Origin of the sequence: Nocardioides ferulae (assembly GCF_003660455.1) — a bacterium.
Taxonomy (GTDB): Bacteria; Actinomycetota; Actinomycetes; order Propionibacteriales; family Nocardioidaceae; genus Nocardioides; species Nocardioides ferulae.
This window is the reverse complement of the sequence record NZ_QZVR01000001.1, coordinates 57246-114073: the sequence shown is the minus strand read 5'-3', so window position 1 is coordinate 114073 and position 56828 is coordinate 57246. Positions and strand designations below refer to the sequence as shown.

The window sequence follows — 56828 nt, the reverse complement described above, 5'->3', positions numbered from 1 at the left end:
TCGGTGAACGGCTCGTCGAGCCAGCCCAGGTTGGGAGCGAACCGCACCAGCCCGTCGCTGTCGCGGATCGCCCCGGGCACCGAGACGCCGATCCCGTGGCAGTGCGCCGAGCCCGCCCCGAGCAGCGTGTCCTCCACCATCTGCGCCACCGACTCGGCGACCAGGGCCACCGCGTGCTCGCCACGCTGATGGCGCCGCTGGCGACGCTCCAGCACCTCGCCCCCGAGACCGACCCGGGCGACGGCGATGCGGTCGACACCGACGTCGACGGCGACCACGACGTTCTCCGCGCACGGCACCACCAGATGGGAGGGCCTCCCCCGCCCGCCCACCACCGCGGTCTGCTCGGTCACCAGGCCCAGGGACTGCAGCTCGACGGTCAGGGCACCGATCGTGCTCCGGTTCAGCCCGAGCCTTCGGGTCAGCTCGGCCCGTGTCGTCGGCCCCGAGGTGTGGACCGTGCGGAGGATCGCGGACAGGTTCGCCCGCCGCAGCTCCTCGCCCCCGACGCCCAGCCGGGTGCGCATGTCACTAGGCCCGACCGGTCGACGCCGCGCGCCGTCGGCTGAGCGCGTCCACCGCCGCCGCGAACACCAGCACGACTCCGGTCACCATGAACACGACGCCGGCGGGCTGGTTGAGCAGGCCCATCCCGTTGGCCACGACCGCGATGACCAGGCCGCCGATCACGGCGTCGGTCACCCGGCCCTTGCCCCCGAACAGGCTGGTGCCGCCGATGACGGCCGCGCCCACGGCGTACAGCAGGGTCTCGTTGCCGCCGGTCTGCGGCGACACGGAGTTGGTGCGGCTGGCCAGCAGGACGCCGCCGATGGCGGCGACCGACGAGCTCACCATGAAGCACGAGATCCGGATCCAGGCCACGTTGATGCCGGCCCGACGGGCCGCCTCGGCGTTGCCACCGACCGCGTAGATGTGCCTGCCCCAGGAGGTGCGGGTCAGCAGGTAGCTGAGCACCACGACCAGCAGCAGGATCACCAGGAGGACGTTGGGGACGCCCTTGATCGACTTCAGGTCGGGGAACGGGCTCCGCTCGGCGGACAGATAGCCCACGACCGCCAGCACCACCGCGGCCAGGGCCCCGGTCTTGAGGGCCCACAGCAGCAGCGGCTGGGACACCAGTCCCTCACGGCGCCGTCGCCGGATGGTGAGGAGCGTGGCGAGGCCGTAGCCGGCGATCGTGACCCCGGCGAGGGTCCAGCCCAGCCACAGCGGCATCGCCCCGTTGTTGAGCTTGAGCACGAACTCGTCGCGGTAGCCGATCGTGCCTCCCTCGCCGATGACCTGGAGCATCACGCCCTGGAAGCCGAGGAACGCCGCGAGCGTCACCACGAAGGACGGGATGCCGACCTTGGCGACGAACACGCCCAGGCAGGCTCCGATGAACGTGCCGGTCAGCAGCGCGGTGAGCAACGAGAGCGCCACGGGCCAGCCCTGCTCGGTCAGCACCACGCCGAGCATCGAGGCCGCGACGCCGCCGGTGACGCCTGCGGACAGGTCGATCTCGCCGAGGAGCAGCACGAAGACCAGGCCCATCGCGATCACCATGACACCGGCCGACTGGCCGATCAGGTTGGCGAAGTTGAGCGCGGAGGTGAAGGACTCGGGCTCGAGCGCCGAGAAGACCGCCACCAGCACGATGAGGCCGAGGATCGCCGGGAGCGATCCGACGTCACCGCCACGCACCCGCTCGACGTACGCCCGGAGGATGTCGCGGAGCTCCGTGCGCGTCCGACGGAGCCGGTCGGCGACGCGGAACCGCCACTTCGTCCCCTTGGGACCTTCGGGGGCGTGCCCCCGGGTCGCGCGTGCCGTCGGCGTGCTCATCGGGCAACTCCGTTCCCGTTCATGGGCGCGGCACCGTCGCGCTGGGTGGCACCGGAGGTGATCAGCTCGACCACGTCGGCGCGGGTGACGTCGTCCTTGCGCACCTGGGCGACCATGTGGCCGAGGTAGAGCACGGCGATGTCGTCGGCGACCTGGAACACCTCGTTGAGGTTGTGGCTGATCAGGACCACGCCGAGCCCTCGGTCGGCGAGCCGGCGCACCAGGCGCAGAACCTGCTCGGTCTGGGCGACCCCGAGGGCGGCGGTCGGCTCGTCGAGGATGACGATCTTGGAGTTCCAGAGAACCGCGCGGGCGATCGCCACCGTCTGGCGCTGGCCGCCCGAGAGAGAGGCGACGCGGGTGCGCACCGACTGGAGCGTGCGCACCGACAGACCGTCGAGGGTCTCCCGCGCCCGGGTCTCCATCGTGGTCTCGTCGAGCCTGACCCTGGGGCCCATCTCGCGGCCGAGGAACATGTTCTGGACGACGTCGAGGTTGTCGCACAGGGCGAGGTCCTGGTAGACGACCTCGATGCCGAGGGCGTTGGCGTCCTTAGGGCCGTGCACCTTGACCGGCTCCCCTTCGAAGAAGTAGTCGCCCGAGTCGAAGACGTGGATGCCGGCGACCCCCTTGATCAGCGTGCTCTTGCCGGCGCCGTTGTCCCCGACCAGCGCGGTGACCTGGCCGGCCCGGACGTCGAGGTCGACGCCCTGGAGCACCTGCACGGCACCGAAGCTCTTGTGGACGCCGCGCAGGCTCAGCAGCGGCTGGTCTGAGGGATGGGTTGCCGACAGCTCGGTGGCTGGGACGGACACGGGGGCTCTCCTCCGCCGGTGGTGGACGACCCGAGACGCGGCGACTGCGCCCGGGGGTGGAGCGGTCCTCAGGGACCCGCCGCGAGCGGCGGGTCCCCGAGGCAGCCGCTACTGGATGCCCGCCTTCTCGCAGGCGGCCGCGAACTCGTCGACGCAGATGTCGGCGGCGCTGGCGAACCCGTCGTCGATCACCTGCTGCACGTTCTCCGCCGTGATCCAGACCGGGGTGGCCAGTGCCGAGGGCACCTCCTCGTCGGTCTCGGTGTCGGTGACCGTGCCGGTCACCAGCGCCTCCGCCGCCTCGGTGTCGCCGTTGATCAGCGCGATGGCGAGGTCGGAGGCGGTCTTCGCCTCCAGGTCGGTGTTCTTGTAGACCGTGCCGCACTGGTTCCCGGCGAGGATCTGCTGCAGGCCGCCGGTGGAGGCGTCCTGGCCGGTGACCGGGATCTTGCCCGCGACGCCCTGGTCCTTCATCCGGGCGATGATGCCGCCGGCCATCGTGTCGTTGGCCGAGACGACGCCGTCGATCTTGCCGTCGTTCTGGGTGTAGAGCTGCTCGTAGGCTTGGCCGGCCTTCGTGGCGTCCCAGAAGCCGCTCTGGTCACCGACGAGCGTGTAGTCGCCGGAGTCGATCTTCTCCGCCAGCGCCTCCTCGTAGCCGGACTTGAACAGGCTGGCGTTGTTGTCGCTCGGGTCGCCGTTGATGTAGATGATGTTGGCCTTGGTCTTGCCGGCCTCGTCCAGGCAGGTCTGCAGGCCCGAGCCCATCAGGCGACCGACCTCGACGTTGTCGAAGGAGACGTAGTACGACGCGCCTCCGCGCAGGGTGAGCCGGTCGTAGTCGATGCTCTGGATGCCGGCATCGGTCGCCTTGGACAGGCAAGCCGCACCGGACTCGGAGTCGAGGTTGACGATCATCAGCACGGTGACGCCGCTGCTGATCATGGTGTCGCAGAGCCGGGTGAACTGGGCGGTGTCGCCGCCGGCGTTCTCGATCTGGTAGTCCACGCCGGCATCCTCGAAGGCCGCCTCGAGACTGGGTCGGTCGTTGTTCTCCCAGCGCGGCGAGGACGTCGTGTCGGGCAGGATCACCCCGATCTTGCCGTCGGCCCCTCCGCTGCCGTTACCGCCATTGCCGCCGTCGCCGTCGTCGTCATCGCCGCACGCGGCGAGCGAGGCGAAGGCCAGCACGCCGCACGCCACCAGGGACGCCAGCCGCACACCCTTGTTCCTGACCATTCCCGACCTCCAGCTCACAGTGACCCCCCTACCTGTGACGGAGATCACTTCCTTTGTTGTGGACCCCAACTTACGGAGGGCATGAGCCCGCAGCAAGGGGGTGCCAGACCGGTGTTCGTTGCACGGTCGAACGAACTGGCCGAGCGGCCGGGCGCACGCGCCGGACGGGAGTCAGGCCTGGGCGACCAGCGACGCGCAGAGCTCGTCGACCGCCGTCGGTGCGCCCGCGGCGTACCAGTCGACGCCCGCCGCGGTGAGGTGGCGGGTGACGCCGCCGACGCCGCGGATGATCGCCGCGCCCGGGAACTCGTCCCAGGGCTTGACCGAGTGCGCCAGCAGCGCCCCGAACCGGCCCTCGGCGATCGCCACGCAGTCCATGCTCATCGAGCCGAGCATCCGCAGGGTGGCCGCCCCCGCCACCGCGCGCCCGAACGCCTCGCCGATCGGGCCGGCGTACAGCGGCGGGTGGAGGTAGGTGACGACACCGGTCTCGGCGAGGGGCCGGTCGACGAGTGGAGCCAGCGGCACGCCGTCACGGGTGCTGGCCAGGCCGGGCCCACCGAGGTACGTCGTCTGCGCGTGCGGGTCGTGGACGGCGCCGAGCATCAGGTCGTCGGCGTCGCGCAGCGCGACGGCCGAGCACCACCAGGGCACCCCGTGCACGAAGTTCCAGGTGCCGTCGACGGGGTCGACGAACCACTCCCGGCCGCTGCTGCCGCGGTGGGCCGCACCCTCCTCCCCAACCAGCCCGTCGTCAGGACGCTCGCGGCGCAGCCGGTCGACCACCAGCGCCTCGGCGGCGTGGTCGGCCTCGGTCACCACGTCCGAGACCGAGGTCTTCCGGCCGACCTCGACACCGGCTGCGCGCATCCGGCGGGCCAGCGTGCCGGCCTCGCGGACCAGGGCGGCGGCGAGCAGCTCGTCGTCGGGGTCGATGCGCGCAGCGGCCACCCCGGTCACGCGGGCCAGGCCTTCGCGAACAGCTCCCGGGTCTCCGACAGCAACTGGGGCAGGGTCTTGGTGCGGCCGATGATCGGCATGAAGTTCTGGTCGCCCGGCCACCGCGGCACCACGTGCTGGTGCAGGTGGGCGGCGATGCCGGCACCGGCGATGTGGCCCTGGTTCATGCCGATGTTGAATCCGGCCGCACCGCTGGACGAGCGCACCACCCGCATCGCGTCGCGGGTCAGGTCGGCGATCTCGGCCGCCTCCTCGTCGGTGGTCTCGGTGTAGTCGGCGATGTGCCGGTAGGGGCAGACCATCAGGTGGCCGGGCGCGTAGGGATAGAGGTTGAGCACGACGAACGCGAGCTCGCCGCGGTGCACGACCAGACCGGCCTCGTCGTCGAGCCCGGGGATCCGGCAGAACGGGCACTCGCCGGAGGAGGCGTCCGAGGGCTTGTTCTCGCCCCGGATGTAGGCCATCCGGTGCGGGGTCCAGAGTCGGTCCAGCGCATCCGGCTGGCCGACGCCGTCCTGGCGCAGCGTCTCGTCCACCATGCTCGCGATCCTAGGGTTGCCCCGTGCAGACCACTCCCCCGGCCGTCCGACTCCGCCCGGCCACGCCCGACGACGCCCCCGCGGTCGCCGCCCTGTGGCACGCGGGCTGGCACGACGCCCACCCCGGCCACGTCCCCGACGGGCTGACCCGCGCCCGCACGCTCGCGGAGTTCGAGCAGCGGGCGCCGGGCATGGTGCCGGCCACCACCGTCGCCGAGGTCGGCGGCCTGCTGGCCGGCTTCGTCATGGTGGTCGGCGACGAGGTCGAGCAGGTGTACGTCGGCGCGGGTCACCGCGGCGCCGGGGTGGCGGCGGTGCTGCTGGCCGAGGCCGAGCGCCAGGTCGGCGCGGCCGGCCACGACGAGGCGTGGCTGGCCGTGGTCGCCGGCAACGCCCGGGCCCGCCGGTTCTACGAGCGCCAGGGCTGGCACGACGGCGGCGACCTGCCCTACGAGGTGACCTCGGGCGGCACGACGTACGTCTCGCCCTGCCGCCGTTATGTGAAGCAGGTGCGCTGACCCGCCACTCGCGGTCGGTCGAACCACGCTGACCCGCCACTCGTGGTCGGTCGAACCACGCTGACCCGCCACTCGTGGTCGGTCATCGGCGGCACCACCCCACGCCAGCACGGAAGGCTCGCCCCGAGCGAGCGGCAGCACGTCACCGCCGATCCACCCACCACCAGTGACAGGTCACCGCCGACCCACCCACCACCAGTGACAGGTCACCGCCGATCCACCCACCACCAGTGACAGGTCACCGCCGACCGCCTCACAGCCAGACCGGCTCCAGCCCCAGCCATCGGGCCAGGTCGTCGACCTCCGCCTCGACGGCATCGCGGTCGGCATCGAGGGGCTCGTCCTCGTGCAGGGCATCGATGCGCAGCTCGCCCTCCGCCCGGTCGGCCGTCGCGTCGAGCTTGCCGACCAGCCGGTCGCGCACGAGCACGGGCATCGCCCAGTAGCCCCAGCGCCGCTGCGCGGCGGGCTTGTACATCTCCAGCTGGTAGTCGAACTCGAACAGCTCGGTCATCCGCTTGCGGTCGAACACCAGCCGGTCGAGCGGCGAGAGCAGCGCGACGCGGCCGGCGAACGGCCGGTCGAGCAGGGTCGGGTCGACCCGCCACCGGCCCGGCACGCCCTCGATGACCGCCGGCTCGCCGGCCTCGCCGACGTCGTTGGGCTCGCCGGGCGTGACCGGCGCTCGCGGGCGGGCGAGGCCCAGCGCCCGCAGCCGGCGCTCCGCCCGCTCGCGCAGCGCGGACTCCAGGTCGGGCACGGGGTCGTCGGGGTAGACCCGCTCGGCGAGGTCCCAGAGCACCTCGCGACCCTCCCGACCGGCCCGAGCCACCTCACCGCGCTCGACCATGAGCCCGACCAGCATCTTCACGTTCTTGGCGTTGTTCCAGCCGCTGGAGCGCCACGGCACCGCGCAGGTGTCGGGCAGCGCGGACAGCGGCAGCGGGCCGTCCTGCCGCAGCGTCTCGAGCACGTCGATGCGGCACGCCTCGTTGGCCTCGACCCAGGCGAGCGTGCGCTCCTGCCAGTCCTTCAGCGGGGGCCGGCCGGGCCAGTGCCGCATCTCGGCCCGGAACAGCGCGAGGTCCTCCCGGGGCCGGAGCCGCTGGTCGAGATCGATCAGCTGCTGGGAGGCGACCAGCTCCTCGAGCTCGGCGGGGTCGTACGCCGAGCCCAGCCGGCTCCACAGCACGACGTCCGCACTCGGAGCCACTGCGGCCGTCGGCTCGACCTGGAGCATCGTCAGGTGCCGCACCACCTCGAGCACGGAGCCGGGTCGGGGCTGACCTGATCGCGGCTGGTCGAGCAGCTGTGCCTGCACGGCGATCCTGCGTGCCTCGCCTCGGCTCAACCGGTGCACCCTCTCGGTCATGGGGTGACGCTACGACGCCGAGTCGGCGCAACGGCAGACCCAGACCCGCCCAGCCGGCGCAAGCGCGGACTCGGCGTCAGCCGAGGTCGAACCAGTTGCCGGCGTGCAGGTCGACGCAGGTGACGTTCTGGTCGCGACCGGCCTCGACCCACTGGCCGAACACCGCCGCCCCGCCCTGGATGGTCCACTCGGTCCCGCAGCGGCTGGCAGCCTCCGTCCGGGAGGTGTGCCCGGCAGCCCGCCATTCGGGGACGCCCAGCTGGAGGTCGCCGACCACGTCGGCCCAGAGGTACGGCGTGGAGTAGACGCCGATCTCGAGGCCGGCGTCGCGATAGGCGCGGGCCAGCCCCTCGACCACCGCCGCGTTGGCCGCCAGGTCGGGGCCCCAGTCGAAGTCGGGAACCGGCTCGACGTCGATCCAGATGATCGGGCTGGCCAGGTCGGCGTCGGCCATCGTCTCGAGGTTGTAGCGGGCCTGGGCGTAGCCGGCGTTGCGCAGCGCGCCCAGCGGCGCGTCGCCGTCGTACGGGCCGTCGTCGCGGTGCTGGGCGAGCTGGTCGGCGTCGGGCAGGCTCGCCACCGCGTACGCCGCGACCGGGACGTCGCGCCGACGGGCCCAGGCGACCTGCTCGGCCAGGCAGGGGTTGGGGGTGTAGCCGGGCCCGTTGGTGAGTCCGAGCACGACGTAGCGGGCCTCGGGCAGCGGCATCGGGGCACCGAGCGTCGGCCGCTCGGGGATGCCCAGCCCCTTGGGGCACTGCGGCCAGCTGGCGTCGGCTCCGAGGGTGCCCTCGGCGAGCAGCGGCCCGGCCTCGCTGGCCGACTCCTCGGCGAGCAGCGCGGCCTGCGCCTCGGCGGCAGCGGCGAGCAGCCGCATCCGCTCCACGGAGTCGTCGGCGGGCGGCTCGGCAGGGGCGGCGGACGGCCGGCCCGCCTCCGTCGAAGGCGGCGGGCCGTCCGGCTGCGGTCCGGGCTCGTCGCCGCCGCACGCGGCGAGCAGAGCGGCCGCCATGCCGGCGGCCACCCAGCCCGAGAGCCGCGCTGCGCGGATGCTCAGACCTGCTCGCGCGACTCGACGGCCGCCGTCACCCGGGCGATCGCCTCGTCGATCGAGACGCCGTTGTCCTGGCGGCCGTCGCGGTAGCGGAACGACACCGCTCCCGCAGCCAGGTCGTCGTCGCCGGCGATCATCATGAACGGCACCTTCTGCAGCTGCGCGTTGCGGATCTTCTTCTGCATCCGGTCGTCGGAGTCGTCGACCTCGACCCGGATGCCGGCCGCCTGCAGGCGCTTCGCGACGTCGTACAGGTAGTCGTTGTGCCGTTCGGCGATCGGGATGCCCTGCACCTGCACCGGCGCCAGCCAGGGCGGGAACGCGCCGGCGTAGTGCTCGACGAGCACCCCGAAGAAGCGCTCGAGCGAACCGAACTTGGCCGAGTGGATCATCACCGGCTGCTGGCGTGAGCCGTCGGCGGCTTGGTACTCCAGGCCGAAGCCCTTGGGCTGGTTGAAGTCATACTGGATGGTCGACATCTGCCAGGTGCGGCCGATCGCGTCGCGGCACTGCACCGAGATCTTCGGACCGTAGAACGCCGCACCACCGGGGTCGGGCACCAGCTCGAGGCCGGTGTCGCGGGCCACCCCCTCGAGCACGGCGGTCGCGGTCGCCCAGTCGTCGTCGGAGCCGACGAACTTGTCCTTCTTCGCGTCGTCGCGGGTCGACATCTCGAGGTAGAAGTCGTCGAGACCGAAGTCGCGCAGCAGGCTGAGCACGAACTCGAGCAGGTGCTTGATCTCGTCGGGTGCCTGCTCGGGGGTGACGTAGGAGTGCGAGTCGTCCTGGGTGAGTCCGCGGACCCGGGTCAGCCCGTGGACGACGCCGGACTTCTCGTAGCGGTAGACCGACCCGAACTCGAACAGCCGCAGCGGCAGCTCGCGGTAGGACCGCCCGCGCGACCTGAAGATCAGGTTGTGCATCGGGCAGTTCATCGCCTTGAGGTAGTAGTTGCTGCCCTCCATCTCCATGGGCGGGAACATCGTGTCGGCGTAGTACGGCAGGTGCCCGGAGGTGTGGAAGAGCCCCTCCTTGGAGATGTGGGGGGTGCCGACGTAGGAGAAGCCCTCCTCGATGTGACGCTGGCGGACGTAGTCCTCCATCACCCGCTTGATCACCCCGCCCTTGGGGTGGAACACCACCAGGCCCGAGCCGATCTCGTCGGGGAAGCTGAACAGGTCGAGCTCGCGGCCGAGCTTGCGGTGGTCGCGTCGCTCGGCCTCCTCGAGCCGGTGGAGGTAGGCCGCGAGGTCCTCCTTGCTGGGCCAGGCGGTGCCGTAGATGCGCTGGAGCTGCTTGTTCTTCTCGTCGCCGCGCCAGTACGCCGCCGCGGAGCGCATCAGCTTGAACGCCGGGATCCGCTTGGTCGTGGGCAGGTGCGGGCCGCGGCAAAGGTCCTTCCAGGCCAGCTCCCCGTTGCGCCGGTGGTTGTCGTAGATGGTCAGCTCGCCGGCCCCGACCTCGACGCTGGCACCTTCGGCGGCGTCCTCGCCGTGACCCGACCCCTTGAGGCCGATCAGCTCGATCTTGTAGGGCTCGTCGGCGAGCTCGTTGATGGCCTCGGCGTCGGTGACCGCGCGGCGGGTGAACCGCTGGCCCTCCTTGATGATCTTGCGCATCCGGGTCTCGATCTTCTCGAGGTCCTCGGGCACGAAGGGGGTCTCGACGTCGAAGTCGTAGTAGAAGCCGTTCTCGACCGGCGGGCCGATGCCGAGCTTGGCCTCGGGGAACAGCTCCTGCACGGCCTGGGCCAGCACGTGCGCGGTGGAGTGTCGCAGGATCGCGAGGCCGTCGTCGCTGTCGATCGCGACACCCTCGACGACGTCGCCGGGGGCGAGCTCGTGGGCCAGGTCGCGCAGCTCACCGTCGACGCGGGCGGCGATCACGCTCGGGTCCTCGGCGAACAGCTCCCACGCCTTGGTGCCCGTCGTGACCGTCCGTTCCTCGCGCGCGTCGGCGTGGGCAAGGACGACCTGGATGTCGGACACGGAGAGGCTCCTGGGATGTCGGCTGCGATGCGATCACCCGCGGCGGCGCCACGGGTCCGTCGATCGTATCGGCCGCCCGCGTGGCCCCGCCGCCCGGTTTCGGGCCGGCCGGATCCCCGACCTCGGATCAACCGGAGGCCGGGAATGCCTCAGACGGGCTCGCCCGCCCGCACCATCAGCCGCCGGGCGACGTGCCGCGGCGGCAGCGGCGGCGTACGCCGCATGGCGCGGGCCAGCAGCAGCGTCACGACGGCGATGAACAAGAACGCGGAGTGCATCCAGGAGTAGGTCTGGATGAAGGAGAGCTCGAGCCCGATCCAGAACACCAGGAAGATCGCGGCGCCCGCGACCTGATCGGGTGCCCGGGGGCCTTGGCGCCAGGTGGCCGCCGCGGCCACGGTCGCGGGCAGCGCCACGAACAGCAGGAGCGCGAGGCCGGCGAGGGCCAGGCTGTCGAAGGGGAGCCGCTCGTCGATCTCGTCACCGAAGGAGATCCCCCCGCCGATCAGGCCGACCGCCCCGGCGTACGCCGAGAGGGCCACGAGGGCGGTCCAGACGGTGGTGACGATGCGCAGGGAGGCGCGCAGAGGGTGATGCCGGCTGCTCATGGAGCCATTGTTACTGGCGGGTCACTTAGGCGGCAGGGACCAAGGTCCCGGCTGCCGGACGCGGTCGGGAGGTGACGGAGTCCCCCCGGCGGCAACCCGCTCCGGAGGGCCCGGAGACGGCTCGAGGCCGGCCCTGGTGGGGGCCGGCCTCGAGTCTCAGAGTGGGCGATACTGGGTTCGAACCAGTGACCTCTTCGGTGTGAACGAAGCGCGCTACCACTGCGCCAATCGCCCGTCTCGGCGTCCCGAGCTCGGAGGCTGGGCCGCGGTCAGGGACTTTAGCGCATCGCCGCCGACGACTCACATTCCGGGTCGGCTTCGGGTCACATCGCGCGCCTGCCTGCCGATCAGGAGAGCACAGGGGTTGTTGCCCGGGACTCGCGTCACGAACGACGCGACGAGACGTCCCTCCGGTGACGCCCGCCCAGCACCCAGGCATCTGCAGCAGCGGAGGACCGTGATGACCCAGCGACCCATCTCCCGGGGCACTTCGCAAGACCTGACCCTGCACTGCCTCGACCAGCTCGGGAGGCCCGTCGAGATCGAGGCGACCTTCCACTACGACCCGCACGACCCGTACGCCGTGGAGCTGGCGTTCCACGCGGCCGGGTCCGACGTGAGCTGGTGGATGGCCCGCACCCTGCTGCTGCGCGGCCTCGCCGGACCCGAGGGCGAGGGCGACGTGCTCGTGTGGCCCAGCGTCGACGAGGACTCCCGGGCCGTGCTCGTGATGGAGTTCCGCTCCCCCGACGGTCACCTGCTGGCGCAGGCCGACAGCGAGGCGCTCCAGGCCTTCCTGGGCCGGACGCTCACGGCGGTGCCGATCGGCACCGAGAGCGAGCACCTCGACCTCGACGCACTCACCCACTACCTGCTGGCGAGCTGAGGGCCCCCCGCCCCGGACGCGCTCGAGGAGCTCCGGTTCCCGGCTGCGCCAGACCTGCCGCACCTGGCGGGTCACCGGGCCGCGCGCCCGCTGCACACGGTCGTTCCACCTCCGCACCGCCGGGTGATCGCGCCGCCTGGCATGGCCGCGATCACCCGCTGTTCACGCGCTCGTGACACGCCGAGGGGGGCGAATTTTGCGTCGCTGAGGGGTTCGGCTACTGTTCTCGACGCACGCCGACCTCGGTCGGAGCGCAAGCGGACGTAGCTCAGTTGGTAGAGCGCAACCTTGCCAAGGTTGAGGTCGCGAGTTCGAGCCTCGTCGTCCGCTCGGAGAGGTCTCTCCCAGGTTTGGCCTCCGTGGTGGGTTGGCCGAGAGGCGAGGCAACGGACTGCAAATCCGTGTACACGGGTTCAAATCCCGTACCCACCTCCAACCGCACACCACCGCAGGACAATTCAAGACCCGGGCGATTGGCGCAGTGGTAGCGCGCTTCCTTGACACGGAAGAGGTCACTGGTTCAAACCCAGTATCGCCCACCAGGCTCACAGTTCAGAGGCCCCTACGAGGGCCTCTTTTCTGTTTGCGGCCCGATTCTCACGGGTCCAGGTCAGCCTCGGCCGGCGCCCCGGTTCCGTGGGTGATTCCTGGCCGTGCGTTCGTTGCCGTGCTTGTAGTTTTCGGTCAGCCTGGCCATCAGCTCTTGCGGATCGTCGTCCTCGACGTCAGCGATGAAGCGAACCGCGGCGGGGCCGCGCAGCGTCGTCGCACGGCGGCCGTGGTGACTGATCACCACGTCGTCGCCGACGACTCTGTACTCGAAGTCGCTGGGTCGGTTCACCGGGTCATCCTCTGCGACCGCCCCGTGAGGCGCTAGCGGTTTCTCGCCCGGACGAGGCGACCCCAGCTCCACCTCTCCACCCCGCCCACCTGCCACGAGCCCCCGAGTCGGCGGCCAGCAATCAGCCAGACAACCCGGGCGGCCAGAGGTCACGCACCCGCTCAAGCAGAGCCGGAGCCCTGATGCTCGGACAGTTGCGCCTCGTCGACCGTCGGCCCCCACAGCCGCTGGGCGAGGAACGCGAGCGCAGCAGTGACCCCCAAGGTGACCACCAGGCCGACCGTCGCGGGTGAGCCGAACGCCACCATCACGTAGCCCACCGTCGACGCGACGACAGCCAGGATCATGTACGGCAGCTGGGTGGTGACGTGGGTGATCACGTTGCACCCGGCTCCGGTGGCGCTGAGGATCGTGGTGTCCGAGATCGGCGAGGCGTGGTCGCCGGCGACCGCACCGGCCAGGACCGCGCCCAGCGCCGGGAGCAGCAGGTCCGGGGCGTCGAGGGAGTTGAGGATGCCCCCGGCGAGCGGGATAAGCAACCCGAAGGATCCCCACGAGGTGCCCGTGGCGAAGGCCATGGCGGCCGCGACCAGGAACACCAGCGGGATCAGCCAGGACGGCGAGATCGAGGAGTCCTCGATCAGCCCGGCGAGGTACTCCCCGGTGCCGAGGCCCTCGATCAGCGCGCCCAGCATCCACGCGAGGACCAGGATGCTGACGGCGGGCATCATCGACTTCACCCCCTCGACCCACCCGCGTCCGAAGGTGGCCCGGCCGAACCTCGGGTTCTCAGCGGTGTCGCGCACGTAGTAGTAGATCGCCGCGGCCACCCCCAGCAGACCGCCGAGGAGCAGCGCGAGCGAGACGTCGGTCTCGGCGAGGATGTCGACCATCGACCACGAGCCGGCCGACCGCCGGCCGGTCCAAACGATGCCGCCGAGCACGCCGACCACCAGCACGGCGAACGGCACCAGCAGGGCGAGCTTCGCGCCCGGACGGTGCACCGGGAGGTCCTCGGAGAGCTGGCCGGGGATCTCGGAGCTCTTGTCGAAGCACTCGCCGTGCAGGATCGCGCGCCGCTCCTCGGTGCGCATCGGCCCGAGATCGAGCTGCAGCGTGGCGACCAGCGCCACCAGGAGCAACGCCGCGAACGCGTAGTAGTTGGCCCCGGCCGCCTGCACGAAAGCGCCGATGTCGCTGAGGTCCAGCGACGAGGCCGCGACCTCGGTCCCGATCAGGCCGAGGATGAACGCCCCCCAGCTCGAGAACGGCGCGAGCACGGCCACCGGCGCCGAGGTGGAGTCGACCAGGTAGGCCAGCTTGGCCCGGGAGACCCGATGGGAGTCGGTCACCGGTCGGCTGACCTGGCCCACCGCCAGCGCGTTGAAGTAGTCGTCGACGAAGATCGCCACCCCCAGCGCAGCCGGGAGCATCGTGGCCCCGCGACGAGAGCGGATCCTCGTCTGGGCCCAGTCGGCGAAGGCGCGCGTGCCGCCCGACATCATGATGAAGGCGGTGATCACGCCGAGCAGCAGCGTGAAGGCCAGGATGTAGACCTTGGTGGTGTTCACGCCGCCGTCGACCCAGAAGATGTCACCGAACGCCCCCAGGACCTCCTTCAGCGAGCCCCAGGGCGCGAAGTCCTGGATCAGCAGCGCCGACGAGACGACCCCCAGCCCCAGGCTCAACAGCACCTTGCGGGTGGCCACCACCAGACCGATCGCGAGCAGGGGCGGCACCAACGTCAGGATCGGATAGTCGTCGACCATGAGAGCTCCCAGCGGCAGGGGGACACGACACTAGACGGTATGACGTGACCTAGACCGGTTGCCGCGATCGCAGCCATCATCCCCGCTCGCCCGTCCGGGTCGCCGACGCGCCGCGCGACCGGAGCCGGCCAGCGACTCCCCTGCCCGTCAGTGCGTGGCCGCGCCCCCACGCTATCCACGCACCGCGGCACCCGCTCGGCGTACCGCGAACCGGGCCGCGTGCCGTCCGGCACCGAGCGGGCCCAGCAGGTTGACCGACGCCGGCGGGTGCGGGTCGGCCAGCACCGCGAGCAGGCGGCGGGCGGCCACCTCCGGCGGGTCGGCGAACACCTCACGCACCACCGCGAACGGCTTCATCATCTTCTCCCCCTGCTCGCCGACGGCATGGGAGTCGAGCAGCTTCTCGGTGAGCATCATCCCCGGGTTGAAGCCGACGACGTGGACGCCGGTGCCGGCGTACTCCTTCCGGACGCTCCGGGTGAACCCGCCGACCCACGCCTTGCTGGCGCCGTACGGCGAGGTGTAGGCGGTCGCGCGGGCGTTGTCGCCTCGGCCCAGCACGTTGACGACCGTGCCGCCACCGGCGAGCATCCGCGTCACAGCCGCCCGAGTGCCGTGGAAGGTGCCCATCGCGTTGACCTCGATCGCCCGCCGGAACTCGGCCGGGTCCAGATCGAACGCGCGGCCCACCGGATTGCTCGTCGCGGCGTTGTTCACCCACGCGTCCAGCCGCCCGTACGCCGCGACCGCCCGCTCGGCGAGCAGCTCGACCTGCTCGCCCTCGGTCACGTCGCAGGCGACCCCCAGGGCATCCAGGCCCCGGCTCCGCAGCTCGGCGGCGACGTCCTCGGCCTCCTCGGCCCACGGTCCCGTGACCACGACCCGGGCACCGCGTTGCGCCGCCAGCCCCACCAGCACCCGCCCGAACCCCCGAGTGCTGCCGGTGACCACGACCACCCGCCCCGCCAAGGACCTCATGGCTCCCCCGCTCCTCACGTCTGGAGGCACAACCTAAGGCACCGCCGTCCGGCGACCCGTCTGGACCAGCTCCACCCTTCGGGGTGTTTCTTCGGAGCAGGCGTAACGCAGCGACCACCTCGCGCGATGTAGGGGTATGACCCGCTCGCCGCTGTTCTCGCGCACGGGACGACACCTGTCCGTCGTCACGGTCTCCGACCGGTGCCTGCTCCGGTTCGACGGTGAGCTCGACGTGGCTCGCATCGACGACATCGAGCGTCAGGTCACCGGGGCTCTCGCCGAGGGGCATCGGGAGATCGAGCTCGACCTCGGCGACGTCACGTTCATGGACTGCGCGACCATCGGCACCCTGATCAGCTGCGTGCGCGAGGCCCGCGCCGCCGGTGGCACGCTGCAGATCTGCGCCGCGAGCCCCGCGGCTCGACGGGTCATCGACCTGACCCGCACCGGCGACGCCCTCGGCCTGGCTCCCGCCGCCTGAGCGTCCACCTCCGCCCGTGGCCCGCGTGAGCCGGTTGGACCATGACCCATGGCCCGACCGGGCCATCCCGCGACATCCTCCTCGGCGATGACCCCGGGGACAGTCGCTGGCTAATCTCGTGTCTCCGAGCCGCTGGAGACCCGAGACTCCAGCGGCTCGGACCATTTCCGCGGTACGCCGCGCCGCCGCACCGGCCTCAGCCGGGCGTGAGCAGGCTCGACGGCAGCCACTCCTCGACCAGCGCCCAGGCGTCGGGCCGCAGGTGAGCGGCGTACACGACCCGGCCTTCCCAGCCGCCGCGGGTGCGCCGCCACTCCAGCAGCAGGCCGGGCCGCTTCACCCCCGCCCGGTCGGCGGCGTCGGCCACCCAGCAGTGCCGCGCCGGACAGTCCTCCGAGGGCGGCCCCGGGAACGGCTCGGTGAACCTGGAGGCCGTCGACGACGGGCGCACGCGCGCGGCCAGCGGGATCCCCCCACCCCGCCTGTTCATCCCGCCGGCCATGCACCGATCGTCCCACATGATCGAACAGGTGTTCGGATCGAGTGGTCGGCGACGTGCGATCGGGGTCAGTCCTCCTCGACGGCGAAGTCCTCGTCGTGGGTGCCGGGCCGGGGCGCCCAGGGCAGCTCCTTGGCGGGGCGGACCACGATCAGCCGGTCGCCGCGGGCGAGCTGGGTGACCACCGGGTCGAAGTAGCGGTAGACCTTCTCGTCGCGGACCACCGCGATCACCTGGTCCGGCAGGCTCTGCGGCTGCCGCCCCACCTCGGTGACCAGCAGGTCGCGCTCGGCCACCTCGAGACCCTCACCATAGGTGAGGAGGTCCTCCATGACCGAGCCCAGCGTCGGTGACAGGGAGGACAGGCCGAGCAGCCGGCCCACGGCGTCGGAGGAGGTGATCACAGAGTTCGCCCCGGACTGCTTCATCAGCGGAGCGTTCTCCTGCTCCCGCACCGCGGCCACGATCCAGGCGTCGGGGTTGAGCTGCCGGACGGTGAGCGTGGAGAGCACGTTGGAGTCGTCGCGGTCGGTGGTGATGATCACCTGGCTGGCATCGGCGACGCCGGCCCGCCGCAGCACCTCGCGTCGCGTCGCATCGCCGGTGACGACCGCCAGCCCGTCGGCGTGCGCGTCCTGGAGCGCCAGCGGGCTCGGGTCGACGACCACGATGTCGTCGCGGTCCTGGCCATTGTTGACCAGGGTCTCGACCGCGCTGCGGCCCTTGGTGCCGTAGCCCACCACGACGACGTGCTCACCCATGCTCTTCCTCCACCGGGCGACCCGGAACATCTCGCGGCCCTGCGAGGCGAGCACCTCGAGGGTGGTGCCGATCAGCAGGACCAGGAACCCGATCCGGGCCGGCGTGACCACGAACGCGTTCACCATCCTGGCGAAGTCCGTGGCGGGGGCGATGTCGCCGTACCCGGTCGTGCTCAGGGTCACCGTCGTGTAGTAGATCGCGTCCAGCAGGCTGACGCTGCCGTCGGTGCTGTCGCGATAGCCGTCCCGGTCGAGATAGACGATCAGCACCGTGCCGACCAGGATGCCCAACGCCGCCAGCAGCCGCCGCCCCAGCTCCCACCACGGCGACCGCACCCGCTCCGGCAGCTCCACCTTGCCGACGGCCGTCCCCTGGAATCGGATGCGTTCGGACTCGGCCACGCAGCGAATCTAGTGGACCCGTGGGACGGATCCGCCCAGACCCGCGCGGCTCAGCGCGCTTCGGGTCAGCGGCCGATCCGGTTGCGCAGCTTCGTGACCAGCTCCAGCCGGGCCCGCATGGTCTGCTTCTGCGGGAAGACGGTGTCGAAGGCCGCGTTGACCGCGGCACCGATGAGCACCGCGATCGCCAGGATGTAGAGCCAGATCAGCACCGCGATGGGGGCGGCCAGCGGACCGAAGATCGACTTCGAGTCGGTCGCGGTGACCGTGAGCACCCAGCGCAACACGTAGGACCCGAAGATCCACGCCACCAGCGAGAAGACCGCGCCGGGCAGGTTGAAGCTCCAGTTGGTGCGCACCGGGACCGACACGTGGTAGAGCGTGGCCAGGAAGCAGATCGAGACCACGACGACGATCGGCCAGTAGAAGGCCATCAGGAAGTCGAGGTCCTCGGGCAACCAGTCCGCGAGCAGTCCGGGCCCGACCACGACCAGCGGGATGGTCGCGGCACCCGTCACCAACGCCAGCAGATAGAGGCTGAACGAGAGCGCCCGGGTCTTGATGATGCCCCGGCTCCCCCCGAGACCGTGCATGATCGTGATGGTGTCGACGAACACGTTCAGCGCCCTCGACCCGGACCAGAGGGCGAGCACGAAGCCCACCGAGATCACGTCGAAGCGGCCTGGCCCGAGCACCTCGTCGATGGTCTTGGTGATCACCTCGTCGACGGCGCGGTCGGTGAGCGCGCGCGAGGCCAGGTCGATGATCGCCTCCCGGACCTCCTCGACCTGCGCCTGGGAGTAGCGGTCGGAGATGAAGCCGATGGCGCCGGTGAACGCGAAGATCAGCGGCGGCACCGAGAGCAGCGCGAAGAACGCCGCCTCGGCGGCCAGGCCGGTCACCCGATAGCGCATGCAGGAGCCGACCGTCGTGACGATCAGCCGCCACAGGATGTCGAGTGCTCGGCGCCACCAGGGGCCCGATGCCCCGGCCTCGGAGACGTCCTGCTTCCCCGCTGCCGGCATGGGGCTACGGTAGCCACATGGGAGCCGACAACCTCGCAGGCCACGACGGGGACGACATCCGGACCGTCACCAACCAACCGCCCCCGTTGGCCGGCCACAACGTGGTCACCGACGATCGGGCGCTGAGCGAGGCCGTGCTGCGGCATGCCGGCCCCGAGGTGCTCGAGGACCTGCGCGACCTCGGCGCCGAGGCCGGCAGCGCCGAGGCCCGCGAGCACGGGATGCTCGCCAACGAGTTCCACCCGCGACTGACGCCGTACGACCGCTACGGCAACCGGGTCGACGAGGTCGCCTTCCACCCCTCGTGGCACTGGCTGATGGAGCGCGCGGTCGGGCACGGCCTGCAGGCCGCCCCCTGGGAGCAGCAGGAGGCCGGGGCGCCACACGCGCACGTACGCCGCGCCGCGGGGTTCATCGCCTGGTCGCAGACCGAGCCGGGTCACGGCTGCCCGATCTCGATGACCTACGCCGCGATCCCCGCCCTGCGGGCCGACGAAGTGCTCGCGAAGGAGTGGACGCCGCTGCTGGCCTCCCGCCGCTACGACTTCGGCGTCCGGGCACTCGACGACAAGCGCGGCGCGCTGGCGGGCATGGGCATGACCGAGAAGCAGGGCGGCTCGGACGTGCGGGCCAACGTGACCGTCGCCCGGCCGACCGCTGTCGACGGCGAGTACACCCTGCACGGACACAAGTGGTTCACCTCGGCGCCGATGAACGACGTCTTCCTGGTGCTCGCCCAGGCTCCCGGCGGCGTCACCTGCTTCCTGGTGCGCCGGGTGCTGCCCGACGGCACCCGCAACCGGCTCGACGTGGTGCGCCTCAAGGACAAGCTCGGCAACCGCTCCAACGCCTCCTCCGAACTGGAGTTCCGCGGCACGCTCGCGCAGCGGCTCGGCGACGAGGGCCGCGGGGTCCGCACGATCATCGAGATGGTGGCCGCCACCCGACTCGACTGCGTGCTGGGGTCCACCGGACTGATGCGGCACGCGGTCGCCGAGGCGTCCTGGCACGTCGCCCATCGCTCGGCGTTCGGGTCGCTGCTGGCCGACAAGCCGCTGATGCAGAACGTGATCGCCGACCTCGCCGTCGAGACCGAGGCCGCGACCGCCGTCGCGATCCGTCTCGCCGCGGCCGTCGACGATCTCGACGACCCACACGAGGCGGCGCTGCGCCGGATCGCGCTGCCACTGGCGAAGTTCTGGGTCTGCAAGCGCACCCCGGCCATGGTCGCGGAGGCGCTGGAGTGCCTCGGCGGCAACGGCTATGTGGAGGAGTCCGGCATGCCGCTGCTCTACCGCGAGGCGCCGCTGAACTCGGTCTGGGAAGGGTCGGGCAACGTCAACGCCCTCGACGTCCTGCGCGCGATCGGCCGTGAGCCGGAGGCGCTGGACGCCTGGATCAGCGAGGTCGGCCGCGCCCGCGGCGCCGACCCGCGCCTGGACCGGGCCATCGACGACACGCTCGCGCTGCTGGGGCAGTTGATGGGCGATCCCGGCGGGCTCGAGGTCGGGGCACGCCGGCTGGCCGGCCGGATGGCCGCAGTGCTCCAGGGCTCGCTGCTGGTGCGGTTCGCGCCGGCCGAGGTGGCCGACGCCTTCTGCGCCTCGCGGCTGGGCTCGTCGTACGACGGCACGTTCGGCACCCTGGAGGGCGCCGACCTGAAGGCGATCGTGGAGCGGGTCACTCCCACCCTCTGACGGCGTCTCGGAGGGGCGATCGCCGACGAGCTGAGCCGCTGAGGCGCCTCAGCTCAGCTCGAGCCCCGGGTAGAGCGGGTGCTTGTCGAGCAGCTCGGCCGAGGCGTCCTTGACCTTCGCCGCGACCCCGTCGCCGAGGGCGTAGGAGGCCTTCGAGGGGCCGCCGGCCTTGGTGGTGCCGGGCTGGGTGTTCGCCAGCACGTGGACGATGAGCTCGGCGACCCGGTCGAACTCGTCGTGCCCGAAGCCGCGGGTGGTCAGCGCGGGGGTGCCGAGCCGGATGCCGGAGGTGTACCAGGCCCCGTTGGGGTCGGCCGGGATCGAGTTGCGGTTGGTCACGACGCCGGCGTCGAGCAGCGCCGACTCGGCCTGCCGGCCGGTGAGCCCGAACGAGGTGACGTCGAGCAGCACCAGGTGGTTGTCGGTGCCACCGGTGACCAGCCGGGCGCCGCGCGAGGTGAACCCCTCGGCGAGCGACTGGGCGTTGTCGGCGACCTTCTGGGCGTAGCCGCGGAAGGAGTCCTGCCGCGCCTCGGCCAGCGCGACCGCCTTGGCTGCCATCACGTGCGAGAGCGGGCCTCCGAGCACCATCGGGCAGCCGCGGTCCACGCTGGGGGCGTACTCCTCGGTGGCGAGCACCATGCCGCCGCGGGGGCCGCGCAGCGACTTGTGGGTGGTCGTGGTCACCACGTGCGCGTGCGGCACCGGGTCCTCGTCGCCGGTGAAGACCTTGCCGGCCACCAGCCCGGCGAAGTGGGCCATGTCGACCATCAAGGTGGCGCCCACCTCGTCGGCGATCTCGCGCATCTTCGCGAAGTTCACCCGGCGCGGGTAGGCGGAGTAGCCGGCCACCAGGATCAGCGGCTTGAACTCGCGCGCCTTCGCCGCGACGGCGTCGTAGTCGAGCAGCCCGGTCTCGGGGTCGGTGCCGTACTGCTGCTGGTGGAACATCTTGCCGCTGATGTTGGGACGGAAGCCGTGGGTGAGGTGGCCGCCGGCGTCCAGCGACATCCCCAGCAGGCGCTGGTTGCCCAGCTCGTGGCGCAGCGTCTCCCAGTCGGCGTCGGTGAGCTCGTTGACGTTCTTGGCCCCCAGATTCGCCAGCGCCGGCGCCTCGACCCGGTGGGCCAGGATCGACCAGAACGCGACCAGGTTGGCGTCGATGCCCGAGTGGGGCTGCACGTAGGCGTACTCGGCGCCGAAGAGCTCACGCGCATGCTCGGCGGCCACCGTCTCGACGGTGTCGACGTTCTGGCAGCCGGCGTAGAAGCGGTGCCCGACCGTGCCCTCGGCGTACTTGTCGCTGAGCCAGGTGCCCATGGTCAGCAGCACGGCCGGGGATGCGTAGTTCTCGCTCGCGATCAGCTTGAGTGAACCTCGCTGGTCGGCGAGCTCCTGACGGGTAGCGGCCGCGATGCGGGGTTCGACCGAGGCGATGACCTCGAGGGCCTGGGAGTACGCGCTGCTGATGAGGGCATCCGTCATGGGCCCAGCCTAGTGACGGCGGCCGTGGGCCGCCGCCACGTTGTGAGCGTGAGACCGGCGGAGTGTGATGTACGACGCATCGCGCCGCCCGCTGCGCCTGCGACCACCCCTCCACCGTCTCAGATGACAGACACTCGTCTCACCACATGAGAACTCCGCTTGTGGCAAGCGTGTCCGCCACCTGAGACTCGACCCCATGATCAGTGCTGCCACCCACGCCTACCTCGTGGCTCGTCGCCACGTGGACTTCGGGCGCATGCGCAGCATGATGTGTTGGCCCTTCTGACCAGCCCCCGCTGCCCGACCATCGACAGCAGGCGGCCGCCCCCGACCATCCGTTCGGGCGCACGGTCTCCAGGGCCGACCCCACGACCCCGATGACGTGGTCCGGGCCCCGACGAGTCGCGCGTCTTTCGTCGCACGAGGAACTCATCCCATGACCCAGGCACCCGCCCGCACCACCACCCCCGCGGCCCGCCCCCGCCCCAAGCGCGGCGAGGGCCAGTGGGCGCTCGGCTACCGCGAGCCGCTGAACGCCAACGAGCAGTTCAAGAAGGACGACGACGCGCTCAACGTCCGGCAGCGGATCATCGACATCTACAGCGTGCGCGGGTTCGACTCCATCGACCCCAACGACCTGCGCGGCCGGATGCGCTGGATGGGCCTCTACACCCAGCGCGCCGAGGGCTTCGACGGCGGCAAGACCGCGACCGTCGACCCCGCCGAGCTGGACGCGCCCTACTTCATGCTGCGGGTCCGCTCCGACGGCGCCCTGCTCGGCGCCGACGCGGTGCGGGCACTCGGCACCATCGGGGTGGACTTCGCCCGCGACACCGCCGACATCACCGACCGCGAGAACATCCAGTACCACTGGATCCGCATCGAGGACGTGCCGGCCATCTGGGAGCGGCTCGACGCCGCCGGACTGTCCAGCATCGAGGCCTGCGGCGACTCCCCGCGACCCTTCCTCGGCTCCCCCGTCGCCGGGGTCGCCGCCGACGAGATCATCGACGGCAGCAGCGCCCTGGAGGAGATCAAGCGCCGCTACATCGGCAACCCCGCCTTCTCCAACCTGCCGCGCAAGTTCAAGACCGCGCTCACCGGACACCCCTCGCACGACGTGGCCCCCGAGGTCAACGACGTGTCGTTCGTCGGCACCGTGCACCCCGAGCTCGGACCCGGCTTCGACCTCTGGGTCGGCGGCGGCCTGTCCACCAACCCGATGCTCGCCCAGAAGCTCGGGGTGTGGATCGCCCTGGAGGACGTGCCCGACGCCTGGGAGGGCGTCGCGTCGATCTTCCGCGACTACGGCTACCGGCGCCTGCGCTCCCGGGCCCGGTTGAAGTTCCTGGTCGCCGACTGGGGCGTCGAGAAGTTCCGCGAGGTCCTCGAGACCGAGTACCTCCACCGCACGCTGGTCGACTGCCCCTCCCCCGCCTCCCCCGACCGCTCCAGCGACCACATCGGCGTCCACCGGCAGAAGGACGGCAGGTGCTACGTCGGCCTGGCGCCGACTGTGGGCCGGATCTCCGGCACCGTCCTGGTCGGCCTCGCCGACGCCCTGGAGGAGTTCGGAGCCGCCGGCGCCCGGTTCACCGCCCACCAGAAGCTGGTCGTGCTCGGCCTGGAGGAGGCGGCCGTCGAACCCTTCCTGGCCCGCGTGGAGCAGGTCGGCCTCACCGCCCGCCCGTCGAACTGGCGGCGCAACACCATGGCCTGCACCGGCATCGAGTTCTGCAAGCTCGCCATCGTCGACACCAAGGACCGCGCCAAGGCGCTGATCGCCGAGCTCGAGCAGCGGATCCCCGACCTGGACGTGCCGATCACCGTCAACGTCAACGGCTGCCCCAACGCCTGCGCCCGCACCCAGGTCGCCGACATCGGCCTCAAGGGCCAGCTGGTCACCCACGAGGGCCGGCAGGTCGAGGGCTTCCAGGTGCACCTGGGCGGCGCGCTGGGGCTCGGCGCCAACTTCGGCCGCAAGCTGCGCGCCCACAAGGTCACCAGCGAGGGCCTCGGCGACTACGTCACCACCGTCGTGCGCCACTACCTCGCCGACCGGCTCGACGGGGAGTCGTTCGCCGACTGGGTGGTGCGCGCCGACGAGGAGCTGCTGCGCGGGGAGCAGCAGCTGGAGACGGTCTCGTGAGCCGCGTCCAGCCCTTCCACTGCCCCTTCTGCGGCGACGAGGACCTGCGACCCCACGAGGTCGTCGCGGCCGACGGCGAGGTGACCTCGCCGCACGGCGCATGGGAGTGCCGCTCGTGCCTGCGCGCGTTCTCGCTGAAGTTCCTCGGGCTGCTGCGGCCCGCGACCACGCCGGGGGCCGACGGATGACCGCGGCCACCACCATGCTGGCGTTCAACAACCGGGCGACCGAGACCGCCGGACGCAGCCCCGAGGAGCTGCGCGAGCTGGTGTCGCACTGGGGCGCCGAGCTGGAGCTGGCCCCTGCCGAGCACATCATCGAGTGGGCGGCCGCCACCTTCGGCGAGCGGTTCTGCATCACCTCGTCGATGGCCGACGCCGTGCTCGCCCACCTCGCCGCCAAGGTCGCCCCCGGCATCGACGTGGTGTTCCTCGACACCGGCTACCACTTCGTCGAGACCATCGGCACCCGTGACGCGGTGGCGGCCACCCTCGACGTCAACCTGGTCACGATCACGCCCGAGCAGAGCGTCGCCGAGCAGGACGCGGCGTACGGCAAGGACCTGTTCCGCACCGACCCCGACCGCTGCTGCGCGCTGCGCAAGGTGGCCCCGCTGGCGGCGTCGCTGGAGGGCTACGACGCGTGGGCCACCGGGCTGCGCCGGGCCGAGACCGCCAACCGGGTGATCGCACCCGTGATCGGCTGGGATGCGAAGAAGGGCAAGGTCAAGGTCTCCCCGCTGGCCCGCTGGTCCGACGAGCAGGTCGAGCGCTATATCGCCGAGAACGGCGTGCTGGTCAACCCGCTCACCTACGACGGCTACCCCTCGATCGGCTGCGCCCCCTGCACCCGCCGGGTGGCTCCCGGCGACGACCCGCGCAGCGGGCGCTGGGCCGGCACCGGCAAGACCGAGTGCGGGATCCACACGTGACCCGACTCCCCACGCACCCCCTCCCCGCGACCGACAGCGCAGTCGGCCGTCGCTGCCCCGCACCACCCGCACCACACCTCTGGAGGCTGTCCGCATGGCTGCTCCTGCCCTGATCGCCCTGGCCCACGGAAGCCGGGACCCGCGCTCGGCGTCGACGATCACCGCCCTGGTCGACGAGGTCCGCGCGATGCGCCCGGACCTGCGCATCGAGCCGGCGTTCCTCGACCTGTCCAAGCCCGGCTTCCAGACCGTGGTCGACCGGCTGGTGCGCGCCGGCCACGACGAGATCGTCGTGGTGCCGCTGCTGCTCTCGGAGGCGTTCCACGCGAAGGTCGACGTGCCCACCGCGGTCGCCGCGGCCGCGGCCCGGCACGAGAGTCTCAAGATCCGCGCGACCGGGGTGCTCGGCCTGGAGCCGCGCTTCCTCGAGGTGCTCGACATCCGGATGCGCGAAGCGCTCAAGCGTGCCCGGGTGCGCGAGCTCGACGCCCTGGTGCTGGCCGCCGCCGGCTCCTCCGACCCGCTGGCCAACCAGGCCGTGGCCAGGCTGGCCCGACTGTGGGGCACCCACCACAAGCTGCCGGTGACCGCCGCGTTCGCCTCCGCCGCACCGCCCGCGGCCGGCGAGGCGGTCCGGGCGTTCCGGGCCGAGGGGCGCCGCCACATCGCGGTCGCCTCCCTGTTCCTCGCCCCGGGCTTCCTGCCCGACCGGGTGGCCGAGCTGGCCGTCGAGGCGGGCGCGGTGGCAGTCTCCGAGCCCCTGGGCGCCCACCCGGAGCTGGCGCGCGTCGTCCTCGCTCGCTATGCGGTCGGGGCTGTGGAGCTGGTGCCTGTCTGAGCGGACGCTCAGCGGACCAGCCGGGCGAGGAGGTGCTGGAGCTCGGCCGCCGGGTCGGTGGTCACGCCACCGTGCACGGGACCGGGCTGCAGCACGGTGCTGCGCGGCGCCTTGAGGAACCCGAAGCGCTCCCCCATCGGCTTGCGGGAGGCTGCACCGCCACGCTCGTCGCCCGAGCAGACACCCTCGACGAAGGTCAGTCCCCCGCAGACCTGGTCGACGTCGACGTGCGGCCCCAGAGCTCGTAGCCGGTCGCGCTCGACGTGCCAGGCCACGTCGAGGAACTGCGCCGCCTGGCAGTAGACGACGACGCCGACGTTGAGGAACTCCTCGCGATCCACCCGCGGCACGCACCGCAGCACGACGTACTGGTAGGACTGCCGGCTCATGCCGCGACCTCCGGCAGCCACTGGCGGCTCGCCAGACGTGCGGTGAGGAAGGCGACGTACGCGGCGCGCAGGTCGGCCGCCGTGGCGGCGCCGGGCACCGGCTCGAGCCACTCGTCGGGCACCTGCGCCAGCACGTCGGCGAACAGCTTCTCGTCGAGCTGTGAGCGGAGCTCGGCATCGGCGGCGGCGAGCCCGGGCCGGGCGGCCGCCAGCAGCACGTGGTCCTCGGCGCTCCACCGCTGGGCGGCGAAGCGGTCGGGGTCGCCGACCCCACCGGACCACCCGTGGTGGAAGTAGAGCGCGGCGCCGTGGTCGATCACCCACAGGTCGCCGTGCCAGACCAGCAGGTTCGGGTTGCGCCAGGACCGATCGACGTTCGCACAGAACGCATCGAGCCAGAGCACCCGGGCAGCGTCGGCGGCGCCGCGCGGCAGATCGCCGTCGAACCCGAACGCCCCGGGCAGGAAGTCGACGCCGAGGTTCAGGCCGGCGCTCGCGTTCAGCAGGTCCTGGACCTCCTCGTCGGCCTCGTAGCGGGCGATCTCGGGGTCGAGGTCGAGGGCGACCAGCCGCGGGGTGCGCAGGCCGATCCGGCGGGCCAGCTCGCCGACCACCACCTCGGCCACCAGGACGCGCAGCCCCTGACCGGCACCGCGGAACTTGCACACGTAGGTGCCGAGATCGTCGGCCTCCACCAGCCCGGGCAGGCTGCCGCCCTCGCGCAACGGGGTGACGTAGCGGGTCACGGCCACGGTGTGGATCACCGGGCCACCCTAGTGCCCGAGGCTGCCAGAGCGCCCGCGAGCCGGGTCCGCTGATCTCCCGATGGAAGAACGTGTTTGCGGTCATCGAGACGGGGTAGGTGAGCGGGCGGCTTCTCGGGAGCCGTCCCCTACACCTCGGACCGAACAGGAACCATCGTGCACGTACGACGCCTCCTCGCCACCTCTCTGACCGCCACCCTCGTGGCCACCACCGCCGCGGTCCTCGGTGGAGCCTCCCCGGCTGCGGCCGCCACCGAGACCACCATCGTGGGCGCCTCCGACGGGGAGCCCTGGATCTCCCGCGCCAGCAGCTACGCCACCCAGCCTGGCCCCGTCGTCTACGGCGAGAAGTTCTCCCTGGACATCAAGGTCATCGACACCAATGGGGCCCAGGTCTCCGACGGCTCCTTGCAGGTCCAGCGGAAGCTGGCCGGCCAGAAGAAGTGGAAGACCGTTGCCACCTCCGCATCCGGCACCCTCTACGACACGGTCAAGGCAGCCGGCAACTCCACCTACCGAGTGCTCTACAGCGGGAGCGCCACCTATGCGGCCTCCTCCGCGTTCGCCAAGGCCAAGGTGCAGCGCGACCTGAACGCCAAGGCGGTCGACCGAGGTCGGCACGTGTACCTGCTGGGTCGGGTGGTCCCGAAGTACAAGGGCAAGCGGGTGATCATCCAGAAGCGGTCCGGCGGTTGGAAGACCTTCCGCAAGGTGAAGACGAACAAGAAGAGCCGCTTCGACGTGCGCATCCCCGGCTCGCGCCGTGGCACCGTCTACCGGGCCATCGTGAAGGGGAGCAAGAAGTTCGCGCTCTCCACGAGCCCGGCCTGGAAGGTCACTTCCTACTCCTTCCGAGACACCGCGCGCACAGCGCGCTGAGTCTGCTCTCCTCGGCCCCCGAACGGCGCCAGGACTCGACCAGAGTCCTGGCGTCGTGCCGTATGTCGTCGGGCTTCACCCGAAGGTCTCAGCCGACGGATCGTCCCACCACCGGCGGTTCGCTCGACCACGGAAAGTCGATCCAGCTCTCGGTGCGCCGCCAGACGTAGTCGGGTCGGACCACGGTCCACGGCTTCTCGTAGACGACGGCGATCCTGGCCTCGGCCACCGTCTCGGCGCAGAAGGTCCGGACCAGTTCGAGGGTCTTGCCGGTGTCGGCCACGTCGTCGGCGATCAACACCCGCAGCCCGGCCAGGTCGACCGCCGACGGGGTCGGCGGCAACATGACCGGCATCTCCAACCGCTCGTCGACCCCGGTGTAGAACTCGACGTTGACCGCGGACAGGTTCTTCACATCCAGGGCGTAGCCGAGCCCCATGCCCAGCGCCAGACCGCCGCGGGCGATCGCGAGCACCAGGTCGGGGCGGAAGCCGTCGTCGGCCACCTGCTGGGCCAGGTCGCGCACGGCCGTGCCGAACAGCTCGTAGCTGAGGACTTCGCGATCGTGGGTCACGGGGCCAGATTGTGGCACCGCGCAGGGTCGCTCAGGACACCTCGTGCTCGGTTGTCTCACGGCCGGCCCGGGCCAGCTCGTCGCGGACCACGGAGAAGGCCACTCCGGCCGGGTAGCCCTTGCGGGCCAGCAGGCCGGCCAACCGCCGGGTGGCGACGACGTCGTCCACCCCGCGCAGCGAGCGCAGCTTCTTGCGCACCAGCGCCCGGGCCGCCTCCTCCTCGTCGGCGGGGTCGACCTCGTCGAGCGCCTCGCGGGCAACCACGTCGTCGATGCCCTTGCGGCGCAGCTCGTCGGCCAACGCCCGGCGCGCCAACCCCTTGCCGGGCTGACGGCTGGCGATCCAGAGTCGCGCGAAGGCCCGGTCGTCGACCAGGCCGACCTCCTCGAAGCGATCGAGCAGGCGCTCGGCCACCTCGTCGGGCACGTTCTTGGCCGCGAGCTTGTCGCGCAGCTCCCGACGGCTGCGCGCCCGCCCGGTCAGCTGGTCGAGCAGGATCGTGCGAGCCACCGACTCCGGGTCGGCCGCCGGCCCCTGTGCCACCGGGTCGGGCGGAGGGGGGACGGTCGACGCCGACTCGGAGGACCCGGCTGCCGTGGTCGAGCGCCGGGTCCAGGCGTCGACCCCGGCCGAGACGTCACCCGCCCAGTCGGGGGCCGGTCTGGTCTCGTCGAAGCTCATCGACTCAGAAGTCCGCCACGCCCACCGGGTCGAGCGGGGCCTCGGCGTCGAGCTGCGGACCAACGCCGAGCTTCTCGAGGATCCTCTTCTCCAACTCGTTGGCCAGATCGGGGTTGTCACGCAGGAAGTTGCGCGCGTTCTCCTTGCCCTGGCCGAGCTGGTCGCCCTCGTAGGTGTACCAAGCGCCGGCCTTGCGGACCAGGCCCGACTCGACCCCGACGTCGATCAGGCCGCCCTCGCGGCTGATGCCGCGGCCGTACATGATGTCGAACTCGGCCTGCTTGAACGGCGGGGCGACCTTGTTCTTGACGACCTTGACCCGGGTGCGGTTGCCGACCATCTCCTGGCCGTCCTTCAGCGTCTCGATGCGGCGCACGTCGAGTCGCACCGAGGCGTAGAACTTCAGGGCTCGACCACCGGTGGTGGTCTCCGGGGAGCCGAACATCACGCCGATCTTCTCGCGCAGCTGGTTGATGAAGATCGCGGTGGTGCCGGAGTTGTTGAGCGCACCGGTCATCTTGCGCAGCGCCTGGCTCATCAGCCGGGCCTGGAGGCCCACGTGGCTGTCGCCCATCTCGCCCTCGATCTCCGCGCGCGGCACCAGCGCGGCGACCGAGTCGACGACGATGAGGTCCAGCGCGCCGGAGCGCACCAGCATGTCGGCGATCTCGAGGGCCTGCTCGCCCGAGTCGGGCTGGGAGACCAGCAGCGCGTCGGTGTCGACGCCGAGGGCCTTCGCGTACTCCGGGTCGAGGGCGTGCTCGGCGTCGATGAAGGCCACGATGCCACCCGCGGCCTGGGCGTTGGCCACGGCGTGCAGGGCGACGGTCGTCTTGCCCGACGACTCCGGGCCGTAGATCTCCACCACCCGGCCGCGCGGCAGGCCACCGAGGCCGAGCGCGACGTCGAGGGCGATCGCGCCGGTCGGGATGATCCCGAGCTGTGCGCGGGTCTCCTCGCCGAGGCGCATGATCGAACCCTTGCCGAACTGGCGCTCGATGTTCGCCAGAGCCGCGTCGAGGGCCTTGTCGCGGTCGTTCCCAGCCATGATGTCTCCGTCCGATCTGGGGCCGGCGGCCCCGACTGCGTGTCCTTCGTCGTCTGGCTGGACGCTAGAGCAGACCGCCGACACCGGCCCGGGGCGAGACCTGGGCCTGGGGACGGAGCCGCCAGCGCGTCACCTGGGGACAACCCTAGCCCGAACACGTGTTCGACATGATCATCGGGTGCGGCGTGTCGGCGTCCGGCCGTCGCCGGCTCGGCGCTCCCTGGGAGGCCTCAGCGCATGGAGGCCCGGAACACCTCCAGCAGCCGCCGGCCAGGTGCGGCGTCGGCACGGTCACGACCGCAGGTGAGGAAGGGCGTGTAGCCGGTCAGTCGTGGGTCCGGCTCCACTGTGGGCCGGGGGAAGCTCGTCGACCAGTCGGAGAACTGGCGGTGCTGGGTCTGCTCGCGGAGCAGGACCAGGATGCCGTGGTGCCGCGGGTCGCGCGTGATCGTCGCGAACGTCTCCTCGACGGCTCGTTCGGGACCCTCGAGGGTCGAGATGATGTTCCCCCCTCGGTAGAGGAGCATTCCGGTGAGGTCGCGCCCGCGGTTGCGCGGGCCGATCTCACCGAGCAGCCGGACCAGCGTGGGTTCGTCCATCGGGGCGGTGGCGGAGCTGACGTAGGTGAGCGTGAGCACGGACCAGGGCCTCTTCCAGGGCACGACGCCGTGGGGGTCGACGGCGTCGTCGAGGCCCTGATCGGCAGCCGACCCGTTCGGTTGAGGTGGATCGATGCGGCGGTCGGGTCGGACTGGACCAGTCGCGTGCTCGTGGTCACCGCTCGATGCACAGACGACCGGCGGCCGGCCATGGCCGCCAGGATCTCAGCGCATCGTGGCGCGGAAGGTGGCGTGCAGGTGCCCCGCGGAGGTGTCGGGGGCGCGGGTGCGCGCTCTCTCGTCGTTGTTCAGGAAGTCGCTGAACCCCGGCACCTCGCCCTGTCTGACCCCCACACTGCGGAAGGCCATCGACCACTCCGGGAAGGCGCGCTCGGCCACCTCCTCGCGGAGCAGCACGATGACGCCCCGGTGCCGTGGGTCGCGGCGGATCCGGGCGAAGGTCTCCTCGACGGCGACGTGCGGCCCCTCGAGCGTCTGGATGACGTTGCCGTCGCGATAGAGCAGCAGACCGGTGATGCCGGCGGCCTCGTTGCGCGCACGGCTGCCCGCCAGGAGGTCCACCAGCTCGGCCTCGTCGAGGGTCTCGGTGACCGAACTCAGATAGGTCAGGGACAGCAACGGCGCTCCTCCATGTGGCCCCGTCCCGGGCGGGACGGGCATCGCGGAACCGATCGGCAGGATGACCGTGTCGTTGAGACACGTGCGGCCAGGCTCCGCGAGACGCTCGGCGCGCCTCTCGCGACGGCGGCTGCCCGGGTCAGCGTTCGCTCGCGGGAAGCTCCAGCGCCCGCCAGACCGAGGCCCACACCTGCTTGGGCGGGGTGCCGGCGTCGAGGGCCTCCTGGGCGGTGCGCTCGAGGTCGGACAGGACGTACTGCGACGCCCAGGATCGGGCGTAGCTCGCCCCCAGGACGTGGTTCATCCTGGCCCAGAACTCGGTGTGCCTCACCGGGACATCTTCACCCGGCGTTCAAGCCGCCCCGATCTCGCCCGGCCGGCGGTCAGCCGGAGGAGCCGCCCACGTCGTGGACGTGGTGGACGACGTCGTGCAGGTGGTAGCGGCCGAGGCCGGCGACGGTGAACACGGCTCCGTCCCCGCGAAGGCCCCTCCTCACCCACTCCTCCTCGGAGACCGCGGCGTAGCGGGCGGCCACCCGTTCGGCGGCGCTGACCAGCTCGCCGCCGACGACGGCAGGGTCCTGCTCGGCGTACCGGGCTTCGACCGCGGTCTGGTCCTGGTCCCAGTTGGCGAACCGCGGCTCGTCGGTCTCCAGCATCGACGCCACCCGCTCGTCCATGATGCGGTGGACGTCGCGGACGTGGCAGGCGTACTCCAGCGGCGACCACACGCCGGCGCGGGGCCGCGCCCGGGCCGAGGGCCGGGTGAGCACTTCGGTCCAGATCACCGCGTTGGCTCGGATCGCCGCCGCCAGGGAGGTCGGCTCGACCTCGCCGGCTGCCAGGCCGCACTCTGGGCAGGGGCGCTCCAGGACCCAGGTCCAGTCCTTCACGTCGGGCTCGATCACAGAGGGCGGGGCGCTGTCTGGGCGTTGCTCGAGGCTCATGGCGCGATCCTGCCAATCGGACGCGGCGCGCGCCGCCGCCAGGACTGCCAGCCGCCGTCGAGGTCCCGCCAGATCCGGTGCCCGGTCAGGTCAGCAGCAGCGTGGAGAGCCGCCGCCGGACGACGAGCAGCCCGATCAGGCCCATCACCAGGAGGTAGACCACCGAGATCGCCGAGGACCAGCTCAGGGCACCGGTCGTCAGCTCACGGCAGAGCACCACGCCCCGGTAGAGAGGCGTCACCTCGACGACCCACCGAGCCCAGGAGTCCAGGGCGGTGATCGGGAAGAACGTGGCCGAGAACAAGAACAGCGGCAACTGCACCAGCGTCACCTTCTCGAAGTCCTGCCAGGACGTCATGAACGTCGTCAGCGCCATGCCGATCGCGCTGAACGCGAACCCGATCAGCAGCGCCGCCGGCAGGGCCAGCACCGCCCACCATGAGTGCACCATGCCCATCGCCACCATCACGACCAAGAACATGGCGGAGTAGCTGCCGCCCCGCAGCTGGGCCCAGGCGATCTCGCCCCGGGCCACGTCGCCGGTGCCCAGCGGGGTGGCGAGCATCTGGTCGTAGAGCTTGTCGTACTTGAGCTTGTGGAAGACGTTGAACGTGGCGTCGAGGATCGCCCCGTTCATCGCCGACGCCGCGAGCATCCCGGGCGCCACGAACTCGGCGTAGGGGATCTGCTGGCCGTTGAACTCGAAGGTGTCGATCAGCTGCCCGACCCCGATGCCGATCGAGAGCAGGTAGAAGAACGGCTCGAGGAACCCGGTGAGATAGAGCTTCCAGGCCTGGCGGTAGGTCAGATAGCTGCGGTGCACGAGCAGCGCCATCGCCCCCCAGGGGGTCAGCGGACGCGGCCGGGCCTCGCCCGCCCCGACGGAACCGACGCTCATCAGCTCACCATCCGCCGTTGCAGGCCGGTCACCGACCAGCGCCAGCCCACCAGCGCCAACAGCACCAGCACCGCGACGTTGACGCCGGCCAGCCACCAGGTGACGTGGTCGAGGGCGAACATGCGCGACAGGTTCACGCCATGCCACAACGGTGTCAGCCGGGCCGCCCAGGCGCCGGCCTCGCCGAGGTTGGTGACGGGGAAGAACGCCCCGGAGAACAAGAAGAGCGGGAAGACGCCCAGCCGGAAGAGCACCCCGAACCCCTCCTCGTTGCGCAGCCGGGCACTGAAGCCGTAGACCAGCGTTGCGAACGTCACCCCGACCAGCACCTGCGAGAGCACGGCGAGCGGCGGCCCCCACCAGCTCTCGAACACCCCGAACGGGGCGAGCACCAGGGTGAAGACCGTGCAGGTGACGACGAGCCGGGCGGTCACGAACAGCAGGTGCGCGGCGACCACCTGTGGCACCTGAAGCGGGGTGGCGAGCATCGACTCGTAGACCCGCTGCCACTTGATCATGCCCATCACCGGATAGGTCGTCTCGCTCACCGCGGTCTGCATGGCGTGAGCGGCGATCAGGCCGGGCACCACGAAGGCCAGGTAGGACGTCGCGCCCTCGAGCCGGTCGGGATCGCCCTCGACGAAGCCGCCGAGCACGACGCCCATCGCCACGACGTAGAGCAGCGGTGAGAGGAACGAGGAGACCACCGAGCCGCGCCAGGTGCGCTTGGTGACCGTGGCCCAGTAGGGGATCTGGCGACGGACACCGTCGACGAACGTCAGGGCCTCGCCGGGCGTGGCCCCGGAGCTGGTGTCCAGCGCAGGCCTGGTGGGCTGCGGCTCCATCAGTCGACCAGCGTCCGCCCGGTGAGGCGCAGGAAGACGTCTTCGAGCGTCGATCGGCGGACCAGGGTGGCCACCGGACGCAGGCCGCGCTCGTGCACCTTGGCGACGACCTCTTCACCGTCGGCGCTGTAGACCAGGAGACGGTCGGGCAGGGCCTCGACGCGGTCGCCGAGGTCGGCGACCTTCTCGGCCAGCACGTCGTGACCGGTGCCCTCTTCGGCGAGCCCGAACCGCAGCTCGGCCACCTCGCGGGTCGAGTGTCGCCGGATGAGGTCGAGCGGCGACCCTTCGGCGACGATCAGGCCCTTGTCCATCACCACGAGGCGGTCGCAGAGCTGCTCGGCCTCGTCCATGTAGTGGGTGGTGAGCACGAGGGTGACCCCGGCCTGCTTGAGCCGGAAGAGGCGGTCCCACAGGACGTGCCGTGCCTGCGGGTCGAGCCCGGTGGTGGGCTCGTCGAGCAGCAGCAGGTCGGGCCGGTTGACCAGGGAGCGGGCGATGGTCAACCGCCGCTTCATGCCACCGGAGAGGTTCTCGACCCTGGCGCCCGCCTTGTCGGTGAGCTGGACGAAGTCGAGCAGCTCGTCGGCTCGCTGCTCGGCCTCACGCCTGGCGGTGCCGAAGTAGCGGCCGTAGATGACCAGGTTGTCGCGGACGTTCAGCTCGGAGTCGAGCGTGTCCTCCTGGGGGCACACCCCCAGCCGGGCCCGGATGGCCGGACCCTCGGTGGCCGGATCGCGACCCAGGATGCGCAGCGTGCCCCCGGTGACCGGCGAGACCGCGGCGACCATGCGCATCGTCGAGGACTTGCCGGCGCCGTTGGGGCCGAGGAAGCCGAACGCCTCGCCGCGGCGCACCTCGACGTCGATGCCCTTGACCGCCTCGAACGGGCCGAAGGACTTGCGCAGGCCACGGGCGAGGATCATCGACTCGGCGCTCGTCGCGGTCTCGGGCGTCATGACCCCGGAGCCTACGACCGGCCACCGACACGCGATCTCAGGGTCTGGCAGGCAGTGGTGGACCGGCCTCCACTCAGTCACGGCGGCGCACCACGACGACGGTCAGGTCGTCCTCGACGCGGGAGCCGGTGAGCGTCACCACCTCGTCGACGAGCTCCGCGGCGCTGCCGGAGCGGGAGTACAGCCCCGCCAGGACGTGCCACCCCTCGCGGGGATCCTCGAACGCGTCGAGGAACCCGTCGCTGACGACCACCAACGCCTCGCCGGGGGCCAGCACGACCTCCTCGGCATGCCACTCGCCCTCCCCCAGCACACCGAGGGGAAGGTCGTCGCTGACCAGGGTCCGGAACGTCCGTCCCGGGCCGAGGACGGCGGCCAGGCCGTGGCCGGCGTCGACATAGCGGACCGTGCCGGAGACGGGGTCGAACCGCGCGGTGAAGGCCGTGACGAAGGTCGAGGTCTGCTCGAGGTCGGGAGCCAACGACCTGCCCGAACGGTTCACGGCCTCCGGCAGCTCGTTGTAGAGCGATGCCCCCCGAAGCACCGCCCGGACCGTGGCCGCGATGATCGCGGCACCCACGCCCTTGCCCATGACGTCGGCGACCACGACCTGGACCGCACCGTCGCCGAGCAGGAACCAGTCGTAGAAGTCGCCGCCGACGTGGCGTGCCGGCAAGCAGCGGCCGGCGACGTCGTAGGCGTCGCTGTCCGGAGGACGGCTCGGGAGCAGCGAGCGTTGGGCGGCGGATGCCTGCGCCAGGTCGTCGTCGTGGCTGAGTTCCTTCTCGACCCAGTCGGCCAGGTCACGCAGCATCGACAGCTCGGCATCGCTGATCTCGCGCGGCTCGTGGGAGACCAGGCACAGCGCTCCGATCCGCTCGCCACCGGGCGCGGCGAGCGGCTGCCCGGCGTAGAACCGGATGCCCTCGTCGCCCGCGACGCGGGGGTTGTCGGCGAACCGGGGGTCGAGCCGGGCATCGCTGACAACGACGGGGCCCGAGCCGCGGATGGTGTGGTCGCAGAACGCCTCCGCCCGCGGGATGCTCCCCTCGATCCCGACGCCCGCCTTGGTCACCTGGCTGTCCGCGCCGATCAGGTTCACGGCGACCATCGGGACTCCGAAGATCTTCTGCGCCAGGCGCACCACCCGGTCGAACCGCTCGTCGGACGTGCCGCTCGCGGCCTCGAGCAGCTCGAGCTCGTCGAGGGCCGCCAACCGCTGCCTCTCGCTCGACTCCTCGGCCAGTGTCACGCTTCCGACAGTAGCGGGCACTCGTGCCGGTGCCGGTGTCGGTGGCATCGGCAAGGATGGTGGCGTGCCACCCTCGACCACCTCCGCGCCCGGCGAGGACCCGCTGACAGCGTTCAGTGAGCCGACCCGCACCTGGTTCGCGGCCGCCTTCGCGGCGCCCACGCCGGCCCAGGTGGGGGCCTGGCGTGCCATCGGTGCCGGCCGGCACGCGCTCGTGGTCGCGCCGACCGGGTCGGGCAAGACCCTCTCGGCGTTCCTGTGGTCACTGGACCGGCTGATGTCCGTCCCGCGCCCGGCCGAACGCACCCACCGGTGCCGGGTGCTCTACGTCTCTCCCCTCAAGGCGCTCGCGGTCGACGTCGAGCGCAACCTCCGGGCGCCACTGACCGGCATCCGACACACCGGAGAGCGACTCGGCATCGACGTGGCCCAGGTCAGCGTCGGTCTGCGTTCGGGTGACACCCCGGCCGCCGAGCGTCGGCGCCTGGTGACCAACCCGCCCGACATCATGATCACCACGCCCGAGTCGTTGTTCTTGATGCTCACCTCGCAGGCGCGCGAGGCGCTGCACGGGGTCGAGACCGTCATCCTCGACGAGGTCCACGCTGTCGCGGGCACCAAGCGCGGCGCCCACCTGGCGCTCAGCCTCGAACGACTCGACGCGCTGCTCGACCGACCGGCCCAGCGCATCGGACTCTCCGCGACCGTGCGCCCCCTCGACGAGGTCGCCCGCTTCCTGGGCGGGGCCGCGCCGGTCGAGATCGTCGCCCCACCCGCGGCCAAGGAGTGGGACCTGCGGGTCGTCGTCCCGGTCGAGGACATGACCGCGCCCGGTGGCTACGACGATGGCTCCGGCGGCGAGGACGACGCCGGTGACCCGCAGCGCGCGTCGTCGTTGTGGCCGCACGTCGAGGAGCGGGTGGCCGACCTGATCGGCGAGCACCGCTCGACCATCGTCTTCGCCAACTCCCGGCGCCTGGCCGAGCGGCTCACCGCCCGCCTGAACGAGATCGCCGCCGACCGGTCGGGCCTCGGCGGCGAGGCAGCCGACGCGCTCGACGTTGCCGCCGGCCGGGTGCCGGCCCAGGTGATGGCGCAGTCCGGGCAGACCCAAGGCGTCTCGCCGGTCATCGCGAAGGCCCACCACGGCTCGGTGTCGAAGGAGCAGCGCGCGCTCATCGAGGACGACCTCAAGCGCGGCCGCCTGCCGGCCGTGGTCGCCACCAGCAGCCTCGAGCTCGGCATCGACATGGGCGCGGTCGACCTGGTCGTCCAGATCGAGTCGCCGCCCTCGGTCGCCAGCGCACTGCAGCGGGTGGGCCGCGCGGGCCATCAGGTCGGTGAGGTCTCCCGCGGGGTGCTCTTCCCCAAGCACCGCGGTGACCTGGCCCAGACCGCGGTGGCGGTGGAGCGGATGCGCAGCGGCGCGATCGAGTCGCTGCGGGTGCCGACGAACCCCCTCGACGTTCTCGCCCAACAGGTGGTGGCGGCGACCGCGATGGAGGCGTGGTCCGTCGACGAGCTCTACGCCCTGGTGCGCCGCAGCGCACCGTTCACCGCGCTGCCGCGCTCGGCCTACGACGCCGTGCTCGACCTGCTCAGCGGACGCTACCCCTCCGACGAGTTCGCCGAGCTTCGCCCACGCATCGTGTGGGACCGCGTCACCGGCTCGGTGACCGCCCGGCCGGGTGCCCAGCGACTCGCGGTCACCAGCGGCGGCACCATTCCCGACCGCGGCCTGTTCGGGGTGTTCCTGGTCGGCGGCGAGGGTCCCGGGCGCCGCGTCGGGGAGCTCGACGAGGAGATGGTCTACGAGTCCCGGGTCGGCGACATCTTCGCGCTCGGTGCGACCAGCTGGCGGATCGAGGACATCACCCACGACCGGGTGCTGGTCACCCCCGCCCCCGGCGTCCCCGGTCGGCTCCCGTTCTGGAAGGGCGACGCACCCGGGCGCCCGGCAGAGCTGGGCGCGGCCATCGGAGCCTTCACCCGTGAGTTGGGCGGGCTGCCGCGCGAGCGGGCCGAGGCCCAGGCCCGTGAGCGCGGGCTGGACGCCTGGGCGGCCGGCAACCTGGTGGCCTACCTCGACGAACAGGCCGAGGCGACCGGCGTGCTCCCGAGCGACACCACGCTGGTCGTCGAGCGGTTCCGCGACGAGCTCGGCGACTGGCGATTGGTGCTCCACTCCCCCTACGGCATCCCCGTGCACGCGCCGTGGGCGCTGGCGATCAACGCCCGGCTGCGGGAGCGCTACGGCGTCGACGGCCAGGCGATGGCCTCCGACGACGGCATCGTGATCCGCATCCCCGACACCGAGGCCGAGCCGCCGGCAGGTGACCTCGTGGTGTTCGAGGCCGACGAGGTCGACGACCTGGTCACCCAGGAGGTCGGCGGTTCGGCGCTGTTCGCCTCTCGGTTCCGCGAGTGCGCCGCCCGCGCGCTCCTGCTCCCCCGGCGTGACCCCGGCCGGCGCTCCCCGCTGTGGCAGCAGCGCCAGCGTGCGGCGGCCCTGCTCGAGGTCGCGTCGAAGTACCCGTCCTTCCCGATCGTCCTCGAGGCGGTGCGCGAGTGCCTCCAGGACGTCTACGACCTGCCGGCGCTGGTGGCGCTGATGCGCCGGGTCGACCGGCGGGAGGTCTCCGTGGTCGACGTCTCGACGCCGGCACCCTCGCCGTTCGCGCGCAGTCTGCTGTTCGGCTACGTCGCCCAGTTCATGTACGAAGGCGACTCCCCCATCGCCGAGCGGCGAGCGGCGGCGCTCTCGCTCGACCAAGGCCTGCTCGCCGAGCTGCTCGGCCGAGCCGAGCTGCGCGAGCTGCTGGACCCCGACGTGCTGGCCGAGGTCGAGGCCGAGCTGCAGCGGTTGGCCACCGACCGGCGCGCCCGCGACGCCGAGGGGGTGATCGACCTGCTGCGGCTGCTCGGACCGTTGAGCACGGTCGAGGTCGAGCGGCGCTGCGTGCCCGAGGCAGAGCCCCTGACGTGGCTGACCGAGCTGGCCCGCGACCGGCGAGTCGTCGAGATCCGGATGGCAGACGACGAGCGCTGGGCGGTCGTCGAGGACGCCGGCCGGCTGCGCGACGGACTGGGCGTGCCGGTGCCCCCGGGCACCCCCGACGCGTTCGCCGAGCCGGTCGAGGACCCCCTCGGCGACCTGGTCTCCCGTTATGCACGCACCCACGGCCCGTTCACCGTCGAACAGGTCGCCTCCAGGCTGGGCCTGGGCGCAGCAGTCGTCCGCCACACCTTGCAGCGGCTGGCGGGCCAGGGCCGGGTCCTCGACGGCGAGTTCCGTCCCTCCGGCAGCGGCACGGAGTGGTGCGACGCCGAGGTGCTGCGCCGGCTGCGCCGGCGCTCGTTGGCCAAGCTGCGCAAGGAGGTCGAGCCGGTCGACCCCTCGGCTCTGGGGCGGTTTCTGCCGGTCTGGCAACACGTCTTCGTCCCACCGGGCGCGACGACCGGCACAGACGCCCGCCCGGGCCGGCCGCGCGGCGGACTGCGCGGCGTCGATGGCGTGCTCAGCGTGCTCGACCAGCTCGCCGGCAGCCCGGTCCCGGCCTCGGCCCTCGAGGCGCTGGTGCTCGCCGCTCGGGTCCGTGACTACCTGCCCTCCTATCTCGACGAGCTGACCACCGCGGGTGAAGTGCTCTGGGCCGGCCACGGCCCGCTGCCCGGCAACGACGGGTGGGTCTCACTCCACCTCGCCGACTCGGCCGAGCTCACCCTCCCCGAGCCCTCGCCCCTGCCCCACTCCGAGCTCGCCCAGCGGGTCCTCGACGCCCTCGCGCCCGGCGGCGCCTGGTTCTTCCGGCAGCTCGCCGAGGCGGTGGGCGAGGACGGCGCCGTCACCGATGCCGAGCTGTCGGCGGTGCTGTGGGAGCTGGTGTGGTCGGGTCGGATCAGCAACGACACGCTCGCTCCGCTGCGGGCGCTGAGCCGCACCGGTGGCACCCACCGCCCCCGACGACCGCCGCCGCGAGTCCGGATGTCGTCGACCACCGGTGGCCGAGCCCGTCTGCCGGCGCGCACCGGGCCGCCCGAGACCGCCGGTCGCTGGTCGCTGCTGCCCGAGGTCGACCCCGACGCCACCCGACGGGCCCACGCCGCGGCCGAGCGGCTGCTCGACCGGCACGGGGTGGTCACCCGCGGGGCCGTGGTCGCCGAGCGCGTTCCCGGGGGCTTCGCCGGTGTCTACAAGGTGCTCTCGGCCTTCGAGGAGTCCGGGCGCTGCCGCCGCGGCTACTTCGTCGGGGGCCTGGGCGCCGCCCAGTTCGGCACCGCCGGATCGGTCGACCGACTGCGCACCTTCGCCGAGGTGCCGGCCACCGGCCACGAGCCGGCGGCGGTGGCGCTCGCGGCCACCGACCCCGCCAACCCCTACGGTGCCGCCCTGCCCTGGCCGTCGTCAGGCGCGGACGACGCCGAGCGCAGCGGACACCGCCCCGGGCGCAAGGCAGGGGCCCTGGTGGTGCTGGTGGACGGCGCCCTGGTCCTCTACGTCGAGCGCGGCGGGCGGACCCTGCTCACCTGGTCCGAGGAGCCAGGCGAGCTCCGAGCGGCCACGACGGCGCTGGCCGACGCCGCTCACCGAGGAGCTCTGGGGCAGCTCACCGTCGAGCGAGCCGACGGTGAACAGCTGCTCGGTGCCGGGTCGACGCCGTTGCGCACCGCGCTGCAGGAGGCCGGCTTCCTGGCCACCCCCCGTGGTCTGCGGCTGAGGACGCGCAGTGCCTGAGGGCGACACCGTCTTCCGCGCGGCGCGGCTGCTCGACAGGTCGCTGGCCGGCGCCACCCTCCTGCGCTCGGACTTCCGAGTGCCGCAACTCGCCACGACCGACCTGGCCGGCGCCGAGGTGCTCGGCACGGCGAGCCGCGGCAAGCACCTGTTGACGAGACTCCGCACCGATGACGGCACGCTCCTGACCGTGCACACCCATCTGAAGATGGAGGGCAGCTGGCGGGTCTTCCCCCGGGGCCGCCGCTGGAGCCGGCCGGCGCACCAGGCCCGGCTGGTCCTCGAGACGGAGCGGGCGGTCGCGGTCGGCTTCTCACTGGGGGTCGTGGAACTGCTGCCCACCGCCGACGAGGAGACGGTGGTCGGACATCTGGGCCCCGATCTTCTCGGCCCCGGCTGGGACGAGACCGAGGCGCTGAGGCGACTGCGCGCCCAGCCCGACCGGGCGATCAAGGAGGCGCTGCTCGACCAGACGTTGCTGGCCGGCATCGGCAACATGTACGCCGCCGAGCTCTGCTTCGTCGCCGGGGTGCACCCCGACACCGCGGTCGCGAACGTGCCCGACCTGACCCGGATGATCCGTCGGGCCAAGCAGATGCTGGAGCTGAACGCGCAGCGCGCCATCCAGTCGACGACCGGCGACCTGCGCGAACGGGAGCGCATGTGGGTCTACCGGCGCGACCGGTCACCGTGCCGGCGCTGCGGCACGCCGATCGCGGTCACGATGAGCGGCGCCGCCGGCCGCGAGCGGGCGGCGTACTGGTGCCCGGTGTGTCAGCCGGTGTGTCAGCCCGTGCACTGACCCAGCGGCTGGTCAGTGCACGGGCTCGACGACACACCGTGCGGAGGAACTCGGGACCCCCGCCAGGCTGCGCGTCGCCTTGTCAACGACGGTACGCCTCCGCCGGTGAGGGCCGAGGCGGAACGCCGGAAGTCGGCCTGGATCGCAGGTCAGGCCGCGGAGGCGACGACGTCGCCCGCGGAGGTGTGGGTGCCGACCGTGAGCGGCGCCGCACCGGCGAGCGTCAGCAGCGCGGCCTCCTCGAGGGCGACCGCGTCGGAGACCTCGCGCAGCACCTCGGAGAGTGGCAGATCGAGCGCCGAGCAGAGCGAGGCGAGCAACTCCGAGGATGCCTCCTTCTGCCCGCGCTCGATCTCGGAGATGTAGCCGAGGCTGACCCGCGCCTCGGCCGAGACCTCGCGCAGCGTCATGCCGCGCTGCATCCGGTGCGCGCGGAGCACGTCGCCCAGCAGCCGACGGAACAGCACCATGCGGGTCTCCTCCCGGTCGGGGTCCGTGAGGCCCCAACGCTACCCGAGAGGCGTTTCTTCCCGGCGCAGGATCTCCTCCAACGCCTCGAACGCCGCGCGGCAGCTCCGCTCCTGGATCTCACCACGCTCCCCCTCGAGGTCCAGGGAGACGACCTCGAGCAGCCCGGGTCCCGCGAGGCCGACGAAGACGGTGCCGGGCTCCTTGCCCTCCTGCTCGGTCGGGCCCGCGACGCCGGTGGTGGCCAGGCCGTACGACGCGCCGGCCATCGCCTTGACCCCGGACGCCATCGCCTTGGCGCACTCGGGCGAGACCACGCCGTGCTCGTCGATGATGGCCTGGTCGACGTCGAGCATCGAGTGCTTGAGCTCCGTGGCGTAGGTGACCACGCCACCCAGGAACGTCTCAGACGCACCGGGCACATCGGTCAGGGCGACCGCGAGCCTCCCGCCGGTGAGGGACTCCGCGGTCGCGACGGTGTGGCCACCTGCCCGCAGCAGCAGGTGGACTCGGGTGAGCAGGTCGGCCATGGGGCAGATGGTAGGGCGCGACCCCGCAGCGGACGGAAGAGACCGACCCGCCCGGACGGGCTGTCCGGGCGGGTCGGTCTCAGACGGCAGGTCAGCGGCCGGGCCGCTTCAGCACCTCGATGGTCACCGAGGTCTCGCTGCCCTGGGTGTCCTCGTCTCCTGCGTAGGAGACGGTGACGGTCTTCGTCCCGGGCGTGGCGAACGGACGCAGCAGGGCGATCGTCCGTCCGCGCACCAGCGGGACGCGGTAGGTGCGGTCCTCGGTGGTGACCTCCACCCAACCCGTCGCGCGGCCGGACTCGGCGGTCACCTCGATCCGCAGGAGAACCGGGATCAGCTGGGCGAAGACCCGCTTGGGCACCGCGGTGACCTCGATCGAGGACGCCGGGCGCGTGTCGGCGAGGTCCAGTCCCACGATCACCGGGTCGTGGTCGGAGGAGCGGTAGGGGTCGGCGCGATGGAAGTCGGTGCCGTGGTAGTTCCAGCGGCTGTACTCCAGCGCCAGCGACTCACCCGCGTTGATGTTCCAGATGTCGGCGCCGGTGTAGAGCTCCATCGCCGCCGCGTTGGCCAGCACGTGGTCCAGCGAGCCGGACAGGCCAGAGAACGAGTAGCTGTGCTCGCCGTTGCCCGAGTGCAGGTCGACGTTGGTGTAGCCGGCCTCGTAGAGCACCTGGAGCGGGTCCTCGAGCGTGTAGGCGTTGAAGTCGCCCACGAGCAGCGTGGCCTCGACGCCCTCCTGCTCCTGGATGGTCGGCACCCAGTCGCGCAGCGCCTCGGCCTGGGCGATCCGGTCGGGGTTGGCGTTGCCCTGGCCGGTGCCGTCGTCGACACCGGAGCCCTTGGACTTGAAGTGGTTGACGACGACCAGGAACGGCTCGCTGTTCCCGTCGGCAGACTGGAACGTCTGCGCGATCGGCTCGCGGGCGTTGCCGAACGCCTGACCCTCGGCGCTGAGCGTGCCCAGGGCCCGGGCCTCGCCGACCCGGCGCACCGAGTCGGGCTGGTAGATGATCGCGTTCGTGATGACGTCGGTCAGCTCGGGCGCCGGCAGCTCGTCCGACGACGGGTTCGCGGCCCACTTCTCGTGGCCCGCGGCCGCGTTGAGCGCCGCCACGAGCGTGCGGGTGGCCTCGTCGGCCTCCTCGCCCAGCGCGGCCGAGTTCTCGATCTCCATCAGGCCGACCACGTCGGCGTCGAGGGTGTTGATCGCCGCGACGATCTTCTCCTGCTGGCGGGCGAGGTCCTGGGGGTCCCAGGCTCCCCGCAGGTCGCAGTCGTCACGCACGGTCACACCGTCGTCGTCGCCGTCGTAGTAGGCCACGCAGGTGCCGTCGGCGACGCCGTCGTCGTCGGCGTCCGCGACCGTGGTGAAGTAGTTGAGCACGTTGAACGACGCGACCGTCACGTCCGGGGTGCCCTCCGCGGTGAGGTGGGCCCGGTCCGGTGCGGCGGTGCGGGTGTTCTCGAACTCGACCGGCGAGGTCGCGTTCTCCGGGCCGACCACGGTGGCGGTCGGCTGGAACCGGTACGTCGGCGAGGTCGGCGAGCCGCCCTCGCTGAGGATCACCGGGGCGGTGAACGCCGCGGCGGCACCGACCCGGACCGGCTCGTCCTGGGACACGTACGCCGGCGTCAGGTCTGCGTTGAACAGGCACGGCACCGGGCGGGCGCCGCACGAGGTGTAGGACGAGGCGAGGAAGTTCGTCGAGGAAGCGTCGTCGAGCACGATCGCCCGCGCGGCGTTGTCGGCCACGACCGCGGCGATCGCATCGGCGTCCTGAGCGTCGGCGACCTCGGTCGGCTGGATCAGCGGACGGTCACCCACGGCCAGCCCTACCTCGCCGTACTGGTTGGTGCTGTAGGTGTTGCTCACGGTGAAGCGGCCCTGGGGGGCGAACAGCATCCCCTCGAGGCTCTCCTTCCCAGTGTCGCTGGCCGGCCACTCGGTGACCGCCGGCTGCACCGGCTCGGCCGGTGTGTCGAGAGCCACCACGTCGGACGCCGCGTCGACGGTCAGCTGGGTCAGCCCGGCGTACTCGCCGACGACGCCGGTCACCCGGACATGGTCGCCCGGCTCGGCACTGACGGCGCCGGCGCTGCGGCTGTGGTAGACGAAGACGGCCTCGGAGGCCTGGTGCGTGCCCAGGTCGAGCGGGCCACCGGTGCCGGGGGTCTGCAGGTAGAACCCGAACAGCCCACCGGAGGGGTAGGCCGCGGTCACCACTCCCTCGGTGACGACCTCGTCGCCCAGCACCGGGCTGGCTGCCCCGGTGCCCTGGATCTCCGCGATCGGCAGGCTGGCCGGCTCCTCGGGCTCCTCCGGGTCCTCCGGGTCCTCACCCTCGCCGGCCGGGGTCGGGTTGGGCGCCGCGAGCGAGAAGTCCGCGGAGTTGGTGTCGGTGTCCGCGCCGGCCGAGCGGTTGGCCGACTGTGCGGCGGTGGCGGCACTCGCGGGAGCGCCCTCGAAAGTGGTCGAAGACGAGGTGAACCCGACCATGTCGACCACACCCTCGGCCCCGGCGACGTCACCGGTCAGCGCGGTGCGTGCCGTCCCCTCGACGAGGAACACCTGGCCGCCCGCTGCCGCCATGCTGAACGTCGGCGAGGCGGTCGCGTCGGGGTCGGGCAGTGCGACTCCGTTGGCCCCGGTGGCACTCATCTGCACCAGGTAGTGCGAGCCGGGGGCGACCGTGCCGCTGAGCGCGAAGGGGCTGGCCCCGTGGTTGCCACCCGCGGAGCGGTACTGGAGGGACAGCCCGTCCAGGCTCAGCTGCTGGTCCGACGGGTTGTAGAGCTCGACGAAGTCGGCGTTGTACACGGCGCCGTTGTTCCCGCCGGCGCCGTAGACCTCGCTGATGACGAGGCCGGTGCCGGCGGGGTTGGCCTGGGCGGTGATCGGGGCCAGCGAGAGACCGGTGGCGGCGAGTGCGAGACCGGCGGCGCCGGCGAGCGCCCGGCGGGCGCTGAGAGGGGGCAGGGGCATGGGGAGCCTCTCCGAGTTGGGGGGGTGGGTCGCTCAGCGACCCTCCGAGAATGGAGCGGGGGTGCGGCCTGGGGATGTCCGGGAGACGAATCGACGTCGAGGGTCCGGCGACACCCGAGGAACCGGATGGCGGGTCCGCCGGCCGAAGCCGGCGAACCCGCCAGTGGGTGCTGCTACTTCTTGACGACCTTGACCGTCAGCTTCTTCACGTCGCGCGCGGTGAGCGCGTCACCGAGGTAGCGAACCGTGACGGTCTTCTTGCCGGCCTTCGCGAACGGCTTGAGCGTCACGGTCGCCTGGCCGTCGACGACCTTGGCGGTGTACGCACGGCCGCCGGCGCGGACCTTGACCTTGCCGCCGGCTTCGGTCGCGGACTTCACGGTCACCTTCAGCATCACCTTGGTCTGGCCCGCCACGACGCGCTTCGGGGAGCGCTTCACGGTGACGGTGGCCTCAGCCTTGGGGATGGCGATCGTGTCGATGCCGACCTTGACCTTCGTGCCAGTGTCGTCGCCCACCACGACCAGCGCGTCGGGGTCCCCGGCGTAGTCCGGCAGCGTGACGGAGACGCTGGCCGTTCCGTGCTCGTCGAACTCCTGGAATCCCGCACCGGGCACGATGGTGTTGTCGACCGGGAACGAGCCGAGCGACTGGCCCTTGAAGCGCACCTCGACCTCGTCGTCCTTGATATCCGCAGGAGCCGACATCGCGAGCGAGGACAGCTCGAAGGAGACCGAGTCACCGGGGCCGTAGGCCTCGGGAGCCTCGGCCGGGAAGGTGGCGCCGACGGCGCGCTGGCTGTAGTCGACGGTGAGCGGGTCCTCGCCGGCGAACTTGGCCATGTAGTCGACCATGGCGTTCAGGTCGATCTGCCCGCTGTCACGCCTAGCGGTTCCAGCCCCGAACGTGGTGAAGTTGTCCCCGGTACCGGTGGCCAGGAACGAGTTCACCGCGACGGTGTAGGACTCGGACTCCTCGACCGGCTTGCCGTCGAGCCAGATGCCGGTGACCTCCTTGGCGGTGGCGTCATAGGTGTACTCGAAGCCCTTCGAGGCACCGAGCCGCAGGAAGGGCCGCGACGACGCCTCGGGCTGCCACTGCTCCTCGAGCACAGACTCGATCTGGGCACCGGTCAGCGTCATCTCGACCAGGGTGTTGGCGAACGGCTGGACGCTGGCGGCCTGCTTGTAGGTCAGCGTGGTCGGGAAGGCCAGCGGCGTCGCGGGGTCGGTGTCCTGGACGCCCACCATGTCGGCACGCATGCCGCCGGGGTTCATGAACGCGATGTCGGCCCCGGTGGCCCAGCGCTGTGCCTCGGCGACCAGGTTGCCCAGCGTCGACTCGCCGCCCCGGTTCTCGGTCGAGCCGTCGGCGCGCTTGGCGCGGAAGAAGCCGCCGGCGATCTCACCGAGCGGCTCGGCGCCCAGGACCTCGGCCTCGGCCACGGCGGCGCTGACGATCTCGCCCACCTCGGCGTCGGCCGGGTAGGCCGGGGTCGGGGTGAGGTCGAGCAGCGCCGTCTCCACGCCGGTGACCCCGGTGTCGGGGTCGACGGTGAACGTCAGCTGGTTCAGGTTCATGCCGTACTGGCCGGCGGAGACCACCGGGCGCTCGGTGACCGCGCGGCCCGTCCAGCCGGCGACCGGGAACTTGCAGTCGTAGGCGAGGTGGGTGTGGCCGGAGACGATCGCGTCGACGTTGGCGTTGACGCCGGTCACGATGCTGCCGAAGCTGGACTCCGGGTCGTCGTCCATGGTCTCGCAGGTGGTGTTCGGTGCCCCCTCGTGCACCAGCATCACGACCAGGTCGACGCCGTCGGCCTTGAGCTTGTCGGCCTCGGTGTTGACCGCAGTGACGATGTCGGTCACCTCGATCTCCTCGATGCCGGTGCCCGAGACCAGTTGCGGCAGGTCCTCGGTCACGGCGCCGACGAAGCCGACCTCGACACCGTCGATGGTCTTGACGTACGTCGGGTCGAGGGCCGGGTTGCCGGAGTCCTTCATCTTGACGTTGGCCGCGAGGTACTCCCACTCCGCGCCGCCGTAGGGGTTGGTCTCAGCGTCGTAGGGGGCCAGCACCCGGTCGACGAGGTCGCGGTAGCCCTGGTCGAACTCGTGGTTGCCGGCGGCGGAGACCTCGAGTCCGGCGGCGTTGAGCGCGTCGATGGTGGGCTTGTCCTGAGCGATGAAGGACTCGAAGGTCGAGGCGCCGATGAGGTCACCGGCGGCCGCGAAGATCGTGTTGGGGTGCTCGCCGCGGATCTGGTCGACCGCGCCGGCCAGGACCGCGGCGCCGGCTTCGTTGCCGTTGGCCTGGATCCGCCCGTGGAAGTCGTTGATGCCGAGGATGTTGACCTCGACGGGATCAGCGGCCTGGGCCGGCGTGGTGGTGGCCATCAGGCCACCGGCTACGACTCCGATCACGGCGATCGGCGCGAGGCGCTTTCGAGCTAGGGACATGGATCAGCAACTCTCTACGGGCGAGGGATGGATAGCGCCGGAGGCACCGAGATCGGCCGAAGACGACGAAACGCGCGTCCGAAGACGCGCGTTTCAGGATCTGCGACTTGCACCAGGAAGCCTTCCGGTCAACAAGCGGTCCAGCCGGACCGTGCCTCACCATATGCCGGACTGTGGGGACCGAATCCATCGTTTCGGGTGAACGTGACGTAACAGAAGTTCTCCGTTCCCCGACCACACAGGTCAGCGTCCCGAGAGGCCAACGCGCAGGGGCGGCATCTGCCGAAACCGGCTGCTCCGTCTCGGCAGGAATCGACGTTGGCGGGTCGCCGGTCAGACGCCGGACGCAGGCTCGCGCAGGTGGTGCCGCTGGCGCCACACGCCGCGGAAGAACTCGAACCCTGACCAGAGGGTCAGCGCGACGGCGACCGCGAGGCAGGCCTGCGCGGCGTAGAAGACGACCTCGCCGGCGGTCTCGAGCGAGTCGGGCAGGTCGGCGTCGCGCAGCGGCAGGGCCAGGAAGCCCAGCGCGAGGGCCTGGAAGCTGGTCTTGAGCTTGCCCAGATCGGCGGCGGCGATGACCGCGCGCTTGAGGATCGAGAGCCGCAGCACCGTGACGCTCCACTCGCGGATCAGCACCACGATCGTCACCCACCACCAGACGTCGCCGACGATCGAGAGCCCGATCAGCGCCATGCCGGTGATCGCCTTGTCGGCGATCGGGTCGGCGATCTTGCCGAAGTCGGTGACCAGGTTGCGGGCCCGGGCGATGTCGCCGTCGATCTTGTCGGTGACCATCGCGACGACGAACAGGCCGCAGGCGACGGTGCGCCACAGCACCGAGTCGCCGCCGTCGACCAGCAGCGCCCAGCCGAAGAACGGGACCATCGCGATGCGCAGCGACGTGAGCACGTTGGGCAGGTTGAAGTTGCTCGGGCGTGCCTCGGGGCCGGTCATCGCAGCTCTCCCCCCGGGACCGTCGCGGCCGCCGTCCGGGCCAGCAGGTCCGCGCCGTCGGTGCCGACGACGGTCGCGCTCACGAGGTCGCCGACCCGCACCCACGCAAGCCGGTCGGAGCCGTCGGGGCCGTCGTCGGCGGTGAGGGTGGTGGTGCCGTCGACCTCCGGACCCTGGTGCGCGGCCCGCCCCTCGACCACACCGTCGACCACCGACTCGACCAGCACCTCGACGGTCTCGCCGATGCGCTCCTCGGCCCGCTGCGCGGTCAGCTCCTCGACCAGGCTCGACACGTGCTCGGTGCGGGCGCGAACCTCGTCGTCGTCCAGCTTGCCGTCGAAGGTCTCGGCCTCGGTGCCGTCCTCGTCGGAGTAGCCGAAGACCCCGGTGACGTCGAGCCGCGCGGCGACCAGGAAGTCGCACAGCGTCTGCAGATCCTCTTCGGTCTCGCCGGGGAAGCCGACGATCACGTTCGCCCGCACCCCGGCCGCCGGAGCCTGGGCCCGCACCTGGTCGAGGAGGCCCAGGAACGAGTCGGGGTCGCCGAATCGGCGCATCCTGCGGAGCACGGCCGCACTCGCGTGCTGGAAGGAGAGGTCGAAGTACGCCGCGACGCCGGGCGTGGTGGCGATCGCCTCGACCAGCCCGGGGCGGGTCTCGGCGGGCTGCAGGTAGGAGACCCGCACCCGCTCGACGCCGTCGACCGCCGCGAGCTCAGGCAGCAGCGTCTCGAGGAGCCGCAGATCGCCGAGGTCTTTGCCGTAGGAGGTGGAGTTCTCGCTCACCAGGAACAGCTCCTTGGCGCCGTGCTCGCCGAGCCACCGGGCCTCGGCCAGCACGTCCGAGGGGCGCCGACTCACGAACGACCCACGGAACCGCGGGATCGCGCAGAACGAGCAGCGCCGGTCGCAGCCGCTGGCCAGCTTCAGTGGCGCCATCGGGCCGCCGTCGAGGCGCCGCCGCACCGTGCGCGGCCCCGTCGCCGGACCACCACTGCCGACCGACGCCGCGTCGGCGCCGTGGCCGGGCATCGAGAGCGCCTGCGTGACGGCGCCGCGCTCGACCGGGCTGATCGGCAGCAGCTTGCGCCGGTCCTGCGGTGTGTGCGCCTGGTGGGTCTCCCCCGCGACCACCGCGCGCAGCCGCGCAGCGATCTGCGGGTAGTCGTCGAACCCGAGCACCGCATCGGCCTCGGGCAACGAGTCGGCCAGCTCGGCGCCGTAGCGCTCGGCGAGGCAGCCGACGGCCACCACCGCGCGTGCCCGGCCGCCGGGGGCGGCGGAGCCGTCCTTGAGCTGCGACGCCTCCAGCAGCATGTCGACCGAGTCCTTCTTCGCGGCCTCCACGAAACCGCAGGTGTTCACCACGACCGTCTCGGCGTCCTCGGGGTCGTCGACCAGCCGGAAGCCCTCGGCCTCCAGGCGGCCGGCGAGCTCCTCGGAGTCGACCTCGTTGCGAGCGCACCCGAGCGTCACGAACGCCACCGACAGCGGGGCGCCGGGGTCGTGCGGAGTGGACGGGTCGGCCTGGGGGCTGGGAGATGCGGAGGTGGTCGTCATGATCGCGGTCGAGTATGCCGTCTGGACGGCCGGGTGCCTGATTCGTGGGGTTCGGCCATGCGGGTGCGGTGACCGCCGTCACGCCGGACGGCGGTCACCGCAGCGCCGGGATCAGGGCGCCAGGAAGGTGTTCTGGGCGGGCTCGCCGATGGAGCCGAGGGTGTCGGGTTCGCCGCCGGCCACGCTCACCTCTAGGGACCCGTCGGACGACTGCACCCGGACCGGAGGCGAGACCTCGAGCTCGCGGGAGTCGCCGAACGCCACGTCACCGGTGAAGACCACCCGACCGCCGCCGTCGCGCACCACCACGTGGGCTCCGCCGCCTGCCGCGGTGAGCACCACCGGGACCGGTTCGGCCAGCTTCTGGCCGCTGCCGCTGAGGCCCAGCCCGGGCGATCCGTTGAGTGCGGGGGTGTCGTCGACCGCGATCGGCCCGTCGGTGAGCAGCCGGGCGACCGACCACACCAGCACCAGTGCCATCACCGCCGCGACCAGCACCGACCAGTTGGGCCCACCTCGGGTGCCGCGGATCGGTCCGTGCGGACCGCCGGCCAGCTCGGCCTCGAAGACCCGGCGCGGGCTGATCTCGGCGTCGGCGTACCGCTCGTCGTACGCCGCGAGCAGCGGGCCGGCGTCGAGCCCGAGCACCCGCGCGAGCGTGCGCAGGTGGCCGCGGGCGTAGAAGTCGCCGCCGCACGGCACGAAGTCGTCGACCTCGAGCGACTCGATGACGTGGGGGCGGATCCGGGTGCGCTCGGCGAGCTGGTCGACGCTGAGGCCCAGCCGGCCGCGCGCGGCCGCCAGCTGCGGGCCGATCACCGGATCGGCAGCCGGCTCGGCAGCGGCCCGGTCGGCGAGGTCGTCGATGAGCACCCGGCCCTCGCCGGCGTCGAGGCCGCCGAGCCGGGGAACGCGGTCGCTCCACACGACGGTGTCCTCGACCAGGCTGACATGCCCGGGCCGGCGCAGCTCCCGGCCGTCCCCGCGCAGGTCGACGGCGTCGTGGACCTCGGTCGCATCGGGGTCGTCGAGCAGCAGCTCGGAGCGGCTCGCGGACACCGGCTCACGGCTCGGCTCCGGCGTCGTCGAGGGCTCCTCGGGCTCCCCGACCGAGGTGGCCGTCTCACTCAGCGGCGCGTCGAGGGTGCGTCGCGGGAGGCGCGCGGCCAGCGCGCCGATGCCGCGGGCCAACCCGGGCCGGAGGTCGGGCAGCCGGCGCCTGCTGGTCGGGGTCTCCACGGCTGCCTCGGTCTGCTCGTGAGGACCGGTCTCGCCAACGACCGCAGGGTCCTCCCGGTGCCCGAGCTCACCGTCGAGCTGCGGCTCCGTGTCGAGTTCGGTGTGCTGCGCCGTCAGGTCGACCACGTCCCGCTCAGCGTCGAGGTCGACCACGTCGACCGGGTGAGCGCCCGCGGCGACCAGCCGGTCCAGCGCCACGACCAGGTCACGCTCGGCGGCCACCACGCGGGTCGAGACCGAGAGCGGGACCGACAGCGAGGCACCGCGCAGCCGGCGGGCCCAGGCTGCGCGCCGGCGGCCGGCGGCGTCGAGGCCCGCGATGAGCGCTTCCTCGGCGTGCGGGTGGATCCTCAGCGCGCCGTCTCGGATCAGGCCGCGCCGCCTGGACACCTCGACGCTCTCGACGTCGGCCCACGGGACGCCCTGCCAGGTGCGGCCGAGCCGGATCCGGACGCCGTGCGCGTCGGCCACCAGCAGTGGCGCGCGGGAGTCGAGGAAGCCGAGCAGGTGCACGACCGCCAACGCGGCGAGCCCCCCGCACAGCGCCCAGTCGAGCACCCCACCGGTGGCGGAGGCGCGACCCAGGTAGGCGATCGCCACCGCAGCGGCGGCGACCCCGACGGCCGCGGCGAGCGGTGCGTTGCGGCGTACTTCGAGGGCGTCCGGGGCCGCGACGACCACCGGTTCGTCGTGTGCCGGCGCGTCGAGCGTGTCGCGCTGGTCGGGTTCACCGTCCCGGTTGCGCGCTCGGTCGGCTCGGAGGTCGGTGGGCTGTGGGTGGTTCACATCTCCCCCTGGAGGGTCGCGATCACGCCGTCGATCTCGTCGGGCTTGACGAGCACGTCGCGGGCCTTGGAGCCTTCGCTCGGCCCGACCACGCCACGGCTCTCGAGGATGTCCATCAGCCGGCCGGCCTTGGCGAAGCCGACCCGGAGCTTGCGTTGCAGCATCGAGGTGGAGCCGAACTGGGTCGACACCACCAGCTCGACCGCCTGGATCACCAGGTCGAGGTCGTCGCCGATGTCGTCGTCCAGCTCTCGCTTGCTCTGCGCGGGGGCGGTGACGTCCTCGCGGTAGGAGGGCTGCAGCTGGGACTTGCAGTGCTTGACGACCTGGTGGATCTCGGCCTCGGTGACCCACGACCCCTGCACCCGGATCGGCTTCGAGGCGCCCATCGGCAGGAAGAGCCCGTCACCCTGGCCGACCAGCTTCTCGGCTCCGGGCTGGTCGAGGATGACCCGGCTGTCGGCCAGCGACGAGGTCGCGAACGCCAGCCGCGAGGGCACGTTGGCCTTGATCAGGCCGGTGACGACGTCGACCGAGGGACGCTGGGTCGCCAGCACGAGGTGGATGCCGGCGGCCCGGGCCAGCTGGGTGATCCGGACGACGGCGTCCTCGACGTCGCGGGGGGCGACCATCATCAGGTCGGCCAGCTCGTCGACGATCACCAGCAGGTAGGGGTACGGCGAGAGCTCGCGCTCGCTGCCCGGCGGCAGCTCGACCTTGCCCGCCCGCACCGCCTTGTTGAAGTCGTCGACGTGGCGGAACCCGAAGTTGGCCAGGTCGTCGTAGCGCAAATCCATCTCGCGAACCACCCAGGCCAGCGCCTCGGCTGCCTTCTTCGGGTTGGTGATGATCGGGGTGATCAGGTGGGGCACACCCTCGTAGGCGTTCAGCTCGACCCGCTTGGGGTCGACCATGATCATCCGCACCTCGTCGGGCGTGGAACGCATCAGGATCGAGGTGATCATCGAGTTGATGAAGCTGGACTTGCCGGAGCCGGTGGCGCCCGCGACCAGCAGGTGCGGCATCTTCGCCAGGTTGGCCACGACGTAGCCGCCCTCGACGTCCTTGCCGAGGCCGGTGACCATCGGGTGGTGGTCCGAGCGCGCGGTGTTGGAGCGCAGCACGTCGCCGAGGGAGACGATCTCCTTGTCGATGTTCGGGATCTCGATGCCGATCGCGGACTTGCCGGGGATCGGGCTGAGGATCCGCACGTCGGCCGAGGCCACCGCATAGGCGATGTTCTTGCTCAGCGCGGTGACCTTCTCGACCTTCACGGCCGGACCGAGCTCAACCTCGTAGCGGGTCACGGTGGGGCCCCGGGTGTAGCCGGTGACCTGGGCGTCGATCCCGAACTCCTCCATCACCTGGGTGAGCCGCTCGACGACGGCGTCGCTGGCCTTGGAGCGCGGCTTGTGCGGTGAGCCCGGCTTGAGCACCTCGCCGCCGGGCAGGTGGTAGGTGACGTCGCCGGCCAGCGCCAGCTGCTCCACGCGCGGCGGCAGCGGCGAGTGCGGCGGGGGCTCGAGCTCGACCTTGGCGTCCGGGTCGGCGGCCTGGCCCGCGGGGTCGGCCGGGACGGGGATGTCGACCACGGCCGCGGCCGGGTCGAAGATGTCGATGCCGGCGTCGGCCGCACCGGCCTGGTCCTCGAGTCCGAGGGCCACGTCGAGCGCGTCGGCCTCCCGCTTGCGCCGCTTGCGGACCTCGCGGTCCTCCAGCACCGGCGTGTCGTAGGCGGGGTCGCCGCTCGGCAGCAGATCGTCGGGGTCCGCGGCGTCGGTGGAGCGGCGCCGCTTGGACTTCGACCCTCGCGCCTCGGCACCGTCGGCTCCCGCGTCGGCCTCGCTCTCGTGGTGCCGGCCGAGCAGGTGGTCGCGCAGCTCGGCGAGCCGGGCCGGCACCTGGTAGACCGGGGTCGCGGTGATCACCAGCACCCCGAAGGCCCCGAGCAGCACCAGCAGCGGCACCACGACGTACGCCGAGCGCAGCAGGTCGAGCAGCAGCGAGGAGACCACGAAGCCCACGGCTCCCCCGGCGCCCTGCAGCTCGCTGGCGTCGCCGGCGACCGGCTGCGGGCTGCCGTTGGCGATGTGGACCAGGCCGAGCAGGCCGAAGGAGAGCGCGGTCCAGCCGATGACCTGGCGCCCGGCCGGGCCGTTGCGGATGGGGTCGCGCATGGTGCGCCACCCGACGTAGACCAGCGCCAGCGGCACCAGCCAGCCGACCTTGCCGACCGAGCCGGCCACGGCGGTGCGGGTCGTCTCGAGCACGGCGCCCGGCACCTGGAACCAGACCGCGGCAGCGGTCACCACCGCCAGGGCGAAGAGCAGGAGCCCGGCGCCGTCACGTCGGTGCTCGGGCTCCAGGTCGCGGGCGGTGCGCCCGATGCTCCTGGCGACGGCGCCGAGGCCGTGGGCGATCCCCAGCCAGACCGCGGCGATGCCGCGGGCGATCGCGGTGAACAGCCGAGCGATGGGGCCGGGACCGTTGCGCACCGCGCGCGGCGCCGGCCTCGCCTTGCTCTTGCTGGTCTTGCTCGTGCTGCGTGAGCGCGTCGAGCCGGCCGCGGGACGGCGCGTGGCCGTGCTGCGGCTGGTGCCTGCACTCCGGGATCGGGTGCTCGAGCCGCTCTTGCCGGTGCTGCTTCCAGACCGGGTCGAGGACGTGCTCTTGCTCCGCGACCCCGGCGGGGAAGACGTACGGGTCGCCATGGTGACCAACCTAGGCCACCGTCACACCAGTCACAGTGACCACAGTGGTGCGTGTCGCTCCGGAGCCGCCCACCCCACCCCTGCGGGTGGGAAACGTTGCGGCCACAGCACGATCTCGCAGCGATTTGTCCCGCCACCCTGGACCCACTCCGGCCGAGGTCCCTAGGGTGCCAACCTCGGCTCTCCACTCGGAGGCGGGCCGGTCACGACATGAAGGGCTACCACTCGTGAGAAATCTGAAGACCGGGCTGACCAGCCTGGCGCTTCTCGGGGCTGGGCTCGCAGCCGTCCCCGGGATGTCCGCGCAGGCGGCGCCGGCAGCGCCGACACCGGGCGAGTCGCTGGTGCAGCAGATGCGCGGCGAGGCCAAGGGCGGCGTCGCCGTCACCAAGGAGCGAGCCACCGGCAAGGTCGGATTCGTCCGCGCCGGGCGCGGCGGCGACCTGATGCCCTCGGAGGGGGGCGCCTCCGCTCAGGGCGCCGCCGAGAAGGCCGACGCCTACCTCGACAAGTACGCCGCGGCGTTCGGGGCCTCTGCCGCCCAGCTGCGGCAGACCGGCGTCCGCGCGGACCAGTACGGCTGGACCGTGAGCTTCGCCCAGGACTACCAGGGCGTGCCCGTCTTCGGGGCCGAGCTGCGCGCCCACGTGGACAGGCAGGGCGACCTCACGGCCGTCAACGGCTATGCCGCCCCCGCCCTCGACCTCAGCGTCTCGCCTCGGCTGAGCGAGGGTGAGGCCGGGGAGCGCGCGGTCAGCCTGGTCCGGGCCGACCGGCCCGGGGCCGAGGGCGAGGCCGACGTCTCCGGCATCGAGGCCAAGGACGCCCAGCTGGTCGTCTACCGCCACGGCGTGACCCGCGGCGAGCCCGGCAAGGCGGTGCTCGCCTACCAGGTCGAGGTGTCCAACGACGCGAACGTGCGCGAGATGGTCTTCCTCGACGCCAACTCCGGCAAGCCGGTCAACCGCTACTCGATGATCGCCCACGACCTCGAGCGTGAGGTCTACGAGGCCACGGTGAACAACGGCGGCACCCCCGACGACCCGGCCGACGACTCGGTCTTCCTCGACCTGATCTGGGAGGAGCGCGACGCGTTCCCCGGTGACCTCGACGAGGACCAGCAGCGTCTGGTAGAGGGCACCGGCGAGTCCTACTGGTTCTTCTTCAACTCCTTCGGCCGCGACTCCTACGACGCCCAGGGCGCCCCGATGCGCACGGTCAACAACGACCCGCGCATCTCCTGCCCGAACGCGAACTGGAACGGGCAGACCACCAACTACTGCACCGACGTCACCTCCGACGACACGGTCGCGCACGAGTGGGCGCACGCCTACACCGAGTACACCTCGGGCCTGATCTACCAGTGGCAGCCCGGCGCCATGAACGAGTCGTTCTCCGACATCTGGGGCGAGACGGTCGACATGCTCAATGGCCGCCAGGA

Annotated in this window: 50 protein-coding genes and 4 tRNA genes (2 of these 54 cut by a window edge); 15 read left to right on the top strand and 39 right to left on the bottom strand. The window is 71.8% G+C overall.

Going from position 1 to position 56828, the window contains the following annotated elements:
- The 6 genes from D6B71_RS00545 to D6B71_RS00520 form a co-directional block, all read right to left on the bottom strand.
- A protein-coding gene (locus D6B71_RS00545) for an ROK family transcriptional regulator (RefSeq protein WP_121250978.1) crosses the window boundary here: on the bottom strand, positions 1–527 show its 5' portion. The gene continues 661 nt to the left of window position 1, outside the view; the window shows 527 of its 1188 coding nt (coding positions 1–527); it begins with the start codon at positions 525–527; its stop codon lies beyond the left edge, outside the window.
- Positions 528–531: 4 nt separating this feature from the next.
- Positions 532–1845 carry a sugar ABC transporter permease gene (locus D6B71_RS00540; protein ID WP_121250976.1) on the bottom strand — a complete coding sequence of 438 codons (1314 nt, stop codon included), beginning with the start codon at positions 1843–1845 and terminating at the stop codon, positions 532–534.
- Positions 1842–2660: an ATP-binding cassette domain-containing protein gene (locus D6B71_RS00535; RefSeq protein ID WP_240640904.1), complete on the bottom strand. Its 819-nt coding sequence runs from the start codon at positions 2658–2660 to the stop codon at positions 1842–1844. The genes D6B71_RS00540 and D6B71_RS00535 overlap by 4 nt, the downstream gene beginning before the upstream one ends.
- A gap of 108 nt (positions 2661–2768) precedes the next feature.
- Entirely contained in the window at positions 2769–3899 is a 1131-nt protein-coding gene (locus tag D6B71_RS00530) for a sugar ABC transporter substrate-binding protein (protein ID WP_121250974.1), read from the bottom strand.
- 171 nt (positions 3900–4070) lie between these two features.
- Positions 4071–4859, bottom strand: a complete 789-nt coding sequence (locus D6B71_RS00525; RefSeq protein WP_240640903.1) for an inositol monophosphatase family protein — start codon at positions 4857–4859, stop codon at positions 4071–4073.
- Positions 4856–5398 (bottom strand): HIT family protein, encoded by a 543-nt coding sequence (locus D6B71_RS00520; protein WP_121250972.1) that lies wholly within the window; start codon positions 5396–5398, stop codon positions 4856–4858. Before D6B71_RS00520 ends, D6B71_RS00525 begins: the two co-directional genes overlap by 4 nt.
- Positions 5399–5421: 23 nt before the next feature.
- On the opposite strand from D6B71_RS00520, the gene D6B71_RS00515 reads away from it, so the two are divergent.
- Positions 5422–5916, top strand: a complete 495-nt coding sequence (locus D6B71_RS00515; RefSeq protein ID WP_121250970.1) for a GNAT family N-acetyltransferase — start codon at positions 5422–5424, stop codon at positions 5914–5916.
- Positions 5917–6169: 253 nt separating this feature from the next.
- Here D6B71_RS00515 and D6B71_RS00510 read toward each other — a convergent pair whose 3' ends face one another.
- From D6B71_RS00510 to D6B71_RS00490, 5 genes are all read right to left on the bottom strand, one after another.
- Positions 6170–7288 carry a DNA glycosylase AlkZ-like family protein gene (locus D6B71_RS00510; protein WP_121250968.1) on the bottom strand — a complete coding sequence of 373 codons (1119 nt, stop codon included), beginning with the start codon at positions 7286–7288 and terminating at the stop codon, positions 6170–6172.
- 76 nt (positions 7289–7364) lie between these two features.
- The gene (locus tag D6B71_RS00505) at positions 7365–8300 is read right to left on the bottom strand and encodes a glycoside hydrolase family 25 domain-containing protein (RefSeq protein ID WP_126688166.1); all 936 of its coding nucleotides are present in this window, start codon (positions 8298–8300) and stop codon (positions 7365–7367) included.
- A gap of 41 nt (positions 8301–8341) precedes the next feature.
- On the bottom strand, positions 8342–10330 hold the full coding sequence (gene thrS / locus D6B71_RS00500; protein WP_121250964.1) for a threonine--tRNA ligase: 1989 nt from the start codon (positions 10328–10330) through the stop codon (positions 8342–8344).
- Positions 10331–10479: 149 nt separating this feature from the next.
- Complete coding sequence (locus D6B71_RS00495) at positions 10480–10938, bottom strand: hypothetical protein (protein ID WP_121250962.1); 459 nt, start codon at positions 10936–10938, stop codon at positions 10480–10482.
- A 162-nt stretch (positions 10939–11100) separates the two neighbouring features.
- Positions 11101–11172, bottom strand: a tRNA-Val gene (locus D6B71_RS00490).
- Positions 11173–11398: 226 nt separating this feature from the next.
- Here D6B71_RS00490 and D6B71_RS00485 point away from each other — a divergent pair.
- The 4 genes from D6B71_RS00485 (at position 11399) to D6B71_RS00470 (ending at position 12366) form a co-directional block, all read left to right on the top strand.
- The gene (locus tag D6B71_RS00485; RefSeq protein WP_121250960.1) at positions 11399–11824 is read left to right on the top strand and encodes an SsgA family sporulation/cell division regulator; all 426 of its coding nucleotides are present in this window, start codon (positions 11399–11401) and stop codon (positions 11822–11824) included.
- Positions 11825–12081: 257 nt separating this feature from the next.
- A tRNA-Gly gene (locus tag D6B71_RS00480) sits at positions 12082–12154 on the top strand.
- A 31-nt stretch (positions 12155–12185) separates the two neighbouring features.
- Positions 12186–12259, top strand: a tRNA-Cys gene (locus D6B71_RS00475).
- A 32-nt stretch (positions 12260–12291) separates the two neighbouring features.
- Positions 12292–12366 (top strand) — tRNA-Val (locus tag D6B71_RS00470).
- A gap of 68 nt (positions 12367–12434) precedes the next feature.
- Here the strand turns inward: D6B71_RS00470 and D6B71_RS00465 are convergent.
- From D6B71_RS00465 to D6B71_RS00455, 3 genes are all read right to left on the bottom strand, one after another.
- Positions 12435–12665 carry a hypothetical protein gene (locus tag D6B71_RS00465; RefSeq protein ID WP_121250958.1) on the bottom strand — a complete coding sequence of 77 codons (231 nt, stop codon included), beginning with the start codon at positions 12663–12665 and terminating at the stop codon, positions 12435–12437.
- 161 nt (positions 12666–12826) lie between these two features.
- Positions 12827–14434: a Na+/H+ antiporter NhaC family protein gene (locus D6B71_RS00460; protein ID WP_121250956.1), complete on the bottom strand. Its 1608-nt coding sequence runs from the start codon at positions 14432–14434 to the stop codon at positions 12827–12829.
- Between the two features lie 171 nt (positions 14435–14605).
- Positions 14606–15412 carry an SDR family NAD(P)-dependent oxidoreductase gene (locus D6B71_RS00455; RefSeq protein ID WP_121250954.1) on the bottom strand — a complete coding sequence of 269 codons (807 nt, stop codon included), beginning with the start codon at positions 15410–15412 and terminating at the stop codon, positions 14606–14608.
- A gap of 136 nt (positions 15413–15548) precedes the next feature.
- On the opposite strand from D6B71_RS00455, the gene D6B71_RS00450 reads away from it, so the two are divergent.
- Positions 15549–15893, top strand: a complete 345-nt coding sequence (locus D6B71_RS00450; RefSeq protein ID WP_121250952.1) for an STAS domain-containing protein — start codon at positions 15549–15551, stop codon at positions 15891–15893.
- Positions 15894–16089: 196 nt separating this feature from the next.
- On the opposite strand, the gene D6B71_RS00445 is transcribed toward D6B71_RS00450, so the two are convergent.
- The 3 genes from D6B71_RS00445 to D6B71_RS00435 all read right to left on the bottom strand — a co-directional run bounded on the left by D6B71_RS00445 (position 16090) and on the right by D6B71_RS00435 (position 18580).
- On the bottom strand, positions 16090–16395 hold the full coding sequence (locus D6B71_RS00445; RefSeq protein WP_121250950.1) for a hypothetical protein: 306 nt from the start codon (positions 16393–16395) through the stop codon (positions 16090–16092).
- Positions 16396–16460: 65 nt separating this feature from the next.
- Positions 16461–17555, bottom strand: a complete 1095-nt coding sequence (locus tag D6B71_RS00440; protein WP_121250948.1) for a potassium channel family protein — start codon at positions 17553–17555, stop codon at positions 16461–16463.
- 65 nt (positions 17556–17620) lie between these two features.
- Positions 17621–18580, bottom strand: coding sequence for a YihY/virulence factor BrkB family protein (locus D6B71_RS00435; RefSeq protein WP_121250946.1), 960 nt, complete (start codon positions 18578–18580; stop codon positions 17621–17623).
- A 17-nt stretch (positions 18581–18597) separates the two neighbouring features.
- On the opposite strand from D6B71_RS00435, the gene D6B71_RS00430 reads away from it, so the two are divergent.
- Positions 18598–20277, top strand: coding sequence for an acyl-CoA dehydrogenase family protein (locus D6B71_RS00430; protein WP_121250944.1), 1680 nt, complete (start codon positions 18598–18600; stop codon positions 20275–20277).
- Between the two features lie 48 nt (positions 20278–20325).
- Here the strand turns inward: D6B71_RS00430 and D6B71_RS00425 are convergent, their stop codons facing one another.
- Positions 20326–21762, bottom strand: coding sequence for a glycine hydroxymethyltransferase (locus D6B71_RS00425; RefSeq protein ID WP_121250942.1), 1437 nt, complete (start codon positions 21760–21762; stop codon positions 20326–20328).
- 436 nt (positions 21763–22198) lie between these two features.
- Here D6B71_RS00425 and D6B71_RS00420 point away from each other — a divergent pair, with 436 nt between their 5' ends.
- From D6B71_RS00420 to D6B71_RS00405, 4 genes are all read left to right on the top strand, one after another.
- Positions 22199–23911, top strand: coding sequence for a nitrite/sulfite reductase (locus D6B71_RS00420; protein ID WP_121250940.1), 1713 nt, complete (start codon positions 22199–22201; stop codon positions 23909–23911).
- Positions 23908–24099: a hypothetical protein gene (locus D6B71_RS00415; protein ID WP_121250938.1), complete on the top strand. Its 192-nt coding sequence runs from the start codon at positions 23908–23910 to the stop codon at positions 24097–24099. Before D6B71_RS00420 ends, D6B71_RS00415 begins: the two co-directional genes overlap by 4 nt.
- Positions 24096–24842: a phosphoadenylyl-sulfate reductase gene (locus tag D6B71_RS00410; protein ID WP_121250936.1), complete on the top strand. Its 747-nt coding sequence runs from the start codon at positions 24096–24098 to the stop codon at positions 24840–24842. Before D6B71_RS00415 ends, D6B71_RS00410 begins: the two co-directional genes overlap by 4 nt.
- Positions 24843–24936: 94 nt before the next feature.
- Entirely contained in the window at positions 24937–25680 is a 744-nt protein-coding gene (locus tag D6B71_RS00405) for a sirohydrochlorin chelatase (RefSeq protein WP_121250934.1), read from the top strand.
- A gap of 8 nt (positions 25681–25688) precedes the next feature.
- Here D6B71_RS00405 and D6B71_RS00400 read toward each other — a convergent pair whose 3' ends face one another.
- Positions 25689–26069, bottom strand: a complete 381-nt coding sequence (locus D6B71_RS00400; RefSeq protein ID WP_121250932.1) for a DUF3037 domain-containing protein — start codon at positions 26067–26069, stop codon at positions 25689–25691.
- Positions 26066–26833: a HipA family kinase gene (locus D6B71_RS00395; protein WP_121250930.1), complete on the bottom strand. Its 768-nt coding sequence runs from the start codon at positions 26831–26833 to the stop codon at positions 26066–26068. Before D6B71_RS00395 ends, D6B71_RS00400 begins: the two co-directional genes overlap by 4 nt.
- Positions 26834–26989: 156 nt before the next feature.
- On the opposite strand from D6B71_RS00395, the gene D6B71_RS00390 reads away from it, so the two are divergent.
- Positions 26990–27712, top strand: coding sequence for a hypothetical protein (locus D6B71_RS00390; RefSeq protein WP_121250927.1), 723 nt, complete (start codon positions 26990–26992; stop codon positions 27710–27712).
- A gap of 88 nt (positions 27713–27800) precedes the next feature.
- Here the strand turns inward: D6B71_RS00390 and D6B71_RS00385 are convergent, their stop codons facing one another.
- The 11 genes from D6B71_RS00385 to D6B71_RS00335 form a co-directional block, all read right to left on the bottom strand.
- Complete coding sequence (locus D6B71_RS00385) at positions 27801–28286, bottom strand: phosphoribosyltransferase (RefSeq protein WP_121250925.1); 486 nt, start codon at positions 28284–28286, stop codon at positions 27801–27803.
- 31 nt (positions 28287–28317) lie between these two features.
- Complete coding sequence (locus tag D6B71_RS00380) at positions 28318–28968, bottom strand: regulatory protein RecX (protein ID WP_121250924.1); 651 nt, start codon at positions 28966–28968, stop codon at positions 28318–28320.
- Positions 28969–28972: 4 nt separating this feature from the next.
- On the bottom strand, positions 28973–30016 hold the full coding sequence (recA, locus tag D6B71_RS00375) for a recombinase RecA (RefSeq protein WP_206051489.1): 1044 nt from the start codon (positions 30014–30016) through the stop codon (positions 28973–28975).
- A gap of 230 nt (positions 30017–30246) precedes the next feature.
- Entirely contained in the window at positions 30247–30654 is a 408-nt protein-coding gene (locus D6B71_RS00370; protein WP_121250922.1) for a BLUF domain-containing protein, read from the bottom strand.
- Positions 30655–30840: 186 nt separating this feature from the next.
- The gene (locus D6B71_RS00365; protein WP_164519484.1) at positions 30841–31254 is read right to left on the bottom strand and encodes a BLUF domain-containing protein; all 414 of its coding nucleotides are present in this window, start codon (positions 31252–31254) and stop codon (positions 30841–30843) included.
- Positions 31255–31393: 139 nt separating this feature from the next.
- Positions 31394–31585 (bottom strand): DUF3046 domain-containing protein, encoded by a 192-nt coding sequence (locus D6B71_RS00360; RefSeq protein ID WP_121250918.1) that lies wholly within the window; start codon positions 31583–31585, stop codon positions 31394–31396.
- 52 nt (positions 31586–31637) lie between these two features.
- Complete coding sequence (locus D6B71_RS00355; protein WP_121250916.1) at positions 31638–32201, bottom strand: DinB family protein; 564 nt, start codon at positions 32199–32201, stop codon at positions 31638–31640.
- A gap of 85 nt (positions 32202–32286) precedes the next feature.
- Positions 32287–33099 (bottom strand): ABC transporter permease, encoded by an 813-nt coding sequence (locus D6B71_RS00350; RefSeq protein ID WP_121250914.1) that lies wholly within the window; start codon positions 33097–33099, stop codon positions 32287–32289.
- Complete coding sequence (locus D6B71_RS00345) at positions 33099–33944, bottom strand: ABC transporter permease (RefSeq protein ID WP_121250912.1); 846 nt, start codon at positions 33942–33944, stop codon at positions 33099–33101. Before D6B71_RS00345 ends, D6B71_RS00350 begins: the two co-directional genes overlap by 1 nt.
- Positions 33944–34903 carry an ABC transporter ATP-binding protein gene (locus tag D6B71_RS00340; protein WP_206051488.1) on the bottom strand — a complete coding sequence of 320 codons (960 nt, stop codon included), beginning with the start codon at positions 34901–34903 and terminating at the stop codon, positions 33944–33946. Before D6B71_RS00340 ends, D6B71_RS00345 begins: the two co-directional genes overlap by 1 nt.
- A gap of 73 nt (positions 34904–34976) precedes the next feature.
- On the bottom strand, positions 34977–36155 hold the full coding sequence (locus tag D6B71_RS00335; RefSeq protein ID WP_206051487.1) for a SpoIIE family protein phosphatase: 1179 nt from the start codon (positions 36153–36155) through the stop codon (positions 34977–34979).
- A gap of 64 nt (positions 36156–36219) precedes the next feature.
- Between D6B71_RS00335 and D6B71_RS00330 the strand changes: the two genes are divergently transcribed.
- Together D6B71_RS00330 and D6B71_RS00325 are read left to right on the top strand one after the other, a co-directional pair.
- Positions 36220–40890 carry an ATP-dependent helicase gene (locus D6B71_RS00330; protein ID WP_121250908.1) on the top strand — a complete coding sequence of 1557 codons (4671 nt, stop codon included), beginning with the start codon at positions 36220–36222 and terminating at the stop codon, positions 40888–40890.
- Positions 40883–41692, top strand: a complete 810-nt coding sequence (locus tag D6B71_RS00325; protein WP_121250906.1) for a DNA-formamidopyrimidine glycosylase family protein — start codon at positions 40883–40885, stop codon at positions 41690–41692. Before D6B71_RS00330 ends, D6B71_RS00325 begins: the two co-directional genes overlap by 8 nt.
- A 149-nt stretch (positions 41693–41841) precedes the next feature.
- Here the strand turns inward: D6B71_RS00325 and D6B71_RS00320 are convergent, their stop codons facing one another.
- The 8 genes from D6B71_RS00320 to D6B71_RS00285 form a co-directional block, all read right to left on the bottom strand.
- Positions 41842–42162, bottom strand: coding sequence for a helix-turn-helix domain-containing protein (locus D6B71_RS00320; protein ID WP_121250904.1), 321 nt, complete (start codon positions 42160–42162; stop codon positions 41842–41844).
- Positions 42163–42201: 39 nt separating this feature from the next.
- A complete protein-coding gene (locus tag D6B71_RS00315) occupies positions 42202–42690 on the bottom strand; it encodes a CinA family protein (protein ID WP_121250902.1) in 489 nt (162 codons plus the stop codon).
- 91 nt (positions 42691–42781) lie between these two features.
- Entirely contained in the window at positions 42782–45676 is a 2895-nt protein-coding gene (locus D6B71_RS00310; RefSeq protein WP_121250900.1) for an ExeM/NucH family extracellular endonuclease, read from the bottom strand.
- A 173-nt stretch (positions 45677–45849) separates the two neighbouring features.
- Positions 45850–48135 (bottom strand): bifunctional metallophosphatase/5'-nucleotidase, encoded by a 2286-nt coding sequence (locus tag D6B71_RS00305; protein ID WP_121250898.1) that lies wholly within the window; start codon positions 48133–48135, stop codon positions 45850–45852.
- 333 nt (positions 48136–48468) lie between these two features.
- Positions 48469–49092 carry a CDP-diacylglycerol--glycerol-3-phosphate 3-phosphatidyltransferase gene (pgsA, locus tag D6B71_RS00300; RefSeq protein ID WP_121250896.1) on the bottom strand — a complete coding sequence of 208 codons (624 nt, stop codon included), beginning with the start codon at positions 49090–49092 and terminating at the stop codon, positions 48469–48471.
- Positions 49089–50582 (bottom strand): MiaB/RimO family radical SAM methylthiotransferase, encoded by a 1494-nt coding sequence (locus D6B71_RS00295; protein ID WP_206051522.1) that lies wholly within the window; start codon positions 50580–50582, stop codon positions 49089–49091. The genes pgsA and D6B71_RS00295 overlap by 4 nt, the downstream gene beginning before the upstream one ends.
- A gap of 180 nt (positions 50583–50762) precedes the next feature.
- Complete coding sequence (locus tag D6B71_RS00290; protein ID WP_121250892.1) at positions 50763–52676, bottom strand: helix-turn-helix domain-containing protein; 1914 nt, start codon at positions 52674–52676, stop codon at positions 50763–50765.
- Positions 52673–55387 carry a DNA translocase FtsK gene (locus D6B71_RS00285; protein ID WP_206051486.1) on the bottom strand — a complete coding sequence of 905 codons (2715 nt, stop codon included), beginning with the start codon at positions 55385–55387 and terminating at the stop codon, positions 52673–52675. The genes D6B71_RS00290 and D6B71_RS00285 overlap by 4 nt, the downstream gene beginning before the upstream one ends.
- A 227-nt stretch (positions 55388–55614) precedes the next feature.
- Between D6B71_RS00285 and D6B71_RS23685 the strand changes: the two genes are divergently transcribed.
- Positions 55615–56828, top strand: the start of a protein-coding gene (locus D6B71_RS23685) for a M4 family metallopeptidase (RefSeq protein WP_126688165.1). It continues 1678 nt past the right edge of the window; only the first 1214 of its 2892 coding nucleotides appear in the window; its start codon is at positions 55615–55617; its stop codon lies off the right edge, out of view.

Coding starts and splice junctions, on each gene's coding strand:
- D6B71_RS00405 (WP_121250934.1), top strand. CDS start 24,937: ATGGCTGCTCCTGCCCTGATCGCCCTGGCCCACGGAAGCCGGGACCCG.
- D6B71_RS00285 (WP_206051486.1), bottom strand. CDS start 55,387: ATGGCGACCCGTACGTCTTCCCCGCCGGGGTCGCGGAGCAAGAGCACG.
- D6B71_RS00410 (WP_121250936.1), top strand. CDS start 24,096: ATGACCGCGGCCACCACCATGCTGGCGTTCAACAACCGGGCGACCGAG.
- D6B71_RS00305 (WP_121250898.1), bottom strand. CDS start 48,135: ATGTCCCTAGCTCGAAAGCGCCTCGCGCCGATCGCCGTGATCGGAGTC.
- D6B71_RS00420 (WP_121250940.1), top strand. CDS start 22,199: ATGACCCAGGCACCCGCCCGCACCACCACCCCCGCGGCCCGCCCCCGC.
- D6B71_RS00345 (WP_121250912.1), bottom strand. CDS start 33,944: ATGGAGCCGCAGCCCACCAGGCCTGCGCTGGACACCAGCTCCGGGGCC.
- D6B71_RS00400 (WP_121250932.1), bottom strand. CDS start 26,069: ATGAGCCGGCAGTCCTACCAGTACGTCGTGCTGCGGTGCGTGCCGCGG.
- D6B71_RS00310 (WP_121250900.1), bottom strand. CDS start 45,676: ATGCCCCTGCCCCCTCTCAGCGCCCGCCGGGCGCTCGCCGGCGCCGCC.
- D6B71_RS00320 (WP_121250904.1), bottom strand. CDS start 42,162: ATGGTGCTGTTCCGTCGGCTGCTGGGCGACGTGCTCCGCGCGCACCGG.
- D6B71_RS00425 (WP_121250942.1), bottom strand. CDS start 21,762: ATGACGGATGCCCTCATCAGCAGCGCGTACTCCCAGGCCCTCGAGGTC.
- D6B71_RS00510 (WP_121250968.1), bottom strand. CDS start 7,288: ATGACCGAGAGGGTGCACCGGTTGAGCCGAGGCGAGGCACGCAGGATC.
- recA (WP_206051489.1), bottom strand. CDS start 30,016: ATGGCTGGGAACGACCGCGACAAGGCCCTCGACGCGGCTCTGGCGAAC.
- D6B71_RS00460 (WP_121250956.1), bottom strand. CDS start 14,434: ATGGTCGACGACTATCCGATCCTGACGTTGGTGCCGCCCCTGCTCGCG.
- D6B71_RS00340 (WP_206051488.1), bottom strand. CDS start 34,903: ATGACGCCCGAGACCGCGACGAGCGCCGAGTCGATGATCCTCGCCCGT.
- D6B71_RS00355 (WP_121250916.1), bottom strand. CDS start 32,201: ATGAGCCTCGAGCAACGCCCAGACAGCGCCCCGCCCTCTGTGATCGAG.
- D6B71_RS00445 (WP_121250950.1), bottom strand. CDS start 16,395: ATGGCCGGCGGGATGAACAGGCGGGGTGGGGGGATCCCGCTGGCCGCG.
- D6B71_RS00455 (WP_121250954.1), bottom strand. CDS start 15,412: ATGAGGTCCTTGGCGGGGCGGGTGGTCGTGGTCACCGGCAGCACTCGG.
- D6B71_RS00520 (WP_121250972.1), bottom strand. CDS start 5,398: ATGGTGGACGAGACGCTGCGCCAGGACGGCGTCGGCCAGCCGGATGCG.
- D6B71_RS00350 (WP_121250914.1), bottom strand. CDS start 33,099: ATGAGCGTCGGTTCCGTCGGGGCGGGCGAGGCCCGGCCGCGTCCGCTG.
- pgsA (WP_121250896.1), bottom strand. CDS start 49,092: ATGACCGGCCCCGAGGCACGCCCGAGCAACTTCAACCTGCCCAACGTG.
- D6B71_RS00450 (WP_121250952.1), top strand. CDS start 15,549: ATGACCCGCTCGCCGCTGTTCTCGCGCACGGGACGACACCTGTCCGTC.
- D6B71_RS00530 (WP_121250974.1), bottom strand. CDS start 3,899: ATGGTCAGGAACAAGGGTGTGCGGCTGGCGTCCCTGGTGGCGTGCGGC.
- D6B71_RS00315 (WP_121250902.1), bottom strand. CDS start 42,690: ATGGCCGACCTGCTCACCCGAGTCCACCTGCTGCTGCGGGCAGGTGGC.
- D6B71_RS00435 (WP_121250946.1), bottom strand. CDS start 18,580: ATGCCGGCAGCGGGGAAGCAGGACGTCTCCGAGGCCGGGGCATCGGGC.
- D6B71_RS00485 (WP_121250960.1), top strand. CDS start 11,399: ATGACCCAGCGACCCATCTCCCGGGGCACTTCGCAAGACCTGACCCTG.
- D6B71_RS00540 (WP_121250976.1), bottom strand. CDS start 1,845: ATGAGCACGCCGACGGCACGCGCGACCCGGGGGCACGCCCCCGAAGGT.
- D6B71_RS00505 (WP_126688166.1), bottom strand. CDS start 8,300: ATGGCGGCCGCTCTGCTCGCCGCGTGCGGCGGCGACGAGCCCGGACCG.
- D6B71_RS00495 (WP_121250962.1), bottom strand. CDS start 10,938: ATGAGCAGCCGGCATCACCCTCTGCGCGCCTCCCTGCGCATCGTCACC.
- D6B71_RS00380 (WP_121250924.1), bottom strand. CDS start 28,968: ATGAGCTTCGACGAGACCAGACCGGCCCCCGACTGGGCGGGTGACGTC.
- D6B71_RS00430 (WP_121250944.1), top strand. CDS start 18,598: ATGGGAGCCGACAACCTCGCAGGCCACGACGGGGACGACATCCGGACC.